This window comes from Streptomyces sp. ISL-87 (assembly GCF_018614095.1).
Lineage (GTDB): Bacteria > Actinomycetota > Actinomycetes > Streptomycetales > Streptomycetaceae > Streptomyces.
In genome coordinates this window covers 1-54,142 of record NZ_JAGGOY010000072.1, presented here as the reverse complement: position 1 = coordinate 54,142, position 54,142 = coordinate 1, and the positions used below count along the sequence as shown (strand labels likewise).

The 54,142-nt window shown below is 70.2% G+C and carries 54 protein-coding genes and 9 pseudogenes (1 of these 63 cut by a window edge); 37 read left to right on the top strand and 26 right to left on the bottom strand.

The window, feature by feature from the left end; translation table 11 throughout:
• The 4 genes from J7I97_RS26050 to J7I97_RS38900 form a co-directional block, all read left to right on the top strand.
• Nucleotides 1-411: the 3' portion of a class I SAM-dependent methyltransferase gene (locus J7I97_RS26050; protein WP_214939063.1), read on the top strand. It extends 363 nt beyond the left edge of the window; 411 of the gene's 774 nt are visible here — the last part of the coding sequence; its start codon lies beyond the left edge, outside the window; its stop codon occupies nt 409-411.
• Nucleotides 412-573: 162 nt separating this feature from the next.
• A complete protein-coding gene (locus J7I97_RS26045) occupies nt 574-1,011 on the top strand; it encodes a hypothetical protein (RefSeq protein WP_214939060.1) in 438 nt (145 codons plus the stop codon).
• 258 nt (nt 1,012-1,269) lie between these two features.
• Complete coding sequence (locus J7I97_RS38905; protein WP_251059174.1) at nt 1,270-2,289, top strand: hypothetical protein; 1,020 nt, start codon at nt 1,270-1,272, stop codon at nt 2,287-2,289.
• Nucleotides 2,290-2,303: 14 nt separating this feature from the next.
• Nucleotides 2,304-2,756 (top strand): restriction endonuclease, encoded by a 453-nt coding sequence (locus J7I97_RS38900; protein ID WP_251059173.1) that lies wholly within the window; start codon nt 2,304-2,306, stop codon nt 2,754-2,756.
• A 340-nt stretch (nt 2,757-3,096) separates the two neighbouring features.
• On the opposite strand, the pseudogene J7I97_RS26035 reads toward J7I97_RS38900, so the two are convergent.
• Nucleotides 3,097-4,364 (bottom strand): annotated as a pseudogene (locus tag J7I97_RS26035) (YhgE/Pip domain-containing protein).
• A gap of 142 nt (nt 4,365-4,506) precedes the next feature.
• Between J7I97_RS26035 and J7I97_RS26030 the strand changes: the two are divergent.
• From J7I97_RS26030 to J7I97_RS26010, 5 genes and pseudogenes are all read left to right on the top strand, one after another.
• Nucleotides 4,507-5,340, top strand: a pseudogene (locus J7I97_RS26030) (SDR family oxidoreductase).
• Between the two features lie 45 nt (nt 5,341-5,385).
• A pseudogene (locus J7I97_RS26025) lies at nt 5,386-5,715 on the top strand (cytochrome ubiquinol oxidase subunit I); the annotation flags it as partial.
• Nucleotides 5,716-5,741: 26 nt separating this feature from the next.
• Nucleotides 5,742-6,132 (top strand): annotated as a pseudogene (locus J7I97_RS40440) (cyclase family protein); the annotation flags it as partial.
• 130 nt (nt 6,133-6,262) lie between these two features.
• A pseudogene (locus J7I97_RS26015) lies at nt 6,263-7,068 on the top strand (GMC oxidoreductase).
• 43 nt (nt 7,069-7,111) lie between these two features.
• Nucleotides 7,112-8,932, top strand: a complete 1,821-nt coding sequence (locus J7I97_RS26010; RefSeq protein WP_214939057.1) for a glycoside hydrolase family 15 protein — start codon at nt 7,112-7,114, stop codon at nt 8,930-8,932.
• An 11-nt stretch (nt 8,933-8,943) separates the two neighbouring features.
• Here J7I97_RS26010 and J7I97_RS40435 read toward each other — a convergent pair whose 3' ends face one another.
• Both J7I97_RS40435 and J7I97_RS40430 read right to left on the bottom strand, forming a co-directional pair.
• Entirely contained in the window at nt 8,944-9,483 is a 540-nt protein-coding gene (locus tag J7I97_RS40435; RefSeq protein WP_374103746.1) for an MBL fold metallo-hydrolase, read from the bottom strand.
• 110 nt (nt 9,484-9,593) lie between these two features.
• Nucleotides 9,594-9,833, bottom strand: a pseudogene (locus J7I97_RS40430) (MBL fold metallo-hydrolase); the annotation flags it as partial.
• Nucleotides 9,834-9,914: 81 nt separating this feature from the next.
• Here J7I97_RS40430 and J7I97_RS26000 point away from each other — a divergent pair.
• Together J7I97_RS26000 and J7I97_RS25995 are read left to right on the top strand one after the other, a co-directional pair.
• Nucleotides 9,915-10,304, top strand: a complete 390-nt coding sequence (locus tag J7I97_RS26000) for a LysR substrate-binding domain-containing protein (protein ID WP_214939054.1) — start codon at nt 9,915-9,917, stop codon at nt 10,302-10,304.
• Nucleotides 10,305-10,425: 121 nt separating this feature from the next.
• On the top strand, nt 10,426-10,998 hold the full coding sequence (locus J7I97_RS25995) for a hypothetical protein (RefSeq protein WP_214939051.1): 573 nt from the start codon (nt 10,426-10,428) through the stop codon (nt 10,996-10,998).
• A 264-nt stretch (nt 10,999-11,262) separates the two neighbouring features.
• On the opposite strand, the gene J7I97_RS25990 is transcribed toward J7I97_RS25995, so the two are convergent.
• Nucleotides 11,263-12,408 (bottom strand): hypothetical protein, encoded by a 1,146-nt coding sequence (locus J7I97_RS25990; protein ID WP_308369370.1) that lies wholly within the window; start codon nt 12,406-12,408, stop codon nt 11,263-11,265.
• 166 nt (nt 12,409-12,574) lie between these two features.
• Nucleotides 12,575-13,252 (bottom strand): metalloregulator ArsR/SmtB family transcription factor, encoded by a 678-nt coding sequence (locus J7I97_RS25985; RefSeq protein WP_214939048.1) that lies wholly within the window; start codon nt 13,250-13,252, stop codon nt 12,575-12,577.
• Between the two features lie 93 nt (nt 13,253-13,345).
• On the opposite strand from J7I97_RS25985, the gene J7I97_RS25980 reads away from it, so the two are divergent.
• Together J7I97_RS25980 and J7I97_RS25975 are read left to right on the top strand one after the other, a co-directional pair.
• Nucleotides 13,346-14,725, top strand: a complete 1,380-nt coding sequence (locus J7I97_RS25980) for a rhodanese-like domain-containing protein (RefSeq protein ID WP_214939045.1) — start codon at nt 13,346-13,348, stop codon at nt 14,723-14,725.
• Nucleotides 14,722-16,005 (top strand): MFS transporter, encoded by a 1,284-nt coding sequence (locus J7I97_RS25975; RefSeq protein WP_214939041.1) that lies wholly within the window; start codon nt 14,722-14,724, stop codon nt 16,003-16,005. The genes J7I97_RS25980 and J7I97_RS25975 overlap by 4 nt, the downstream gene beginning before the upstream one ends.
• 903 nt (nt 16,006-16,908) lie before the next feature.
• Here the strand turns inward: J7I97_RS25975 and J7I97_RS38890 are convergent.
• A pseudogene (locus tag J7I97_RS38890) lies at nt 16,909-17,022 on the bottom strand (FAD-dependent oxidoreductase); the annotation flags it as partial.
• Between the two features lie 443 nt (nt 17,023-17,465).
• On the opposite strand from J7I97_RS38890, the gene J7I97_RS25970 reads away from it, so the two are divergent.
• The 3 genes from J7I97_RS25970 to J7I97_RS25960 are packed head-to-tail and all read left to right on the top strand — an operon-like array spanning nt 17,466 to nt 19,074.
• Nucleotides 17,466-18,095: a nucleotidyltransferase family protein gene (locus J7I97_RS25970; protein WP_214939038.1), complete on the top strand. Its 630-nt coding sequence runs from the start codon at nt 17,466-17,468 to the stop codon at nt 18,093-18,095.
• Nucleotides 18,092-18,340 carry a BON domain-containing protein gene (locus tag J7I97_RS25965; protein ID WP_214939036.1) on the top strand — a complete coding sequence of 83 codons (249 nt, stop codon included), beginning with the start codon at nt 18,092-18,094 and terminating at the stop codon, nt 18,338-18,340. The genes J7I97_RS25970 and J7I97_RS25965 overlap by 4 nt, the downstream gene beginning before the upstream one ends.
• Nucleotides 18,337-19,074: a metallophosphoesterase gene (locus J7I97_RS25960; protein ID WP_214939033.1), complete on the top strand. Its 738-nt coding sequence runs from the start codon at nt 18,337-18,339 to the stop codon at nt 19,072-19,074. Before J7I97_RS25965 ends, J7I97_RS25960 begins: the two co-directional genes overlap by 4 nt.
• 122 nt (nt 19,075-19,196) lie before the next feature.
• Here J7I97_RS25960 and J7I97_RS25955 read toward each other — a convergent pair whose 3' ends face one another.
• Nucleotides 19,197-19,520: a plasmid stabilization protein gene (locus J7I97_RS25955; RefSeq protein ID WP_214939030.1), complete on the bottom strand. Its 324-nt coding sequence runs from the start codon at nt 19,518-19,520 to the stop codon at nt 19,197-19,199.
• Between the two features lie 160 nt (nt 19,521-19,680).
• On the bottom strand, nt 19,681-20,166 hold the full coding sequence (locus tag J7I97_RS25950; RefSeq protein WP_214939027.1) for a DUF5709 domain-containing protein: 486 nt from the start codon (nt 20,164-20,166) through the stop codon (nt 19,681-19,683).
• Nucleotides 20,167-20,632: 466 nt separating this feature from the next.
• Here J7I97_RS25950 and J7I97_RS25945 point away from each other — a divergent pair, with 466 nt between their 5' ends.
• A complete protein-coding gene (locus J7I97_RS25945; RefSeq protein ID WP_251059172.1) occupies nt 20,633-21,202 on the top strand; it encodes a hypothetical protein in 570 nt (189 codons plus the stop codon).
• Nucleotides 21,203-21,283: 81 nt separating this feature from the next.
• Here J7I97_RS25945 and J7I97_RS25940 read toward each other — a convergent pair whose 3' ends face one another.
• Together J7I97_RS25940 and J7I97_RS38885 are read right to left on the bottom strand one after the other, a co-directional pair.
• Nucleotides 21,284-21,979 (bottom strand): DUF6766 family protein, encoded by a 696-nt coding sequence (locus J7I97_RS25940; RefSeq protein WP_214939024.1) that lies wholly within the window; start codon nt 21,977-21,979, stop codon nt 21,284-21,286.
• Between the two features lie 82 nt (nt 21,980-22,061).
• Entirely contained in the window at nt 22,062-22,502 is a 441-nt protein-coding gene (locus tag J7I97_RS38885) for a hypothetical protein (RefSeq protein WP_251059171.1), read from the bottom strand.
• A 287-nt stretch (nt 22,503-22,789) separates the two neighbouring features.
• On the opposite strand from J7I97_RS38885, the gene J7I97_RS25930 reads away from it, so the two are divergent.
• The 6 genes from J7I97_RS25930 to J7I97_RS25905 all read left to right on the top strand — a co-directional run bounded on the left by J7I97_RS25930 (nt 22,790) and on the right by J7I97_RS25905 (nt 26,134).
• A complete protein-coding gene (locus J7I97_RS25930) occupies nt 22,790-23,158 on the top strand; it encodes a PRC-barrel domain-containing protein (protein ID WP_214939021.1) in 369 nt (122 codons plus the stop codon).
• An 83-nt stretch (nt 23,159-23,241) separates the two neighbouring features.
• Nucleotides 23,242-23,508, top strand: coding sequence for a DUF4235 domain-containing protein (locus J7I97_RS25925; RefSeq protein WP_214939019.1), 267 nt, complete (start codon nt 23,242-23,244; stop codon nt 23,506-23,508).
• A gap of 123 nt (nt 23,509-23,631) precedes the next feature.
• Nucleotides 23,632-23,793, top strand: coding sequence for a hydrophobic protein (locus J7I97_RS25920; protein ID WP_214939115.1), 162 nt, complete (start codon nt 23,632-23,634; stop codon nt 23,791-23,793).
• Nucleotides 23,794-24,218: 425 nt separating this feature from the next.
• Nucleotides 24,219-24,467, top strand: coding sequence for a DUF6480 family protein (locus tag J7I97_RS25915; RefSeq protein WP_214939016.1), 249 nt, complete (start codon nt 24,219-24,221; stop codon nt 24,465-24,467).
• Nucleotides 24,468-24,626: 159 nt separating this feature from the next.
• Complete coding sequence (locus J7I97_RS25910; RefSeq protein WP_214939012.1) at nt 24,627-25,013, top strand: hypothetical protein; 387 nt, start codon at nt 24,627-24,629, stop codon at nt 25,011-25,013.
• 305 nt (nt 25,014-25,318) lie between these two features.
• Nucleotides 25,319-26,134 (top strand): SDR family oxidoreductase, encoded by an 816-nt coding sequence (locus tag J7I97_RS25905; protein WP_214938999.1) that lies wholly within the window; start codon nt 25,319-25,321, stop codon nt 26,132-26,134.
• A 123-nt stretch (nt 26,135-26,257) separates the two neighbouring features.
• On the opposite strand, the gene J7I97_RS25900 is transcribed toward J7I97_RS25905, so the two are convergent.
• The 3 genes from J7I97_RS25900 to J7I97_RS25890 all read right to left on the bottom strand — a co-directional run bounded on the left by J7I97_RS25900 (nt 26,258) and on the right by J7I97_RS25890 (nt 29,319).
• Nucleotides 26,258-27,352 carry a hypothetical protein gene (locus J7I97_RS25900; RefSeq protein WP_214938996.1) on the bottom strand — a complete coding sequence of 365 codons (1,095 nt, stop codon included), beginning with the start codon at nt 27,350-27,352 and terminating at the stop codon, nt 26,258-26,260.
• A 170-nt stretch (nt 27,353-27,522) separates the two neighbouring features.
• Nucleotides 27,523-27,906 (bottom strand): Hsp20/alpha crystallin family protein, encoded by a 384-nt coding sequence (locus J7I97_RS25895; protein ID WP_214938993.1) that lies wholly within the window; start codon nt 27,904-27,906, stop codon nt 27,523-27,525.
• Between the two features lie 192 nt (nt 27,907-28,098).
• Nucleotides 28,099-29,319, bottom strand: coding sequence for a glutamate--cysteine ligase (locus J7I97_RS25890; RefSeq protein ID WP_251059170.1), 1,221 nt, complete (start codon nt 29,317-29,319; stop codon nt 28,099-28,101).
• Nucleotides 29,320-29,543: 224 nt separating this feature from the next.
• Between J7I97_RS25890 and J7I97_RS25885 the strand changes: the two genes are divergently transcribed.
• Nucleotides 29,544-31,973: a SpoIIE family protein phosphatase gene (locus J7I97_RS25885; RefSeq protein WP_214938991.1), complete on the top strand. Its 2,430-nt coding sequence runs from the start codon at nt 29,544-29,546 to the stop codon at nt 31,971-31,973.
• Nucleotides 31,974-32,037: 64 nt separating this feature from the next.
• Here J7I97_RS25885 and J7I97_RS25880 read toward each other — a convergent pair.
• The 5 genes and pseudogenes from J7I97_RS25880 to J7I97_RS38880 all read right to left on the bottom strand — a co-directional run.
• Nucleotides 32,038-32,124, bottom strand: a pseudogene (locus J7I97_RS25880) (hemerythrin domain-containing protein); the annotation flags it as partial.
• Between the two features lie 340 nt (nt 32,125-32,464).
• Nucleotides 32,465-33,316: an SDR family oxidoreductase gene (locus J7I97_RS25875; RefSeq protein WP_214939109.1), complete on the bottom strand. Its 852-nt coding sequence runs from the start codon at nt 33,314-33,316 to the stop codon at nt 32,465-32,467.
• A gap of 126 nt (nt 33,317-33,442) precedes the next feature.
• Nucleotides 33,443-33,880, bottom strand: a complete 438-nt coding sequence (locus tag J7I97_RS40425) for an STAS domain-containing protein (RefSeq protein WP_214938989.1) — start codon at nt 33,878-33,880, stop codon at nt 33,443-33,445.
• An 86-nt stretch (nt 33,881-33,966) separates the two neighbouring features.
• Complete coding sequence (locus J7I97_RS25865) at nt 33,967-34,380, bottom strand: ATP-binding protein (RefSeq protein WP_214938987.1); 414 nt, start codon at nt 34,378-34,380, stop codon at nt 33,967-33,969.
• A gap of 368 nt (nt 34,381-34,748) precedes the next feature.
• Entirely contained in the window at nt 34,749-35,453 is a 705-nt protein-coding gene (locus J7I97_RS38880) for a UdgX family uracil-DNA binding protein (RefSeq protein WP_308369369.1), read from the bottom strand.
• A 431-nt stretch (nt 35,454-35,884) separates the two neighbouring features.
• Here J7I97_RS38880 and J7I97_RS25855 point away from each other — a divergent pair, with 431 nt between their 5' ends.
• Both J7I97_RS25855 and J7I97_RS25850 read left to right on the top strand, forming a co-directional pair.
• Nucleotides 35,885-36,202: a hypothetical protein gene (locus J7I97_RS25855; protein ID WP_214938982.1), complete on the top strand. Its 318-nt coding sequence runs from the start codon at nt 35,885-35,887 to the stop codon at nt 36,200-36,202.
• 198 nt (nt 36,203-36,400) lie between these two features.
• Nucleotides 36,401-36,712 (top strand): DUF6479 family protein, encoded by a 312-nt coding sequence (locus J7I97_RS25850; protein ID WP_214938980.1) that lies wholly within the window; start codon nt 36,401-36,403, stop codon nt 36,710-36,712.
• Nucleotides 36,713-36,858: 146 nt separating this feature from the next.
• On the opposite strand, the gene J7I97_RS25845 is transcribed toward J7I97_RS25850, so the two are convergent.
• A complete protein-coding gene (locus tag J7I97_RS25845; RefSeq protein ID WP_374195514.1) occupies nt 36,859-37,188 on the bottom strand; it encodes a CBS domain-containing protein in 330 nt (109 codons plus the stop codon).
• A gap of 161 nt (nt 37,189-37,349) precedes the next feature.
• Between J7I97_RS25845 and J7I97_RS25840 the strand changes: the two genes are divergently transcribed.
• The 8 genes from J7I97_RS25840 (at nt 37,350) to J7I97_RS25805 (ending at nt 44,091) form a co-directional block, all read left to right on the top strand.
• Complete coding sequence (locus tag J7I97_RS25840) at nt 37,350-39,137, top strand: thiamine pyrophosphate-requiring protein (protein WP_214938974.1); 1,788 nt, start codon at nt 37,350-37,352, stop codon at nt 39,135-39,137.
• An 810-nt stretch (nt 39,138-39,947) separates the two neighbouring features.
• On the top strand, nt 39,948-40,607 hold the full coding sequence (locus tag J7I97_RS25835) for a phosphoribosyltransferase (protein WP_214938971.1): 660 nt from the start codon (nt 39,948-39,950) through the stop codon (nt 40,605-40,607).
• Between the two features lie 34 nt (nt 40,608-40,641).
• The gene (locus J7I97_RS25830) at nt 40,642-41,061 is read left to right on the top strand and encodes a CBS domain-containing protein (RefSeq protein ID WP_214938968.1); all 420 of its coding nucleotides are present in this window, start codon (nt 40,642-40,644) and stop codon (nt 41,059-41,061) included.
• 53 nt (nt 41,062-41,114) lie between these two features.
• Nucleotides 41,115-41,903, top strand: coding sequence for an Fpg/Nei family DNA glycosylase (locus J7I97_RS25825; RefSeq protein ID WP_214938966.1), 789 nt, complete (start codon nt 41,115-41,117; stop codon nt 41,901-41,903).
• Between the two features lie 155 nt (nt 41,904-42,058).
• Nucleotides 42,059-42,529 (top strand): universal stress protein, encoded by a 471-nt coding sequence (locus tag J7I97_RS25820; protein ID WP_214938964.1) that lies wholly within the window; start codon nt 42,059-42,061, stop codon nt 42,527-42,529.
• Nucleotides 42,530-42,560: 31 nt separating this feature from the next.
• The gene (locus tag J7I97_RS25815) at nt 42,561-43,310 is read left to right on the top strand and encodes an HAD family hydrolase (RefSeq protein ID WP_308369368.1); all 750 of its coding nucleotides are present in this window, start codon (nt 42,561-42,563) and stop codon (nt 43,308-43,310) included.
• An 83-nt stretch (nt 43,311-43,393) separates the two neighbouring features.
• Nucleotides 43,394-43,855 (top strand): CBS domain-containing protein, encoded by a 462-nt coding sequence (locus J7I97_RS25810; RefSeq protein WP_214938958.1) that lies wholly within the window; start codon nt 43,394-43,396, stop codon nt 43,853-43,855.
• A complete protein-coding gene (locus tag J7I97_RS25805) occupies nt 43,852-44,091 on the top strand; it encodes a DUF6213 family protein (protein ID WP_214938955.1) in 240 nt (79 codons plus the stop codon). The genes J7I97_RS25810 and J7I97_RS25805 overlap by 4 nt, the downstream gene beginning before the upstream one ends.
• Nucleotides 44,092-44,208: 117 nt before the next feature.
• On the opposite strand, the pseudogene J7I97_RS25800 reads toward J7I97_RS25805, so the two are convergent.
• A pseudogene (locus J7I97_RS25800) lies at nt 44,209-44,544 on the bottom strand (ArsR/SmtB family transcription factor); the annotation flags it as partial.
• Nucleotides 44,545-44,955: 411 nt separating this feature from the next.
• On the opposite strand from J7I97_RS25800, the gene J7I97_RS25795 reads away from it, so the two are divergent.
• Both J7I97_RS25795 and J7I97_RS25790 read left to right on the top strand, forming a co-directional pair.
• Entirely contained in the window at nt 44,956-45,219 is a 264-nt protein-coding gene (locus tag J7I97_RS25795) for an HPP family protein (protein WP_308369367.1), read from the top strand.
• Between the two features lie 79 nt (nt 45,220-45,298).
• Nucleotides 45,299-45,742 (top strand): YciI family protein, encoded by a 444-nt coding sequence (locus J7I97_RS25790; protein ID WP_214938952.1) that lies wholly within the window; start codon nt 45,299-45,301, stop codon nt 45,740-45,742.
• 125 nt (nt 45,743-45,867) lie between these two features.
• On the opposite strand, the gene J7I97_RS25785 is transcribed toward J7I97_RS25790, so the two are convergent.
• The 3 genes from J7I97_RS25785 to J7I97_RS25775 all read right to left on the bottom strand — a co-directional run bounded on the left by J7I97_RS25785 (nt 45,868) and on the right by J7I97_RS25775 (nt 48,978).
• Nucleotides 45,868-46,314 carry a DUF6325 family protein gene (locus J7I97_RS25785; RefSeq protein WP_214938949.1) on the bottom strand — a complete coding sequence of 149 codons (447 nt, stop codon included), beginning with the start codon at nt 46,312-46,314 and terminating at the stop codon, nt 45,868-45,870.
• A complete protein-coding gene (locus J7I97_RS25780) occupies nt 46,307-47,674 on the bottom strand; it encodes a hypothetical protein (protein WP_251059169.1) in 1,368 nt (455 codons plus the stop codon). Before J7I97_RS25780 ends, J7I97_RS25785 begins: the two co-directional genes overlap by 8 nt.
• Nucleotides 47,675-47,829: 155 nt before the next feature.
• Nucleotides 47,830-48,978, bottom strand: coding sequence for a hypothetical protein (locus J7I97_RS25775; RefSeq protein WP_214938946.1), 1,149 nt, complete (start codon nt 48,976-48,978; stop codon nt 47,830-47,832).
• 212 nt (nt 48,979-49,190) lie between these two features.
• Here J7I97_RS25775 and J7I97_RS25770 point away from each other — a divergent pair, with 212 nt between their 5' ends.
• Entirely contained in the window at nt 49,191-49,646 is a 456-nt protein-coding gene (locus J7I97_RS25770) for a YbhB/YbcL family Raf kinase inhibitor-like protein (protein WP_214938943.1), read from the top strand.
• 113 nt (nt 49,647-49,759) lie between these two features.
• On the opposite strand, the gene J7I97_RS25765 is transcribed toward J7I97_RS25770, so the two are convergent.
• The 3 genes from J7I97_RS25765 to katG all read right to left on the bottom strand — a co-directional run bounded on the left by J7I97_RS25765 (nt 49,760) and on the right by katG (nt 53,912).
• Nucleotides 49,760-50,410, bottom strand: coding sequence for a protein-L-isoaspartate(D-aspartate) O-methyltransferase (locus tag J7I97_RS25765; RefSeq protein ID WP_214938939.1), 651 nt, complete (start codon nt 50,408-50,410; stop codon nt 49,760-49,762).
• Between the two features lie 12 nt (nt 50,411-50,422).
• Nucleotides 50,423-51,520, bottom strand: coding sequence for a hypothetical protein (locus tag J7I97_RS25760; protein WP_214938936.1), 1,098 nt, complete (start codon nt 51,518-51,520; stop codon nt 50,423-50,425).
• A gap of 205 nt (nt 51,521-51,725) precedes the next feature.
• Nucleotides 51,726-53,912 carry a catalase/peroxidase HPI gene (katG, locus tag J7I97_RS25755; protein ID WP_214939101.1) on the bottom strand — a complete coding sequence of 729 codons (2,187 nt, stop codon included), beginning with the start codon at nt 53,910-53,912 and terminating at the stop codon, nt 51,726-51,728.
• Nucleotides 53,913-54,142 lie beyond the last annotated feature (230 nt).

Sequence of the window (54,142 nt, the reverse complement as noted above, 5' to 3'; positions counted from 1 at the left end):
GACGTGGTCGCGTCGCTGGTGCTGCACTACCTGGAGGACTGGGGGCCGACGCTGGCCGAGTTGCGGCGAGTGCTCAGGCCCGGCGGCCGGCTGATCGCGTCGGTGGACCACCCTTTCGTGGCCTACACGATCCAGGATCCTCGGCCCGACTACTTTGCGACCACCAGCTATACCTTCGACTGGACCGTCAACGGGCAGTCCGTCCCGATGAGGTTCTGGCGCAAGCCATTGCACGCGATGGCTGATGCCTTCACCACCGCCGGTTTCCGCCTTTCCGTCATCAGCGAGCCGCAGCCCGCCCCGGCCGCCCGTGAGCTGTTCCCCGACGGCTTCCATGACCTTTCGACCAAACCCAACTTCCTGTTCTTCGTCGTCGAGGTACCGCCGTCGGCTGCGGGCTCGGACGACTAGCCAGTCGCGGAGCAAGAGCGGAGCCCCGCCTTATCGCTGCCGAGGTGGTCGGGCTCCGCTCGAGGGCGTGTGTCCTGGATTCGTGTCACGGATCGGAGACAGGCGGGGCGTGGGGAGCGGCAGCCTGACAGCATCGGCAGTCCATCTACTTGGGGAGTTCCCATGCGCGCACGCGCTTTTGTGACTGCTGCTGTCGTCACCGTCCTGTTAGCCGCGGGATGCAGTTCGTCCCCCGCCGAGGAGGTCGGCGACTGGTACTCGGGGGGTGGTGAGAAGCAGATCAAGCAGATGGCGGAGGATGCCGCCCGTGTCAGCGAGGTGAGCACGAGGACCCTCGACGTCATCGGCACAGCCTGCCAGGACCTCGCGAAGCACGTTCCAGCCGCCGAAGCACTGGACCCGATACCCGACAAGATCGCCCAGATGCGCTGGAAGCGGGCGCTGACCGCGCTCCGTGAGGGGGCGAGCCAGTGCACGGCCGGCGCCGCCTCCAAGGACGAGCCCATGACCGGCGAAGGGGTGCGGAAGATCCAGATCGACGGCCTCCACACCCTGCCCGACGTGACCGGCCGGATCAGAACGGTGCTGGACCACAAGTGAGTTTCCCTACGCGGGAACGGGCGGGATGAAGGGCCCGCACATCGAGAAGCGGCCCGCCCTGCTGCACCGTCAGTGACGGTAGCGGCCTCTGGGAAGCCTGGGATGGAACATGCGGATTGGACGCCCCTGGGGCGGGAAGTTCTAACCGGACCGGCGTGCAGGGACCTGGGGGTGGCGGTGGCGGGCGGGAGTGATGCGTACGCGCGGGAGCGTGCTCGGCAGGCCAAGGAGCGTGAGCGGCTGAGGAAGGCTGCTGAGGTGGAGGCCAAGCGGAAGGCGCGTGAGGAGAAGCTCGCGTACGAGGCCGCGCGTGCCCAGGAGGCCGTCGACAAGACCAGTGTGGCCGAGCACGACGTCGAGCAGCTCTCGGGCCTGTTACGCGCGGCGGTGCTGGACGGCCGGCCATTGAGCTTCGACAGCCTCAGGCAGGAATTCGTCCCTGCCGTGTTCATGCCGTCCAAGAGCCGTACGCGGCCCGTTCCGCTGCCACGGTGGGGCGAGTACGAGCCCGAGCCGCCGCGCGGACTGCTCGGAGTGCTCGGCTTTGGCCGCCGGTCGTACGACGGGGAGGTGGAGGCCGCGCGCAAACGGTTCGACGAGGCATTGCGGGACCACGCGCGCGCGGAGCACGAACGGGTCGGGAAGCTGGATACGGCGCGGGCCCGTCATGACGAACGAAACCAGGGGGAGTCGGCCCGGGTCGATGAGTGGAATGCCGGGATAGAAGCGCGCCGGGCTGCCTACCGTGACAGGGATGTCGAGGCTGTCGAGTGGTTCATCGACCAGGTGCTGGCCGCCTCCGTCTACCCACACGGGTTCCCGAAGGCGCACCAGGTCTCGTTCCAGGCGGATACGGGTGACCTGCTGGTGGAGATCGACCTGCCGCTGGACGATGTGATCCCGGCCGCCCGCGCCTACCGGTACGTGAAGACGCGCGACGAAATCACGGCTGTCCCGAGGCCCGAGAAGGAGCGCCACGAGCTGTACGCGTCCGTACTGGCGCAGACGGCCTTGCGGACTGTGCACGAGCTGTTCGCGGCGGACACCGAGGGAGTGGTGCGGTCCGTGGCGCTGAACGGACACGTGGCGACCATCGATCGCGCCACGGGCCGCGAGGTGCACCCCTGTCTGATCACCCTCCTGGCAGACAGGGAGGAGTTCGGCGAACTGGTCCTCACCCAGGTCGATCCGAGGGCTTGTCTGAAGCGGCTGCGGTCGCTGATCTCGCCGAATCCGTACGAGCTGGAGCCGTGCGCCCGCTGGTTACCTTCGACCTGAGCAAGTTCCGGCTGATGGACGGCATGGACGTCGTGGCGGGCCTGGACAGCCGGCCGGTGCTGATGGACCTCTCACCTACAGAATTCGAGCATCTGGTGCGGCAGCTGTTCGAGGCGATCGGACTGGACAGTGTCAATACGCGCCCGTCGCAGGACGAGGGCGTGGACGCGGTGGCGATGAACACTGACCCGGTCATGCGGGGGCTGTGCATCATCCAGGCCAAACGCACTGCCAAGGTAGTGCCGTTCGAGTCGGTGTCCGCGCTCGCCGGCGTAGTGGAGCACAAGCGGGCGGCGAAGGGCATTCTGGTGACGACCTCGTGGTTCGGGCGGGCGAGCGAGGCGTTCGCGAACGACCACGGGCGCCTCGAACTCCTCGACGGCGCCAACCTGGTCCACCTGTTCAAGGAGCACCTCGACCTCGATGTCATCCCGGGGCCTGTCCCACCGAAGCGCCGGCCGCGCTGACAGTGAGGGCGTTCGGCAGGGCGCCGTCCGGTCCATGATCGGGATGAACTGCATGAAGGCGGCGCCGCACGCATCGCGCGAGAAGGCGTGCGGACGCCGCCGCCCTTGCTCGTGTGCGCCCGGCGCAACCGGTCCATCATGGAAGGGCGGGCCGGACTCCTGTACGGCCACTCCGCGTGCGTGGGACGCGCGCGTCAGCCCGGAGGTGATCCCATGGACATGGACGAATCGCGCAGGGCTTGGGCCATGACGCTCGGCGTCCTCGTTGTGATCTTTTCGAACCTAGCAGCGATCGTCCTGATGAACACCGTCGGAAAGTGAACTGCACCGGTTCACGAGGTCAGGCGGGCTGCGGGATGAGGCGCTTGTGCCCCTTGCGGTCGTAGTACGTGGTCATGGCGAAGCCGAAGAGCAGGGCGAGAGCGGCGCCGATCGCGATCATGATCCAGGAGCGGGTGAGACCCGCATCGCCGCGGGCGTCGAAATAGAGGATCGCGCGCACCCCGTCGCTGAGCTGCCGCATGGGCTCGAAGTAGGAGAGGAAACGGTAGAAGCCGGGGACGGCCTGGAGCGGCACAGTGGCGCCCGACGAGGGCAGGCCCAGGACGATGAACACGAACATCGACACCAGCTGCCCGATCCCGCCGAACGCTGCGTTGATGGCCTGCACGCCCAGGCCGACGGCGAGGGCCGCGCAGTAGGAGTAGATCCACAGCAGGGGCAGATGGGATGCGTCCATGCCGAGGATGGTGACGCAGGCGATGAGAACCAGCGAGGCACTGACGAGCATGATGCCCGCTGTCATCACCATCTTCAGCAGCAGCGTCTGTGTGCGGTTGATCGGCACGGTGGGGCGGCGGGTGTGCCAGGGGCCGATCTCGTTGTCCGCGTAGCCGAGGGCGGTGTCGACGCCGTTGCTGATGACGTTGCCGCCCATGAATCCGGCCAGCACGAGCAGCAGGGTGTAGTAGAAGGCCGTCAGGCCGAGGCCGCTGTTGCTGCCGATCGGGTGGCCGACCTGGGTGATGACGTTCACCGGGTCGGCGAGCAGCAGCTTCACGCTGGGGCTCGCCTGCGTGCCGGCCGCTGCCGTGAGCTGTCTGCCGATGGTCTGGGACGCCTGGTGCGCGGCCTTGGTCGTGATCTGACTGGCGAGGGAGGAACCGAGGCTGCCCTTGCCGGGATTGGTGAGCACGGTGATCGTCGGCTGGCGGGTGGCCCCGGGCGTGGTGAGGGCGGTGATGGCGTCCGTGAAGCCGGCTGGGACGACCAGGGCGCCGTAGACCTTGCCGGAGTCGAGCTGTTCCTGGGCCTGGGCACGGGTGAGCGTGCGCCACTCGCCTTGTCGCCGCCGGTGTCGGCTGCGATGGCGCTCGTGACCTGCGCGCCCAAGTTCTCCTTCTGCCCGGCAGGCGGCTTGCCGATCTCGTCGTCGACGAGGGCGATGGGCAGGTCGTGCAGGTCTCGGTTGGGGTTGACGATGCCGCCCATGTAGAGCAGGGACAGCAGCAGGGCGAGCAGCCCGGTGAGGACGGTGGGCACCAGCCACAACTGGGGGCGGCGCAGCAGCGTTGCGGCAGTGGCCTGAGGGGCGGCGGGCTCGGCCATGGTTCTCCGTGGTTCCGGGCGGTGCGAGGGCCGCACAGCGGGTGAGAACGGCCGAACGGGTGAGGCCGTGCCGACCGTACGAGAGGTCAGGATGAGGCCCGCACCTGCGCGGGCCGTCGCACGCCTCGCGCTCCTCCCCCCGTTGCAGTACGGGTACGGCAACGCGCCCGTCCTCGCGCTGGTTGCGCAGGCGGTGGTCGAGCGCCCGGGGTCTGGTCAGGGCGGCCGGGTCCCGGCGCCTCACCTCGTCGAGCAGCGGCGTGGTGATCAGGTCCAGGCATTCGGTGAGCAGGCTACGGACGCCGCGGAAGAGGTGGTGCGGGAGATCGAGGGCTTCGGGGTCCGGGCCTACGCGCACGAGGCTGATGTGTCGCAGGAGGACCAGGTCGTCGACATGGTCGCCCGGATGGTCCAGGAGTTCGGGACCATCGACGTCATGGTGGCGAACGCCGGCCTCCAGAGAGACGCCCCGGTCACCGACATGACCGTGGCCCAGTGGGACAAAGTGCTGAGCGTCAACCTCACCGGGCAGTTCCTTTGCGCCCGCGAGGCGGCCAAGGAGTTCATGCGCCGCGGCGTCGTCCCGGAGGTCTCCCGCTCCGCGGGGAAGATCATTTGCATGAGCTCGGTGCACCAGATCATCCCCTGGTCCGGGCACGTGAACTACGCGTCCTCCAAGGGCGGCGTACAGATGCTCATGGCCACGCTCGCGCAGGAGCTCGCCCCGCACCGGATCCGGGTGAACGCCGTCGCTCCGGGTGCGATCCGCACGCCCATCAACCGCAGCGCCTGAGACACCCCCGAGGCCGAGGCGGACCTGCTACGGCTCGTCCCGTACCGCCGCGTCGGCGACCCCGAGGACATCGCGAACGCGGTGACAGTCCTCGCATCCGACATGCTCGACTACATCGTGGGGACGACGATCTACGTAGACGGTGGCATGACCCTGTTCCCCGGGTTCGCCACCGGTGGCTGAGGCCCGCAGTCCTTCAGCCGTCCGGCACACACCGCTAAGGCTCACATGAGCACCGCGATCGCGATCGTGGCGGACACCCCTCCGCAGCTTCTGCCCGCCCGCGAGCTCATGGCCTTCACCCTGGCCTCCCACATCCTGCTCGTGCCCTTCGGGGTGGCCCTGCCCGCCATCACCCTCCTGATGCACTACCGCGGGCTGCGCAAGCGCGACGCCGTCGCCCTTCAGCTCGCGCGGCGCTGGTCGGCGGTCATGGCCGTGCAGTTCGCCATCGGCGTCGTCACCGGTACCGTGCTCTCCTTCGAGTTCGGCCTGCTGTGGCCCGGCCTGATGGGCCGGTGGGGCGATGTCTTCGGCCTCGGATTCGGGGTCGAGGCAGGACGCCGCTGGTGTCCAGCCGACGGCAGGGGCTGCGGGTCGGCATGGGCGACATCCTGCCCGTACGCGTCGGACACCGGCGCAGGCGTGAGGAGCTCGGCCCCTGGGACTCGGCCGGCGCGCGGGCCGGACTCCATCCGACCGCCCTGCGCTTTCTGGCCGACCGGCAGGTGGCCGTTCTCGGCAGCGACGGCAACAACGACACGGCCCCCAGCGACGCGCAGAATGTCGCGTTCCCGGCACACGTACTCGCAATCCATGCGATGGGACGGGACTGCACCTGCTCGACTACCTGCAGTTCGAGGATCTGGCCCCCTCTGCGAATAGGAGGGGCGCTGGTCGTTCCTCTGTGTGATCGCACCACTACGGCTGCCCGCGGCGACCGGCTCTCCCGTCAATCCCCTCGCGATCCTGTGACCGGCCGGGCATCCCGGAGCCCCGCCCGGCCCGATTCGCCGGGCATTCCCTCCGGAGCTACGTTGTAAATGCGGAACGGACCCCAACTCACCTGACAGGAGCAGACCATGCTCCGGGGGCGGTGGCCGGCATGACCGAGGCGCGGCAGTACGACGTCGTCATCATCGGCACAGGTGCCGGGGGTGGCACACTCGCCCACCGCCTGGCGTCCACCGGTAAACGGATTCTCCTTCTCGAACGCGGCGACTACCTGCCGCGTGAACGCGACAACTGGGATTCGACCGCCGTCTTTGTCAAAGGAAAATACCGCGCGCCGGAGTTCTGGTACGACAAGCACGGAAATCAATTCCCGCCCGAAGTGAACTACTACGTCGGCGGAAACACCAAGTTCTACGGCGCCGCGCTCTTCCGTATGCGTCCTGAGGACTTCGCCGAACTCCGCCACCACGACGGTGTCTCTCCCGCCTGGCCGCTGAACTACGACGACCTGGAGCCCTACTACACGCAGGCCGAGCATCTCTACCTCGTCCACGGCCGGCACGGCGAGGACCCCACCGAGGGACCGGCCAGCGCCCAGTACGCCTATCCGCCCGTGCAACACGAGCCGCGCATCCAGCAGTTGAGCGACGATCTGGAGAAGCGCGGCCTGTACCCCTTCCATCTGCCGGTCGGGGTGAACCTCGTCTTATCCATCTCGCCCTCGACGAGAAGCAAGGGCATGCCCATAGGCGCCACGGCGCACCAGGCCGGCACCGTCCGCTTCGGCCACGACCCGCAGAGTTCCGCTCTGGACGTGAACTGCAAGGCTCACGACCTCGACAACCTCTACCTGGTCGACACGAGCTTCTTCCCGAGCATCGGGGCGGTCAACCCTCACTGACGGCCATCGCCAACGCCCTGCGCGTCGGGGACCACCTCGCGGAGCGGCTGCGATGAGCGGACCTGACGTCGCGCGGCCGTGAACGCTGAAGGAGAACCAATGGACCGCTACCCGCCCATCGCCGACCACGGACTCGTGGGGGACCTGCAGACGGCAGCTCTGGTGTCGTCCAGGGGAGTGGTTGACTGGTTCGCGGCGCCTCGATTTGACTCCCCCAGCGTCTTCGCCGCGCTGCTCGACCACGACGGGGGCGGACACTTCCTCCTCGCGCCCGAACATTCCGACGGAACGTGGAAGCAGCTGTACTACCCGGACTCCGCGGTCGTGGTGACCCGCTTCATGTCCCCCGACGGGGTCGGCGAGACGATCGACTACATGCCGGTCCACCGGGGCCTCACGGCGTCCGACCGGCACACCCTGGTGCGCGCGATCCGCACGGTGCGCGGCACTGTGCGCTTCGCCCTCGAATGCCGCCCCCGGTTCGACTACGCGCGGGCTCCCCACCAGCTCGACCTGGCAGAGGGCCAGGCGACGTTCCGGGCACCCGGGACGACCGCGTTCCTGCAGACCACCTTCCCGCTCGAACGGGACGGCCAGGACGTCCGGGCTTCGATCACGCTCAACGCGGGCGAGGTGGCGGCAGCGGTGTTCACCACTACCGGCGGGGAGGGCAGCGCGGCACCGCCGCCGCCGAACAGCGAGCGGATCACGGAGGAGATCTGGGAGCAGATCGACTACTGGCAGAAGTGGGTGCGCACGTCGCGCTACCGCGGCCGCTGGGCGGAGATGGTGTACCGCTCGGCCATCACGCTCAAGCTCCTCACGTACGCTCCCTCCGGCGCGCCGGTCGCCGCCGCCACCATGGGTCTTCCCGAACAGGTCGGAGGCGAGCGCAACTGGGACTACCGCTACACCTGGGTGCGGGACGGATCCCTGTCGGTGCGGGCCCTACTCGACCTCGGCTTCGTGGAGGAGGCGACCCGCTTCACCCACTGGCTCGGCGACCGCCTGCGCGCCCACGAGGGTCCGGACGGGGAACCTCTCCAGATCATGTACCGGGTCGACGGTGACCCTCACCTGACCGAGGAGATCCTCGAGCACTTCGAGGGCTACCGGGGTTCGTACCCCGTGCGGGCCGGAAACGCAGCGATGGACCAGTTGCAACTCGACATCTACGGCGAGGCGCTGTACGCCCTTTCCGAGGGCCGGGCGGTCGCAGTGCAGGGCGACTACCGGGGATGGAAAATCCTCGCCCGGACTCTGGACTGGCTCGCCGACTCCTGGGACCGGCCCGACGAGGGCATCTGGGAGACCCGGGGCGGCCGCCAGGACTTCACCTACAGCCGCGTGATGTGCTGGGCCGCCTTCGACCGCGGCCTCAGGGCCGCCGCCGAATTCAGCCGGCCGGCCGACACCGCCCTGTGGACCAAGGCCCGCGACGAGATCCTCGAGCAGGTCATGGAACGCGGCTGGAGCGACGAGGACCATTCTTTGGTCCAGCATTACGGCAGCCGCGTCCTGGACGCCTCGCTGCTGCTGATTCCCCGGCTCGGATTCCTCGCCCCGAAGAGCGCGAGCTGGCTGGCCACTCTCGATGCCATGGACCGCGTCCTGGTTTCCGACAGCCTCGTCTACCGTTACGACCCCGCGGCCTCCCCCGACGGACTCCGCGGCTCGGAGGGGACGTTCAGCCTCTGCACGTTCCTCTACGTCGATGCTCTCGCCCGTGCCGGACGGCTTCCGCTGGCCCGCTACACCTTCGAGAAGATGCACACATACGCCAGCCACATCGGCCTGTTCGCGGAGGAGATCGGCCCCAGCGGGGAGCAACTCGGCAATTTCCCCCAGGCCTTCACCCACCTGTCGCTCATCATGGCCGCGACCACTCTGAACGAGGCGCTCGACGCCGTCCAGCAATGACGAGCCCACGCTCATGGGTGTTCAGCGCACAGGCATCCGACGCCCCGCTCGATCCACTCCCGGCCGGCCCACTCGGGATGCCGCTCGATGAGCAGCGCCCGGACCTCGGCGACGATCTCGTCCTCGCCCATCGCGGAATCACGCCGCCGCCAGGTCTCGTCGCGCAGCTCGCGCAGCTGGTCGGCGACGCCGGTGAGTACCTGCGGGCCGCCGAGGTCGCCGTGACCCGGCACCACCACCCGCGGTCCGGTGGCGGCCAGCTGGTCCATCACAGCCAGCCAGCGCACGCCGGAGACGTCCGTGTCGTACGGGGGGAACCACGGGAAGATGGCGAACCGTCCGGTCTCGGCCAGGTCACCGGTGAACAGCACGCCGGCGTCCGGCACCTCGACCACCTGGTCGCCTTTGGTGTGGCCCCGGCCAGTGGGCCGCAGCCGTACGGTCCGCCCGCCCAGGTCCAGGTCGTACCCGTCGTCGTAGACCACATCGGGGGTAGGCACCGGGACGCCGTCGAGGCGGTCGGCGATCGGCCCGCCGAAGCCCCGGAACATCTCCAGGTAGCGGACCCCTTCGTCTTCAGGTCGTCCGCCTGTGCGCGGTTGACCAGGTACGTGGCCTGGTCGGTGAACACGTGCGCACCGAAGGCGTGCTCGGGGTGGAAGTGGCTCGTGGTCAGGTACAACCGGCGGCCCTTGGCCACCTCGGAGGCGAAGGCGAGGACCTGCTCGGCGTTGGCGGTGCCGATGCCCGTCTCGACGACGAGTACGGCCTGAGTGCCGCCGATGACACCGATGTTGGGTACCAGCTGGACTCGTTGGTTCGGGATCACGAGCAGGTCGGGGGCGATCTCCTGGGCGCCGGAAACCTGCACGGCGGGGTCGGGAATCAGTTCGTCCGTCATGCTCCGATTCCACCGGCCCGCGCCCCGGCCGTCCAAGACCGAATAGGTGGTGTCGATACCGTACGGGTATCGTCGCCGGTCATGGAGCTACGCACGCTGCGCTATTTCGTGGCCGTCGCCGAGGAACTCCACTTCGGCCGGGCCGCTGCCCGGCTGAAGCTGGCCGACCTGGCCGGCCGGCGCTGGTTCCAGTTCCCGGACGGTACCGACCCGCTCTGGTGGTCGTACTGGAACGGTGGCGAGCGGCGCGAGGGCCCGGTGGTGCGTGCCGTCCAGGAGTGCGTGCAGGCCGTGCTCTGGAACGGCACGGTCGGCATGATCCCGCTAGGACACGACCTGCCCGAGGAGCTGGCCGTGGTACCGCTGACCGACATGGCACCGAGCCGGGTGGTGGTGGCGTCGAACGAGGGCGACATGAACCCTTTGATCCGCTCGTTCGTCCAGATCGCGACGGCCGCCTACCGCGACTGACCCCCTCCCGTCGCGAGGAGCACTGAAGGGTGTGGCCGCTCCGTCCCTGGTCGCGGCGGATTGATAGCGTGTCCGCGTCAAAAGGATGCAATGTGTGCACACGCTCACGGGGGACTCTCGTATGACCTATCCGCCACAGCAGGGCCCCGGCCCGTACGGCCAGCCCGCCCCGAACGTACAGCAGCCGCCGCAGGGGTACCCGCCCCAGCCGGGATACGCGTACCCGCAGCAGCAGCAGCAGCACGCCCAGCCGCCGTACGGCGCCCCGCAGCAGCAGTACCCGCCCCAGCAGCACATGCAGATGCAGCCGCCGCCTCAGCAGCAGTGGGCGGCCGCTCCGCCGCCGCCGGCCCGGCGCGGTGGCATGGGCGTCATGAAGATCCTGAAGATCATCGTCGGTGTGGTCGTCGTCATCATGTGCATCGTCGGCTACTTCCTGAGCCGGGACGATGCCGACAAGGCGGAGGTCGGCGACTGCCTCAAGAACAACGGGTCCACGATCAACCCGGACCTGCAGGTGGTGAAGTGTGGTGGCGCCGACGCCCAGTACAAGGTGGTGCAGGTGATCCCCGACACGCTGGACACCTCCAAGTGCCAGGGCAAGTCGGACGCCGGCTACCACGAGCAGACCAGGGGTTCCCGGCGTAGCTCGGGCAAGCAGTTCGTGCTCTGCATCAACGAGGTCAAGAAGTAGCCGAAGGGGCGGCCGAAGCAGGCTGACAGGGCGCCTTCACCCCTGTCCCTGACAGACGAAGGGGCGCCGCGTCCCACGGCACGCGGCGCCCCCTCCCTCACGACCGGACCGGCTGCCCAACCGACTCCAGCAGCGCCGTGTAGGCGCCTTCCGCGCTCCTGCCCTCAGCTCCCCGTCGGCTCGCACTCCTTGGCCGGCGGGGGCAGCTCGCGGTCGCCGGGTACCGCGCGGGACGTGCTGATGCGCTCAGGCATCGCTGACCGGTCAGCGGGCGGTCTGCGGTGTCCGGCTCGGCAGGACAATGCCGTGTGCTTGAGCGGCCGTCCCCGGCCGCAGGGTCCACGGCACCGGCGCGGTATCGGTGAGCCATTCATTGGCGAGGAGCCGGCAAACGACGAAGGTACGCAGAGAGCGCGGCAGATCCCAGGCCAGCCCCGTGCACAACTGGCTGTACGAGGGGCCGTGGCCGTGCTCCGTGCGAAATGCGACCGTGAACTGGGCTGCAAGAGGACCGCGGTCGGGGTGGGCTTCCTTCCAGGCGCCGTAAGCGACGCGCACCTGACGGGGCGTAGGAACGGGGGCAATGGGGGCCATGAAGGCACTCGCCACCTGTTCGAGGGGTAGTGCACACACGGGGCAGTACTCCACAGCTTCGGCGTGCCGTCGCAGCGCCGCGCCGGCCTGGGCCTTCCACTGGGCCCACTCGGACGGGCTGACCTGCGGCCGCTCGGCGACACGGCGCGCGGGGCGCTCGGTCTCGCCTTGGTCGGCATGCTCGTGCAGCCTGCCTGCGAGGTGTCGCACTGCCGGGTCGAGCCGATAGCGGTCACCGGACAGCTCCGAGAGGAAGCCCTTGCCCAGAAGATCGGGCGTGGCGGCCCGGCAGTCCTCGGGCATGTCAGGAGGCAGTTCCCCGTAAAGCGTGGTGGAGCTGTGGGCGGCCAGAATGAGAGCGGCGAGCCTACTGGCCGACGAGGTCTTCCTGACCGGCTTGGCCGCCATTGTGCGGGTGGTCCATCCCGATACTCGGGACCGCATGAGCTTGCCGAAAGGCAGCGGGTGGGCCGTCTCGTTCACGAGGTCCGGCACGGTGACCGCCACAGGGATGTCCGGGTCGCCGTCGACCAGCGAATCGGGCACCTGCCATCCCAGGCTGCGGAGGGCGGCAACGGCCTGGTGCGGGTCGGTCAGTTTCAAGGCGCGTAGGTCCGTGCCTGTCAGGTTGCCTACGCCACCTCGCGCGGCCCGGATGGCTACGACCACGGCAAGGAGCTGAGCGTCAGGAGAAGGCAGTGACAACCCGACGACGTACGAGAGAAGAGTGCGAGCTGCTTCCCCCTGTTGTGGCGTCAGCAGGAACGGCAGCGGCAGCTTCGTGGCAGCATCGAGGGCGGTTACAGGGTTCGGCACGCCACCTCTAACGCGCCCCGCGGACCAAGGTCACTCGTCCTTTCGCCGTCCGTGAGGAGGGGGCCTCTGGGGCGACCCGGGGTCAACGGGCGTGGTGGCGTCGTAGTCGAGGTAGACCGGACCGCCGGCCAGCCCCGGGTGCGGTGGGAACATGCTGGTCGGGCGGTTACGTCAAGTCCGCCGCGTCGACGGGCAGTTCCGACAGGCGCCACTCCAGCATGCCGTCGCCGAGGCGGATCGCCCGGCGGCCGAGGCCGGTCAGCAGCCGCACCGCGTCGTAGGCGAGGACGCAGTACTCGCCGCGGCAGTAGACGACGATTTCGGTGTCCTCGGGCAGCTCGTTGATCCGGTCGGCCAGCTCGTCGACCGGGATGGAGATCGCTCCGGGAATGTGCCCGGCGAGGTATTCCTCCACCGGTCGCACGTCGAGCGCGACGACGTCCCCGGCCGCCACGCGGGCGCGCAGCTCTTCGCGGGTCACCTCCGCTGCGGCATCCTCGCCGAGGTAGGCGTTGCGGGCGGCGGGGACGGCTGCCTGATGGGTTTCCGCGACCTTTCGCAGCAGCGCGAACAGCTGGGCGACGTCGTCGCCGGCGAGCCGGTAGTGGATGCGTACGCCCTCCCGGCGGGTGGCGACGAAGCCGGCTTGCTTGAGGGTCTGCAGATGAGCCGACGCGGTGGTCAGGTTCAGTCCGGCCGCCTTCGCCAGCGCGTCGACGGTGCGCTCGCCCTGGGCGAGCAGATCGAGCAGCTCCAGGCGCTTTCCGCTGGCCAGCGCCTTGCCGCTGGCCGCGAACGCCTCGTAGAGGGCGGCCTTGGTGCCGCTCGTGGTGGCATCCCGCATTGCTTCCTCCAAGAATCTATGGATTATTGTAACTGAGGGTTTGGGGGCGGTGTGGCTGCCCGCTTTCCCCCGCCCCTATGGGAAGGACACACGATGGGCTTCGCCGACGACCGCCTGATACCGCTGGTCGACCAGGGCCTGGGCAACAGCGCCTACCTCGTCGACCTGGGTGACGGCCGCGCCCTGGCTGTCGACGCGAGCCGCGACCTGCGCGCCCTGCACGCGGCAGCGCAGCGGCGTGGACTCACGGTGGCCTACGCGGCCGACACACATCTCCACGCCGACTTCCTCTCCGGCGCCGTCCAGCTCGGCCACGACACCGGCGCCACCGTGCTCGCCTCCGCGGCCGGACGCCGCGCCTTCGAGCACCAGGGGCTCGCCGACGGGGACGAGGTCGACCTCGGCGGGCTGACCCTGCGCGCCCTGGCCACCCCCGGGCACACCGACGAGCACCTGTCCTTCCTGCTCCTGGACGGCTCCCGCGAGCTCGGGGTGTTCACCGGCGGCTCGCTGATCGTGAACTCCGCCGCCCGTACCGACCTCCTCGGCCCGGAGCGGACCGAGGAACTCGCCCGCGCCCAATACCGATCGATCAAGCGCCTGACCGTACTGCCGGACGAGACCGCCGTGTGGCCCACCCACGGCGCCGGGTCCTTCTGCTCCGCCCCTCCCGGCGCCGAACGCACCACCACCATCGGCGCCCAGAAACAGGCCAACCCGCTGCTCGCCGCACCCGACGAGGACACCTTCGTCCACCAGCTCACAGCGAGCCTGGGCACCTACCCCGCCTACTTCGACCGGCTCGCCGAGATCAACCGGCGCGGTCCGGCGGTCCTGAACGCCACCCCGCTGCTGCCCGCCCTGTCCGCTCAGCAGGTCCGCATCCTGGTATCCGACGGCGGTCACGTCATCGACGTACGCCCGGCCGCCGACTACGCGTCCGGCCACGTCCCCGGCTCCCTGTCCATCCCGCTGCGCGACCAGTTCGCCACCTGGCTCGGCTGGCTCCTGCCCGACACCGCCCCCCTCGCCTTCGTCACCGGCGAAGGCCAGGACCTGAGCGAGCTCGTCTGGCAGGCATACAAGATCGGATACGAGCGGCTCGCGGGCCGCCTCGCCGACGGCATGACCGCCTGGCTCGCCGACGGCAACACCCAGACCACCACCGCGTTCCTCACCGCCGACCACGCCGAAAGCCGCCCCTACCTCGACGTACGGCAGGAAGCGGAGTTCGCCGCCGGACACGTTCCTGGCGCCATGCACCTCGAACTCGGCGGCCTCGCCGCCGCAGCCGCCGACACCCCGCAGGGAGCGGTCGTCGCCTGCGGCCACGGCGAGCGCGCCATGACCGCGGCCAGCGTCCTCGAGCGCGCGGGGCACACCGATGTCGCGGTCCTCGACGGCGGACCGGCCGACTACGCCGCCGCCCACGGCCAGCGCCTCGTCCAGGGCATGGAGGACACCCGCTCGTGAAGACCACCTCCGCGTCGTCCGCACCGAACGATGCCTCCGGCCGGCCCGTACGCCTCGGCCTGCGCGAGAACCGGCTCCAGTTCACCCTGCTGGTCGTCGTCAACGTCTGCGTCGGCGGCCTGGTCGGCCTGGAACGCACCACGGTCCCGCTCATCGGCTCCGAGACGTTCGGCCTGACCAGCGACCTGGCGGTCTTCTCCTTCATCATCGCCTTCGGTCTCACCAAGGCACTGACCAACCTGGCCGCCGGCGCCCTGACCGCCCGCTTCAGCCGCAAGCAGCTTCTGGTGACCGGCTGGCTCATCGGCATCCCCGTCCCCTTCGCGCTCGCGTGGGCACCGTCGTGGGGCTGGATCGTCGCGGCCAACGTCCTGCTCGGCCTCAACCAGGGCCTGACCTGGTCAATGACCGTCAACATGAAGATCGACCTCGTCGGCCCGGCCCGTCGGGGCCTGGCCACCGGACTCAACGAGGCCGCCGGCTACACCGCGGTCGGCGTCACCGCCCTGCTCACGGGCTACCTCGCCACCAGCCACGGCCTGCGCCCCGTCCCCGAGCTCATCGGCGTCGTCTTCGTCGCCGCAGGACTCGCCCTCTCGCTCGTCGTGCGGGACACCGCCGCCCACGTCGCCCTCGAACTCGCCCACCACACCAGGCCACTGCCCACCAGCGAGGACACCGGCCTGAAGGCCACCTTCACCCGCACCTCCTGGCACAACCGCTCCCTGCGCGGCGCCAGCCAAGCCGGACTGGTCAACAACCTCAACGACGGCCTGACCTGGGGCGTCTTCCCCCTGCTCTTCACCGACCACGGCCTGGGCCTGGCCGCCGTCGGCCTGATCAAGGGCCTCTACCCGATCCTGTGGGGCATCGGTCAGATCCCCACCGGACACCTCGCCGACCGCATCGGCCGCAAACCCCTCATCGTCTACGGCATGCTCGTCCAGGCCGCCGGCTTCGTCCTCGCCCTCGCCCTCCTGGACCGGCCGCTGCTCGCGGGCATCCTGTCCGCCGTCGCACTCGGGCTGGGTACCGCCATGGTCTACCCGGCACTGATCGCCTCGGTCTCCGACCACGCCCACCCGGCCTGGCGGGCCAACGCGCTGGGCACATACCGGTTCTGGCGGGACATCGGCTACGCCGCCGGAGCCCTCGTCGCCGGCATCCTCGCCGACGCCTTCGGCCTCAACGCCACCGTCATCGCCGCCGCCGTCCTCACCGCAGCCTCCGGACTCCTCGCCGCCCGCTGGATCACCGAACACCGGCCCGCCGCCCGCTGAACCACCCCGCCTGCCCTGGCCCACCAGCTCGACAAACCACCGCTTTGCTCTCTCTGGGATGCTGATGCTTGATCAGGAAGCGGTCAGGGGGCGAGGCGCACCGACTCATCAGGGGGCTCGGCCGGCGCTGGGCGCTCGTCGCCACGGGAAGGAGAGGGATATGCCGGTAGCCGGAAGCACAGGCACGGCCGGTGGGGGAGTCGAGATGACTCGGGTGGGGTGGCCGGTGGCGGGTGACCCGGCCGTGGCCTCCCCAGTTACGCCCGTTCGTGCACAGTTACGCCGGCTATTGGGAGGCGGCGGCCGCGCCCTATCGGGTGCGGCTGGTTCCCACGGGGCGAGCCGTCGTGGTGATCAGCCTGGGGGAGCCTTTCGCCCAGGTCCGCCGGATGGGGGACTCGAGCCCGAACCGGCGCAGCCGCAGGCGTCGGGAGGGCGGTGGAACGGACGGCCGCTGACGGCGGGGCGGGTGGGCCGTGCGTGGGCTACAGGGCCCTGGCGGTAGACGTGGTGCTCAAGAGCGAACGACGACAGGGCCGGCCCGGCGTGTGCGCGGGTCGGCCCTGCGTGTGGCACTGCCGTTGCCGGCTGCGCCTGCCCTGGAGGAGCGGATCCGCCCGCGTGGCGGTCAGGGGGCGGTCAGGGCGAGCAGGCGCCGCCGCGCTGATCAGCGTAAGTGCGCCTCTTCCGGCGCGGCTGATCGGGGGAGTCATGCAGGGTGCGCCGGTTCCGCTTGCTCATGATGGACTTCCTGTTAGGTCGGCGGCGGCCGGTGCCTCGGCGCGCTGGGCCCGCAGCAGGTGCTGGCGCTTGGCGGCACCTCCTGACATGCGGTGCAGGCTGTACGAGCCGGGCTTGTGCGCCTCGTCGGCCAGGTGCTTGTGGATGGCCTTGCAGGCGAATCGGGCGCGGGTTGATCAGCGTCACGGTCACGTCGGCGCGCTGCGTCAGCCGGTTCGCGGCCATCACGCCCGCGTATCCGCCGCCGATCACGACCACGTCAGTGTTCTCAGTCATGGTGCCTCCTCCGTTTCCAGGTGTTCGGCCTCAAGACACCGCGTCATCGGCCGCTGTGACAGGAAGTGACTCACTTCACGGGGTCTCGGCTCGTGCTGTGACCGCATTTGGTTCGCCGGGTTGGGGTCAGGCTGAGGTTTTGAGAGGGCGTCCGCGCCAGCGGATGCCCTTCTCGCTGTGAAGGCCATCGTTCCCACCAGGTCCCCGGTGGTGGCCGCGCCCAAGCCGACGGTGCCAGCGCGCGCCAGCGGCGCCCGCGCAGGCAGGCGCCCGCACCCGGCCTCCGCCCGTCGACCGGGGACCGGGGCCCGGGCCCGGGCGGTGACCGGTGAGCCCGGCGGCGGACTGACCTGCCACCGCTTCGAGGCATATTCCGCGGGCTTGCGGGTAGCCGCGCGGAGCACCGGATTACGAGTGGCCCGTGAGAGGCCGGGAGGTGCCCCGTGGACGACTCACTGGGTTCCCCGCCCGAACCTGGGCAGCGGAACCTGCCGAAGGACCACACCCAAGCCATCCTGGAGACGACCAAGCAGGTGGCGGCCCTGCTCAAGGCCTCAGGCCGGCCCTTCGCCCTGGCCGGCAGCGTCGCCGCGTACGCACACGGCATCCCGGCCCGTTTCCAGCACGACACCGATTTCTGCGTGCGGCGCGAGGACGCGGAGGAGGTCGTGGCATCGCTGGAGCGCAGCGGCATCCGGATGAAGCCGACCACCGAGGACTGGCTGGTCAAAGGCAGCTCCGGCGGGGAGGAGATCGACCTGATCTTCGAGCTGGCCCGCCGGCCCGTCGGCACGGAGCTGCTGGAACGCGCCGAGGTCCAGCCGGTCGACTCCGTACGGATGCCGGTGCTGGCTCCCACGGACCTCATGGACAGCCGGCTCGCGGCCCTGTGCGAGCACTACTGCGACTTCGGGGACCTGCTGCCGATGGCCCGGATGCTGCGCGAGCGCATCGACTGGGAGGGGCTGCGGGGCCGGTACAGCGAGGAGCCGCTGCCCGACTCGTTCCTCTACCTGTTGGAGCGCCTCAGCGTCATCCCCACCCGGCAGCGAACGGCGAAGGACGAAGGATGAAGGAACCTGTGGAGTACCGCATCGAACACCTCAGGCAACGCCTGGCCGAGGCCGACATCGCAGAACTCGGCATCTACGTGGACCTGCGCGGCGACACCGTCGTCCTGACCGGCACCGTTGCGACGCACCAGTGTCGTGAGACGGTACGGGACATCGCGGAGAGCGTGCTGGCCGGACTCCCCGTGCTGACGGACGTCGTGGTCGGCCACAACGACCCGCCGGAGTATCCGGAGGACCTGTCATGATCCGGGTGGCCGCGGTCGGCGACATCCACCTCGGGCCGGACAGCCAGGGACTGCTGCGCCCCGCCTTCGAGACGCTCCCGCGCAGCGCCGACCTCCTGCTGCTCGCCGGAGACCTCACCCGGCACGGCACCGCGGCCGAGGCCAGGGTCGTCGCCGCCGAAGTCGCGGAACTGTCCATCCCCGTCGTGGCCGTCCTCGGCAACCACGACTACCAGAGCGACGAGCAGGAGGCGGTCACGCGCATCCTCACCGAATCCGGGGTGAGCGTTCTGGAAGGCGAGGGGGTGCTCCTCGACCTGGACGGGACCAAAGTCGGGGTGGCGGGCACGAAGGGCTTCTGCGGCGGGTTCGCCGGCCGCAGCGCGAGCGAGTTCGGGGAACGCGAGATGAAGTCCTTCGTCGGCTACACCCGGGACTGCGCGGACGGTCTGTTCCGCGCGCTGCGGGAGGTGGCGGACGCGGGCTGCGGCCTGCGCATCGCCCTGACGCACTTCGCGCCGGTTCCGGACACCCTGGCCGGTGAGCCGCTGGAGATCTACCCGTTCCTCGGGAGTTACCTGCTGGCCGAGGCGGTGGACCGGGCGGGTGCCGACCTCGCGGTACACGGTCACGCCCACCGCGGCACGGAACACGGCGTGACGGCCGGTGGCGTGCGGGTCCGCAACGTTGCGATGCCCGTGATCGACAGGGCCTTCGCGGTGTACCACCTGGGCAGCGGCCCGGCCGCCGGGTGAGCCCCGGCTCAGGCGACGAACGGTACGGACGAACGGTACGAAGGGTGGGTGCCTGGGGTGCCTGGGGTGCCTGGGACGCCAAGGCCCCCGCGCCCGAGCCTCCCTGACGTGCGGGGCCGGTGTCAGTGACCGAGCGCGCGCTTGAGCTCTGCCTTGTCCATCTGCGAGCGACCCTTGATGTTGCGCTGCTTTGCCTCGTTGTACAGCTGCTCCTTCGTGGGGCCCTGGGATCCGCTGTGTGAACGCTGTCCGCCGCGCTTCGACGCGGGCATGTCCTGGACCGAGGAACGGCTCGCCGTCTTGGACTCTCCGGTCTGGGCGCGCTCCTTGTTCACGGTCCGGGCCGCGATCTCCTTTGCCCGCTTGGGCGATTCGCCGCGCTGCTCGGCGGATTCCTTGATGTGCTCGTACTGCCGCTCCCGCTTGGGGGAGGAACCTCGGGGCATGGTCTTCTCCTTACCTCGGTCTCGCACCCGCGCCTACCCGGACCACCGTCGTCCAAGTCTGCGGAGGGGAGGATTTCTGTTGGGTCACGCGGCGCGGATCAGGGGTCACAGAGGGACGGGCGGACTCCGGTTGACACGGGCCTGCCGTGGTCGCCCTGGGCTACGGTTCCTTGTCCTCGTCCTGGTCCTCGATCACGTGGACCGCGGCCTCCTCGGCCGTTGCGGCTCCGCCGTCGATGCCCACGTCGGTGCCGCGGACGGCGATGTGCCGGTCGGCTCCGCGCGTGGTCTCGGGGGCCGGTGCCAGCCGGCCGGCGCGCGTGGCGCCGACCTGGGGGTCGACGGGCTCGCCCTCGCCGCCGGACAGGTCGCCGACCCCGTCGTCCTCCGCGGACCGCTCCGGGCCGGGTTCCGGTACTTCGCGGGCCAGGCGCTCGTCGAGGGTCTCGCCCTCGCGCTGCTCGCGCTGTGTGATGCCGTGGTCCGTGGCCGCATAGGGCCGCTCGGGCGGCGATTCGCCGGTGTCGAGCCGTTCGTCGAGGCCTGGTTCGGCGAGGGCGTTCTCCATGTCGGGCTGCGCCTCACCGGGCTGGTCGGGCTCCGGCGGCTGGTAGACGTCGTCGCCCCGGGGGTCGGTGTCACTCATGGCGTGGATCTTTCGCTAGGCGGTCGGTCGCTCCGCGAGCAACCGACCGCCTACCCGCCCGGTGTGGTTCTACACGGTCAGGGCTTGATGACGGCGCTCCAGCCGAGGGTGCAGGTCAGGTCGGCGGTGTGGGGGTTCTCGTACACGTTGCCGACGGTGGTGAGGGCGGGCCTTGAGGCAGACGCGTACGCCGCCGAGCCGCGGGTAGCCGGGGCTGGCCGTCCTGGTCAGTTGGCGCCGGTCAGCCGACGGGCGCAGGCCGATCTCGTCGTAGTGCCGCAGGACCCGGGCGATCACGCGATGACCAGGGGAACCGGCCCCGGAAAGCGGGCCGGGCTGGGGTTACGGCCGGTCGCCGGGGTGGTTGACCCCGGTCGGTGGCTCGGGCGTGCGTGGGACGGTGGGGGTGGGGTAGTCGCAGTGGGGAGCTACGTCACCGGGCACCCGATCCACGGGAGGTGCGGCAATGCCCACGCCATCTGCACACGACGCCCAGTACCTACTCGGTCTCTACCTCAACGACCACCTGGCGGGTTCCAGCGCCGGGGTCGAACTCCTGAAGCGGGCGGCGAAGAGCCACCACGGCAGGCCCTTCGGCCCCCAGTTGGAACGCCTGGCGCGGGAGGTCGCACAAGACCGCGAATCCCTGAAGGAGATCATGCGGAGCCTGGACGTATCCGAACGTCGCTCCCGGGCCGCTCTGGGCTGGCTGGGGGAGAAGGCGGGACGCCTCAAGCTCAACGGACGCCTCTTCTCCCGTTCCCCGCTCAGCGATGTCCTCGAACTCGAGGGCATGCGGCTGGGAGTCCAAGGCAAGCGGTCCGGCTGGCTCACCCTGCGCATCCTCGCGGACACCGACGACCGCATCGACACCGCGCAGCTCGCTCGGCTTCTCGAACGGGCGGAGGAACAGGCCGAGACGCTCGAAGAGCTGCGCACACGGTGCGCCGTACGCACCTTTGTCCCCGGCCGCGCCGGCCCCGCCAGGAAGGCTGGCCCCGCCAAGGGGCATTCCCTGCCCCGCGGCGCCTTCTGAAAGCCGTCTGAAAACACCCGGCAGGCTGAACCGCCCCACAGGCTCGCCGGCCCGTCGCGGCGCCCGGACGGACCGGCGGGCTCAGCCTTCGACGCCGGTGGAGGTGTGGGAGGCACCGACGGGCTTGGACTCAGGTGATCCGCGCTGGCGCAGGTAGACGGAGAGGATGGCCATCGCGGCCACGGCCAGGAGCTCGGACTGCCAGTTCTGCAGGGACCGGTTCCAGAAGTCCGCGGAGGCCAGGTAGGCAGACCAGCTGATCGGGTCCTGGAGCTGACGCAGCTGCTGTTCGTCGTAGGCGGCGACACCTGTGATGGACTGCGCGAGCCAGGAGAGAAGGAAGAGGCAGGCCATGACCGTGCCGAGGGAGCGCGAGTACACCTTCTGCCGCCAGTCCTTGGTGCCCGCCCAACGGGGCGAGTCGGCGCCCGCGTGGTCGCCCAGCCGCTGCTCGCGGTCGGATTCGGGACCGGCCTTGTGGAGTTCCTTCGATTCCGGGGAGCCGCGCTGGAGCAGCCAGACCGTGCCGAAGATGTAGAGGAAGAACTGCAGGAACTCCGACTGCCAGTTCTCCGTGACATCGACGGCGAAATCCGACGACATCAGGTAGTCGCCGAGCCCGATCTGCTGCAGTCCGTCGACGGTGAGCTGCTCGTTGAACTCGGCGTGCCCGGCCAGGGCCTGGCCGGCCAGTACGAGCAGGAACGCCCCTCCGAAAGCGAGGGTCAGGCTGTTGTCCCGCCAGAAGCCGCCCGGCGTGTTCCGTCCGGGACTCATCGGTGCATCACTCCGATGGCGATGAAGTATCCGAGCCCGCCCAGAATGACAGTCAGGCAGGCGATGAACAGGCCGCGCATACTCACTCCCCTCTCACCGAGCAGCTGTAGGGCTTGCCCGACTGCCACGTACAGCCCGCTGCCACCACCTTCCAGCCGCCGTTGAACTGCGACAGGAACAGCGTGTCGTCCTCCAGCCTCAGCCTGGCCTGCCGGCCGTAGACATCCGAGCCGCGTACAGCGCCGCCGTGCCGGAGATCCTGGCCTTGCAGCGCGGGTGCGCACTTCTTCTTCTCGTCCTCTTCGAGCTGCTCACGGCTCTGGGGCGCCAGCAGCTCACATGCGGCGGTGTAGTCGCCGGACGCCAGCGCGCTTTCGAACGTCCGGCCGGCCTGGAGGGCTGCGTCCTGCCGGGCCGCCGACGCTCCGCAGCCGCACAGCACCAACGCCGCCGTGACGACTCCGACCGCCGCAGCCGTGTGACGGCGTACGTTCCCCGCGAGCACCATTCCGTCCACGGGCATCCCATTCCAGTTCTTCGGCCAGGGCTGTGGCTGTGATCTTGATCTCGAGTGCTTACCCGCCGCCACCACCGCCGATACCGAAACCAGGCGGATTTCACCCGTCGGCCCGCCCGGGCGGCACGCATGGCGCAAGCGGATTTCGATTCGGCGGGTGTGGGACGGCATGGGAGGGGCAGGCGGGCTGTAGTGAGCGGCTTTGCGCACGCCTCTTTTCATTCCAGGCGGAGAAGGACGGAAGGGAAGGGCTGGTGGAAGCCATTGCGACCAAACGGCAAGGAGGAGCGTTCATGACTGAGAACATGTGGGTCTACCGCGAGACGTCGGGCCGTCTGCGGGGTGTGGACCTCACCGGATACAAGGTCGAGGCCACCGACGGCAGCATCGGCAAGGTCGACAAGCATTCTGACGAGGCCGGTTCCGCCTACATCGTGGTCGACACCGGTCCGTGGATCTTCGGCAAGGAGGTTCTCCTCCCCGCCGGCACCGTCTCCCGCATCGATCCGGACGACGAGAAGATCTACGTCGACTTGGCGAAGGAGCAGATCAAGAACGCTCCCGAGTTCCACCGCGAGAAGCACCTCGAAAGCTCCGACTACCACACGGAACTCGGTACGTACTACCGCAGCGGCGTTCCGTTCGGCGGTCCCCACATCTGACCAGCGCCCCCCGGGGCGCAGCGCCGGATGAGGTCCCCCGACGCCCCGGGGCCGGGGACCGCACGTCGTGGAGAGGTTGTGCGATGAAGGCATCGAAACTCGCTTACAAGCCGGTCGGGCTGGCACTGGGGGCAGGGGCCGGAATGGTGGCCGGGTCGTTGTTCAAGCAGGTGTGGAAACTGGTGGGGCACGAGGGCGACGCCCCGAACGCGACGGACGAGGAACGCCGTTGGGGCGAGATCCTGATCGCGGCAGCCGTTCAAGGGGCGATCTTCGCCTTGGTCAAGGCTGCCGTGGAGCGGTCCGGTGCTGTTGCCGTCCGGCGTTTGTCGGGTACTTGGCCCGCCTGAGGCGCCGCGCGGCACGGCACTCCCGGTAGCGCCCTGAGCGGCAGACGCGAAGGACGCGAAGAATTCGAATTCGCGCATGGTGGCGACCAGTCAGGGTATGCGCATGGTCGGAGGTCGATGGAAATGGTTCCCCTTCTTCTGGTTCTTCTGCTCGTGCTCATCCTTTTCGGTGCAGGTTTCGCGGTGAAGATTCTTTGGTGGATCGCCATCGCGGTCCTGGTGATCTGGCTGATCGGGTTCATTGCCCGCCCGTCGGGCGGTGGTGGACGCTGGTATCGCTGGTAGTAGGACCTTCCGCGCCCCGAACTGCAAAGGTCAGGCCCGCCCCGGTTTGCCGGGGCGGGCCTTCTCCTTTCGGAAAATGCCTCGCGATTTCTCTTCGTGCACGCAGAAAAACGCGCGGTGAAGTGGGTGACTCCACCCGCCAGCCCCCGCCGATGACCCCGAGTACGAACGCCAGCCGATGGCAGCCGACGCACCTCCCGTTCAGGAGCGGCAATGCGGGACGCGGAATCCGGGCGGCCGTCTCCCTCGCACGGATGCGGCCGCCCGTCTGTGCTCCACCAGGCTCCGCCTGCCGGCTCCCGACGGCACGCGCAGTGCTGCGAAGCGGCGAATCACGCAGCGTGAGGGCGGCGCCGACCCGCTGCTCTGCGCAAGTGGTGGGCCTCGGCGTGCATGACCTGGCCGAGCACGGGGAGTCGCCAGGTATGACCAGAAACAGCGGCATCCCGGACAGCAATCCGGATCCCGATCCCCGTGTGACACCAGGACTCGAACCGGGCGGTGGCGTTCCGCCTGGGGAGACGCCACCCGGCGAGGCCAGCACGGCCACCGGTGCCGGACCCCACCGGCCGCCGAAGCGCGGCTGGGCCAGGGGTCCGCTCGTCGTCATAGTCGCGCTGGCGGTGCTCTGCGCACTGTTCTTCCTCGCCTACGCCATCGTGCTGGCCCTCTGAGCGAGGGGGGACGTCACGAGCAGTAGTACGGCATCTGCCCCGGACGCCGACGAGACCTCCCGCACAGGCGGGACGCCCCCGCGAGGAGACCGGGCCGGCGGTCCACCGCCTGGCAGGCACAGGATTCCAGGGGGGATCATCCAGCAGGAGGATCAGCTCATGTCCACCAGTCCGAAATCGCATGTCCCCCACGGCGAGGGCCCCAGCCGGCACGAGGGGACGGAGCAGCACGGCTGGTCGCCCGATGTCGAGGCGACGAACAAGCAGGACAACCCGAGTGCGCGGCGGTCGTTCCACCCCGAGGAGCAGAGCGCCAACCCGAAGAGGACGCGCAAAGCTCCGGGCTCTTCCAAGAAGGCCGACGAGGGAGTTCCGGTCAAAAGCAGTAGCCGCAGAGGAGAGCAGCAGTCGAAGGGGAGCGGCCAGAAGGGCCACCACGACCTGGGGACACGCGGGGCTTCCCAGCGTCCCAGCGGTGGCAAGGACGCGTCGGCGTTCACCGGCGTGAACCCGGAGAGCGAGCCCAAGAAGATGCGCCGCGGCTGAAACGGAACCGTTCCCGCCGTCGCCCGCCTCGGCGGGCCGCGCCCGCAGAGGCCCCGGCCCGCCTCGGCAGGCGCACGCAACACCTCCGCCGAGGCCCGGCCGCTTCACGAGGACGTGCGGTGCCCGTGCGGTGCCCGTTCCGGTTTCGTACGTCCCCGGGACTGACAGAGAACAGCCCGGAGGACCCGGGGCCTTGCGCGTCCCACACTGCTGGTCACGCCACGGGCACGTTCCCGTGCCCTGGGCGGGTAGCCGCGTACGCAAGCCTCGACGGGGCCCGGCATCCACAGCAGAAAGGCGCTGCCATGACCGGTTTCAATGGCGGGGTACGCAAACCCACGGCCGCGGTCGTCACCGGTGCGGACTCCGGCATCGGCCGGGCCACCGCGGTCCGGCTGGCCGCGGACGGGATGGACATCGGGATCACCTGGCACACCGATGAGCAGGGCGCGCAGGACACCGCTGCCGAGGTCCGCGGCCACGGACGGCAGGCCGTCGTCGCCCGGCTGGACCTGACCGCTCTGCCGACCGCTGCGGATGTGATCGACCACATAGCGGACGAGCTGGGCAGGATCGACGTGCTGGTGAACAACGCGGGTACCGGGACGGCCACCCCCTTCCTGGACCTCGACCTCGACACCGTTCGCGAGGTGCTCGATGTCGACCTGGTCGGGCCGCTCCTCTGCTCCCAACACGCGGCCCGCCGCATGATCGCCCAGGGCGGCGGAGGCCGGATCGTCAACGTCACCTCCGTGCACGAACACCAGCCCCGTGTCGGTGCCGGGCCCTACTGCGCGGCTAAGGGGGGACTGGGTCTTCTCACCCAGGTGATGGCCCTGGAGCTGGCCGAGTACGGCATCACGGTCAACTCCGTCGCTCCGGGGGAGATCGCCACGCCGATGACCGGTCAGGAGGACCAGGATGTCCGGCGCGTCTCGCGGCCCGGTGTACCGCTGGGCAGGCCCGGAGACGCTCGCGAGGTCGCCGCGGTCATCGCGTTCCTCGTCGGCGAGGGCGCCTCGTACGTCACCGGAGCTTCCTGGGCGGTCGACGGCGGGATGCTCCGGATGGGCCCGATGGCCGGCTCCCACCTGGAGGACGACCGGTGGCGGCGCCCTTGACGGGGCCGCCGGATGAACTGGGTCCGCGCGGCTTCACCGGTGCCCTGCATCTCCCCGCGTGCCGCCGACGCGACCGCTCACGCTGACCCGCGGTTGCCGACAGGCTGGCGGCCAGGTCCTCGGTCACGCGCCGGCGTAGCGCAGGAGTACCGCGAGGCCGTCCTGGAGCGGCAGTTCTTCCCGGTCCACGGCGATGAGCTCTGCCTGGGTTCCGAAGGCTGCCCGGATCAGTGCGGCGCCGGGGTCCTCCTCCCAGTAGTAGCCGACGCCGAATGCGTTCAGCTCGATGCCCGTGAGCCCGATGTGTTCCGGTTCCGGGCCGGCCCACAGGTGGCCGGACAGCTGCGCGGGCCTGTTGATCAGGAGTGCCCGGGCCTGTCCGCGCCGCAGGGCCGTGACCGTTGCGGCGAGGCCTTCGACGTCGTCGTGGTAGCGGGCGCGTTGGGCGCGGAAGGCGTCCAGCTGCTGGCGGTCCTGCTCGGCGAGCCTGTCGGCGAGCAGGGGGCGCAGTTCTGTCTCCAGGCGTGCCCGGCCGGGTTCCGGGGGCCGGGGGAGACCGTCCTTGAGCCGGATGAAGTGGTCCTGGAGATGCCGCGGTGCCTCTTTGGTGAGGGCGTTGGCGGCCCAGGGGTCGCCGGCCAGCACGATCACTTCCGTGCCGTCGGCCTCCGTGCGAGCGGTCAGTTCGGCGAGGAGTTGTTCTGCTTCCTTGGGCCACCCGTCCACCGGTATCCGCCGACCGCGGCTGCGCTGGGGTGCGACGCGGCTCATCGGCCATCTGCCGGTCTCGTACTCGACCTCCAGTTCGTCCTCGGTGTTGCCGGTGTCCACGGTGTGCACGCGGTGGATGACGACGGCGGCGTACGGGATGTCAGGGGTGTGCTGGAGGGCGAGGGGGAGGGCGTCGGGTACTGCTCCGTAGCGGGCGGTGTCGCGTGCGGGCGGTTCGGGCAGGGACTCGGCCAGCAGGAGGCTGCCTTGGGCGGCGAAGAGCGCCTGGCCGTGCGGTCCCACGACTTCGCGGTCGCTGCCGACGGCTTCGGAGAGGGCGTCGAGGGTGGAGTGGTCGGCGTCATGGGCGAGCAGGTGCTCGCGCAGCCGCCGCCAGCGCAGGCCGATGGCGCGGTCCGGGTCGTCGAGGTCGCGGGAGGTGGCGAGGTAGACCGAGGCGACCGGGCCGGGGTGGGTGTACAGCGGGGTCAAGTAATGCAGTTTCACGGTTTCCTCCCGTCGCGACCGGCTGCCCCGGCCCCTGGCCCGGTCAGAGCCGCCCCCGCCGAGTGGAACGCTCCGCATCTGAGTAGAGGGGCGGAGCGTGACCCGATGAACCCGCTGTGCCGCTATGAGGGATGTGGCAGCGCACGGCTGTCGAGGTCTCGCGCAATGGTTCAGTCCTCCCTCTTGATCTCGATGTGGCGGGTCGCCGGCTGCTCGCCGATCAGCGGCACCTTTACCGTCAGGACGCCCTTGGCATAGGAGGCGGTGATTTCCTCCTCCGCGGCCGCCGCCGGTACTTCGATGCTGCGCGTGAAGGTGCCGTAGCGGAACTCGGACCGCTCCTTGTCCTGGTGCTCCTCACTGCGCTCGGCCTTGATGGTAAGCATCCGGTGGTGGAGCGTGATCTCGACGTCCTTATCCGGATCGATGCCGGGCAGCTCGGCCTTGACCACGTACGCGCCGTCGTACTCGTATTCCTCGATCGGCATGAATTGCCGACCGGAGGCAGGCCGCGTGACCATCGGCCGTCCTTCGAGCCAGTCGCGCAGGTCCATGTCCCACCGAGCGAACGGGAGCCGTCTTCGCATGATGTGGGCAGGCATCTCTGCCTCCTTACCTGTACTTCCTTCACAGAGGCGACTACCCGGCTCATCCGAGTTGATGCCCGTGCAGGACGCCGGTGCGAACAGCATCGGCTACAGCACGGCAGGCGCGTCAGGCAGCCTGTGCCGAGTGGCTTGGGAGGTTCAGGTGTTGGTGGTGGCTTCGGCGAGTTGGTCGACGACGGTGTGTAGGCGGTGGGTGCGGTCGTATGTGTCGCGTTGGCGGTCGGCGCCGGTGCCTTTGTGGCGGTGGGTGAGGAGGTGGTGGATGTGTGTGAGGTCGCCTGCGGTGTGCAGTCCTGGTGTGGCGGCTGTGACGAGGGCTGCGGTGAGGGTTTGGGCGGGCACGGTCGTGCCGGTGAGGGGGTCGAGGGCTGGGCCTGTGGAGCCGTAGCGGGCGGCGTATTGGTGTGCGGCGCGTAGTCGTGCTGGGGGGATGGCGGGGGGTGGGCTGCCTTGTTCGGTTTCGGCGAGGATGGTGGCGCACAGGCCTCGTAGGAGTAGTGCGATGAGGATGGTGGTGTCGAGGTCGGCGTTGACGTCTGTGACGCGGAATTCGACGGTGGGGTGGTGTTCGGAGGGGCGGGCGTACCAGTAGATCATTCGGCGGTCCATGAGGATGCCGGAGGCTACTAGTGCGTCGGCGGTGTTTTCGTAGGTGTCTAGGTTCAGGAGTGGGGCGGGGCCGGCGGTGGGCCAGCGGCTGAATTCGAGGCTTCGCCAGCTGGCGTAGCCGCTGTCGATGCCGCCGTTGAAGGGGGAGTTGACGGCGAGGGCTTGGAGGGTGGGGAGCCAGGGTCGGACGTGGTTGGCGAGGTGGAGTGCTTGGGCGCGGTTGGTGGTGCCGATGTGGACGTGGCAGCCGCAGACGATGCCGAGGGTGCCGTCGACGAGTGCGCTGAATTGTTGTGCCATGCGGTGGTAGCGGGTGGTGTTGGTGACGGGGATGGGGTCGTGTGGGGGTATGACGGGGGTGCCGGAGGCGACGAGGAGGCAGCCGGATTCGTGTGCTGCGTCGGCGAGGGTGGTGCGTAGGGCGGTGAGCTGGGTGCGGAGGTCGGTTGCGGTGGCTGTGGGCTGTGTGCAGATTTCGGCCATGCAGCTGTAGAACTCGGCCTGTATCTGGTTTCCGAGGGTGGTGGAGGCTGCCTGGATTACGGGTGCGGCGCGGTTTACGGGTGCGCGGGTGAGGCGGTCGACCAGGAGGAACTCTTCCTCGACGCCCATGGTGGACACGATGGGCTGGCCACTGTTTGGGCGGGTGGGGCCGGGCATGGCTCCCGCTTCCGCTTCGGGGGTGCCGCCGCTGGTGCCACTGGTGCCGCCGGTGCCGTTCCCACCGTGTCTGACCTCGGTGATAGCCATGCACGGCGTCTAACCCGCAGGGCCGGTCCGAAACCAGCCGCGGCAAGGCCACCGCGGCCTACTCGGGTAAATGATTCAGAGAAAGGATTCAGACCGGACGGCCCGGCGCGAGGCCGCAAGCCGGACGGCCTGGACGCGTTCTGTGAGGCCTTCGTGGCAGTCTTCGGAGGCTGATCGAAGCCACATTCCCCGCCCGGCACCCGCGACCGTGCCATGCTCGAAGGGTGCAGACGGATCCGACCGGCCCCAGCGATGGTGCGCCGCCCGAGGTACTGGCCCTGGCAAAGGTCGTGGCCAGGCTCCGGGCCGAGGTGGCGGAGCTGGAAGGTCTTCTTTCCACCGCGGCGGTACTGGAGCGGGCCAAGGGCCTGCTGATGGCCCGGGAGGGGCTCTCGGCCGACGCGGCGTACGAGGCGCTGATCCGACGGGCCGGGCTACACGGCAGGACCCTGTTGGAGGAATGCTGGATCACCCTCGGCGGGATCCGGTCGAGGGCCACCCCATCACCCCCGACGCCTCTCGCGGTAACCGTCTGCGCCGGTCCGGCCGCGGACGGCGATGGCAGCGGCGACGGCGACGGGTCGGTCTTCAGCTCCGGCCGCTATCTCACCAGCGGCCGCGGCGGCGCCGGCTCGCGCGCGCTCCTGGCAAGCCTGGCGGCTTCGCTGGCCGCTGCCCGGAGCGCGGACGACGCCGCGCGGTTCCTGCACGAGACGCTGCGCGTCCCCCTCGGGGTGGACGGCGTGATGATCTACGTGCTGGACGAGGCCGGGAGGCTGGAGCTCACCGGGCACGCCGGGATCGACGACGTGCTGGCCGCGCAGTGGCGGGACATTCCGCCGTTCCCCGGCGTCGCTGCCCTGGAGGTGATCACCTCCCGCGAGCCTCGATGGCTGGAGGACCCCGAGCGGGACGTCGAGAGCTACCAGGTCATCGGCCCGCCGGAGCGATGGCCCACCCGCGCGTGGATCCCCGTACTGGGCAACGGGTCCGTCACCAGCGCCATCGGATTCTTCCGGATGCTCCCCGCCCCCTTCGGCGACGCCGACCGAGCCTTGCTCCAGCAGGCCGTGCGGTTGTGCGGTGGCCCCCTGCGCGTCTTGCAGCCCCGCGAGACCGGGCCGGTGGACGAGGAGGTGGCCGCCGTCCAGAGGATCCTCGACGCCCTGACCGGTCCGGCGATCCTCCTCTCACCCCTGCGCTCGCCGGCCGGTGAGGTGGAGGACTACCGGATCGACGCGGCCGCGCCGGACTCGGTGGATGTGGCGGGCCGCCGCGGGAAGGAGCTCGTGGGCCGGAGGATTCTGGAGACCTACCCCACCGTGGCGGGAACACCTGTGTGGCAGGGCTACCTCGACGCCCTGGACACCGGGACCACCTACGAGGGCGAGCCATTCTCCTACCAGGAAGTGGCCGCCGGCGTTCGCGAGACGTCCGTCTACTCCGTGCGGGCGACGCGGCTGGCAGGCCGGCTGGTCGTCTCGTGGGTCCGCCACGACACCAGCGAACGCGAGATCCGGCGGCTGGCCACCATGCAGCGCCTGGGCAACCTCGGCTGGGCCGACTGGAATCTGACCACCGACACGATCAACTGGTCCGAGCAGCTGTACGCCATCTTCGACCGCCCGCCCGACCTGGGGCCCATGACGCTGGAAGAGCTCCCGAACCATCTCGTCGCGGACGACCTGCCGACGCTCGCCGAAGCCGTCCAGCGGCTGCTGGGCGAAGGGGTCCCGATCGATCAGCCCTTCCGCATCACCACCGAGGGTGGAGTCCGCCACCTGCGCATCGTCGCCGAGGCCGAGACGGACGCTAACGGCGTCCCCGTCGAGGTGCACGGTTTCTTCCAGGACCTCACACCCCAGCGGGACACCGAGCTCGCCCTGCGCGAGAGCGAGCGGGCCGTACTCGTCCAGCGAGGCATGCTCCAGGCCGAACGGGCGATCGCCGCGCGCCTCCAGCACGCTCTGCTGCCCATCCCGGAGCAGTCGATCGAACTGGTGGGACTGCGCGTCGACATCGCCTACATGCCCTCGGACAGCGGAGTCAATGTCGGAGGCGACTGGTACAGCGCCATCGAACTCCCGGACAAAAGCGCCTTCTTCGTCGTCGGGGACGTCGCGGGCCACGGGCTCGACGCCGTCGGGACCATGGCCCAACTGCGGTTCACCGCAAAGGGCATGATCATCACCGGCTCGGCCCTGCCCGATGCCATGGGCCGGCTCAACACGCTTCTCCTGCACACGGCCGCCACCACGGCCACCATGATCATGGCGCGCTACTGGCCGGCGGAGCGGCGCCTGGCCTGGGTGCGGGCCGGGCATCTGCCGCCCCTGCTGATCCGCGGTGGCGAGGCGCGATACCTTCCCCTGCCCGAAGGAAGCCTCCTCGGAGCGTCCTTCGACTCCCTGTACGTACAGGAGACGCTCGACCTGGAGCCCGGCGACCACCTGCTCCTGTACACCGACGGGCTCATCGAAGTCCCGGGGGAGAGCATAGACAAGGGACTCGACCGCCTCGTGGAGGCAGCCGCCCTGGCCATGGGCGGTGGGACCCCGGAACCGCTGGCACAGCTCCTGTCGGCCCTTCAATCCGCGGGCCGTGACGACGTGTGCGTCCTGGACATCCATGTACCGCGGGGCACGTGCGACTGAGGTGACCCGCGGCCGCGGCCCCCTCCCTGGGATGGGGAGTGGGCGGCGGCCGTTGCGGCGTGGCTCAGGAGTCTTTGCCGCGGCCGCTCATCATGTCGCGGAGGCGGTCGACGAGGCCGATGCCGGGGGCGAGGAGATTGTTGGCCGGTGGTTGTGTGGTGCGCAACGATTTCAGCCATCTCATTCCAATTGGGGTGATGTGGTCGTTACCGTGGCGTTCTCGTTCCCCGAAACCAGCCGGATGGCCCGCCCGTGCCCACAGACCTCTCCCTGTCCCCGCTCATAGCGGCGACGACGCACTGGCTGACCCGCGCCTACCCGTCCGGTGGCGGCGCATTCCAGCGCGCCTGACGGAGGCGCAGGCCCGCCAGGCTGTCACGCTCGCCGCCTGGCTGCGCAGCCCTCATGGACCGTCTGGCAGCCGGCACCGCGCCCACGGGCTGACGGGCTGACGGGCTGACCGGGCTGGCGGGCCAGACAGGCCGGCGGGTTCAGGGCAGGGGTGTCCCGCCTGTCGCGTTCAGGATCTCGGCGGTGATGTAGCTCGCCCTGGAGGACGCGAGGAATACGTACGCGGGAGCCATCTCCGCCGGCTGCGCGGCGCGCCCCAGCGGACTCTGCTTGCCGAACTCCGTGGTGTCCGGCATGGTCGCCGGGATCAGCGGAGTCCAGACGGGCCCGGGGGCCACGGCGTTGACCCGGATCCCGTCCGAGGCCACCATCTGGGCCAGGCCCTGGGTGAAGGTGACGATGGCGCCCTTGGTCATTGCGTAGTCCAGGAGCGCCGGGCTCGGCTTGTAGGCCTGCACGGACGTGGTGTTGATGATGCTGGCGCCGGCGGACATGTGGGGGAGGGCCCCCTTGGAGAGCCAGAACATGGCGTAGAGGTTGGTCCGCACGACGCGGTCGAACTGCTCCGTGGTGATGGCGGAAATCCCGTCCGGCTGGGCCATCTGGTACGCGGCGTTGTTGACCAGGATGTCGATGCGGCCGAACTCGGCGACCGCGTGGTCGATCACCGTCCGGCACTGTTCTTCTTCCCTGATGTCGCAGGGCACCGCCACTGCCTTGCGGCCCGCCTCCTCCACCAGGCGCATGGTCTGGTCGGCGTCCTCCGCTTCCTCGGGGAGGTAGGTGAAGAGGACGTCGGCCCCCTCGCGGGCGTAAGCGAGCGCCACTGCCCGGCCGATGCCCGAGTCGCCGCCCGTGATCACCGCCTTGCGGTCCAGGAGCAGCCCGGTACCGCGGTAGGAGCCTTCGCCGTGGTCGGGAACCGGCTCCATGGGCCGGGTGGCGCCGGGCGGCTCCTGCTCCTGCTGGGGAAAATCCGGCTGGGGATACATGGTGGTGGGGTCAGGTGCCCCACTGCCGCGTTCCGCGCTGCCGCGTTCCACACTGTCGTGTTCCGCTGCGTTGGATAGCACGAGCGCTTCTCCTTCCGGCGGTACGGCTGGGCGCCCAGCCGAAGATCACAGCGGCCGAGCGCGGGAAGTGGTCTCGCACGCTCCGGGCGGCCTCCGCGCTGCCGAGGAGACGGGCGAGTGCGGCCCGGGACCGAAGTCCCCTGGATCTCGTCGCCCAGGTCGGAGCCGGTGAGCTCGGGCGCGGGAGCCGCACCGAGTTCGGCGACGAGGCGAACGAAATGCCGGGGCTGGCGCTGCCAACCTTCGACGACGAGCGGCCTGCACTCCTTGCGGGTGCGGTGAGCTCAGTGCGAGGAGGAAGCGCAGCCCGGCGAGGTCCATGAACGTCACACCGCTTATGTCCACCACAACGGCCGCCCCGGCCGGCAGGGACCCCAGCACGGCATCGAGAGCGCGCTCTGCCGAGAAGTCGATCTCCCCTGCGAAGGTGATCGTCAGTGTGTCGCCGGCGCGGTCGACCGTGATCTCGAAGAAGGATTCCATGGCGGTGTTTCTTTGTATCCGGGACCTGCTCCTCCCCTTGTGGCGCCTGCCCGTCTCGTCGGATTTAACCGAAGCGGGGGCACGTGTCACCCGGCGATCGCGATGCAGGCATGAATGCACTTTCCGCCGGTGGATGTGGGCATAACGCTGACCTCATGGGCGACGTGGCGGATGAGGATCCAGCCCCAGCCTCCGCTGCCGTCGTAGTGGGGCGGCCGGGTCTCGGGTGGGGTGGAGCTGCTGTCGGTGACGTCGATGTCGAGCAGCCCCTCATGCAGGTCGAGGTCGAGGCTGCACGGGCCGTCGGTGTGCCGGACGGCGTTGGTGACGAGCTCGGTCACGATCAGGACAGCGGCGTCCACGGCTGCCGGGACCACCGGCTGCCCGTGGTTGCTGGCACTGCGCAGAAACCGAGAGGTCGCGTCGCGGGCGCGGCTGGCGGCGCTGACGTCAGGCGGCAGGTCGAGGTGCCTTGGTGGGTGCTGGTATGAGGGAGTCATCGGAGGCTCCGGGTGAAGTGTGCACTCTTTCTCTTGTAAAGGCGCATGCCCGGCATTGGCGACCCATACACAGCCGTGCCCGGGGTTCGGCGTCTTCTCTCCGAGCCTGCACGCGCGCAGCAGGTCCGGTACGGACATCACGGGGATACCGGCGTGGGTGCGGGGTAGCCGCCCGGAGGGAAAGGGAGAGCTGCACGGCAGGCGTGCCCGCCGGGCCGGGAAGTGCGAGGAGGAGGCGCATGGCAACGCCCCGTTCGCCGGCCGAATACCTCGCCGGCGTAACTTCTCAACCCCGACCCGCGCCGGGCCGGGGGGAGGACGAGGGCCTGATGGCGAGGACCTGATGGGGGGTCATCACACGGAAGCGCTCACCGAAGGGCGTCAGCGGCCACGCGTAGGTCCGAGACGAGCCCCCGGAAGGCCGCCTCCCGGTCGTCGGACCGAAGCACCGAGGACGGGTGGACCGTCGCCAGCAGCTGTCCGTGCCACCGGGTCGCCGCATCGCCCTCCAAGGCGGGCATCGGCCGCAGTACGCCGCGGTGTTCGCCTACCCGGAAGGAGTTGCCGAGCAGGGCCTTGCCGGCAGTGCCGCCCAGTACGACGACCACCTCGGGGGCGACCGTGCGCAGTTCGGCCGTGAGCCAGGGACGGCAGGCGGTCATCTCGCGCAGGCTCGGGGCCTTGTGGATGCGCCGCTTGCCGTGGCCCGCCGCCGTCGTGAACTTGAAGTGCTTGACCGCGTTCGTGACGTACACGCTCTCCTCGCCCAGCCCCGCCTCTCCGAGCGCCCGGTACAGCAGGCGCCCCGCCGGGCCCACGAAGGGTTCGCCCTGACGGTCCTCCTGATCGCCCGGCTGCTCCCCGACCAGAACCAGCCGGGCGTGCGCGGAGCCGGCCCCGAACACGGTCTGGGTGGCGTCCTCGAACAGAGGGCAGCCCTGGCAGTCGGCGGCGGCCCGCCGCAGGCCCGGGAGCCCACCGCGCCGTGGCAGATAGGGGCTCGCGTCGTATGCGTCGCCCGTGCTCCCCTGGGTGCCGGGGTGGGCCTTGGCAGCTGCGTCCGTGGCGTTCACGGGTACCACCTCCCAGCCACGCCCCGTCGTGCGTACCTCTGGCGGCACGTACGACAGAGGCGGCGGCAGTCGTCTGCTTCCCGCCGACGGAGCAGGCCCTCCTTGGCCCTCCAGGCCGCCGGCGCTGCCGTGGCTCCGGCCGGCCGATGGCTCCGCCCCTGGCGGGTACCCGCCGCAGGGCCGCCCATTCACCGCGGCCCTGGGCCTCCTCGCCCCTACGGGGGTGCGCTGGACGGGTGACGCGGGCCGTGGTGCGGTGGCTGAGCCCGTGACACCGCTCGCCGCGCGGGCCGGCGCTCTTGGTCGCAGTCCCGGAGGGGCAACCATCGCCAGGCGCGGGAGGACCGTAGTCGGCGGTGGCGGGTTCGGCCGAATGCCGGGATGGGGCGCGGGGTGAGATTTTCCCCGCCGTGGTCGGGCACCTGTGTTCCATGACCCTTTACGTCGTCACCATCCCCGGCACCCTTCTCACCGGCCTGACCCCCGAGGCGCTTTCGGAACTCGGCCGTGCGCTGCGCGGATCCGACCCCCGGGAGACAGACCTGGGAGCGGCCGAAGACCTGGATCTCCTCACCTTCTATCCGGACTCGTCGGCCTTCAGCCTGCGCCTCGAGGTCGAGGCTGCCGATACGGCCACGGCAGAGGCCGAAGCCCGGAACCTGGCCACCACGGCCCTGCGCAGCGTTGGGCTGTCCGCGGAAGCCGCGCCGCTGGGGGACCCGGTGATCACCGGAATCGCGGGGGCTTGAGGTGGGGGAGCGCGGCGGCTCCCGGATGTCCGCGCACCCCGAGCACCACCTGGAGCGCTGCTGGAGCGCTGCTGGAGCGCGGCCGATGCCGGTCCGGTCCCGGCGTCGTAGCCGTTTCGCCGGTCCGGCCACGGGCAGCCGCGTCGGTGAGGAAGCTCCGGGCTTCGTGCCGGGAGAACCGACCGGGAAGGCATCGAGATGTTGAACTCTTCCGCCGTGCTCGGCGTGGGCGGCGCTGGCAGCGCCTTCGCCTCAGTGATCGGTTTGCTCGTCGTCCTTCTGCTGATCGGCGCCGTGTGGTGGGGTGTCCGCCGGCGCCGTGCCGAGCCCGCGCCGCCGCGGCCTGGAGAGCAGCCGCGTCGGCCCGCCCGCCGGCACATCGAGGAACCGCGCGAGGCCGACCGCAATGGCTTTCCCGCCGACGGCGGCCGCCGCACCGCGCACGAGATGAAGGGCTACGGGAACTTCGGCTCGCAACCACGGGGAACGGTCGGTCCGGACGACCGGTGAACATCACCTCCTGGGGGCGCCCCGGCCATGGCTGGGGCGCTCCTCCCCGTGGAACCGGACTGCCGCGCCGCCGGGCCCGCAGGGGACTCGTGGGCCGTTCGGTACAGAGCCGGGCGCAGGAATCACCCGCGCCCGGCGAAAGCGTGTCAGCTGGAGATGGCTTCGAGGAGGTCGCCGACCTTCGGATCGGGCAGAGCCCGGGCGACGTCGGCTTGCGCGACGATCCCGACGAGGTCGTGGCCGTCGATCACCGGCAGGCGGCGGACCTTGTGCTGGGCCATAGTGTGGAGGATTTCCCGGGCGTCGTCGTCGGCGCCGATGGTGACGGCCTCGCCCTGGGAGAGCTCGCCCGCCTTGCAGTTCGCGGGGTCCTTGCCGACTGCGAGCACCTTGATGACGATGTCACGGTCGGTGAGCATGCCCTTCAGCTTGTGGTCGGTCCGCGACATCTTCTGCCCGGCATCCCCACCACCCAGCCCGGCGCGACGCGTCCCTGATCCGGGATACAGGCTTCACATCGCTGCCCGGCTCCCGCGCGGCACGTTTGTGCGGGCCCTCAGCGGTTAGCCGCCGTACAAGGGTGCTCATCACGTTCCCGGCTTCGAGGGGCCGGGCCGCCGGGAAGGGGATTCGTGCGATGAAGGTCTCGGATCATGTGCTGGAGCGGCTGCGCGAGTGGTCCGTCGAACATGTCTTCGGCTATCCCGGTGACGGGATCAACGGCCTGCTCGCGGCCTGGGGCCGGGCCGACAACCAGCCGCGGTTCATCCAGGCCCGGCATGAGGAGATGGCCGCGTTCCAGGCGGTGGGCTACGCGAAGTACTCCGACCGGACCGGCGTCTGCGTCGCCACCTCCGGGCCGGGGGCGATCCACCTTCTCAACGGCCTCTACGACGCCAAGCTCGACCATGTGCCGGTCGTCGCCATCGTGGGGCAGACCGCCCGCAGCGCGCTGGGCGGGGCGTACCAGCAGGAGGTCGACCTGCTGTCCCTCTTCAAGGACGTGGCCTCGGACTTCTGCGAGATGGTGACCGTCCCGCAGCAGCTGCCCAACGTGCTGGACCGGGCGATGCGCGTGGCCGCCGCCCGGCGCACCGTCACCGCGCTGATCATCCCCGCCGATGTGCAGGACCTCCCGTACGAGCCGCCCACGCACGAGTTCAAGATGGTGCCCTCCAGCCGGGGCATGGGCCGCTTCGCACCGGTCCCGGCCGACGAGGAGCTCAGCCACTGCGCGGAGATCCTCAACGCGGGCGAGAAGGTCGCCATGCTGATCGGCCAGGGAGCACGGCACGCCCGTACCGAGGTCGAGGAAGCCGCCGAACTGCTGGGCGCGGGCGTGGCGAAGGCTCTGCTCGGCAAGGACGTACTGCCCGACACGCTGCCTTTCGTCACCGGCTCGATCGGGCTGCTGGGGACCCGGCCGTCGTACGAGATGATGCGCGACTGCGACACCCTGCTCGTGGTGGGATCCAGCTTCCCGTACAGCCAGTTCCTTCCTGAATTCGGGCAGGCGCGCGCGGTGCAGATCGACATCGAGCCGTCGATGGTCGGTCTGCGCTATCCGTTCGAGGCGAATGTCGTGGGCGACGCGGCCGAGACGCTGAAGCGCCTGGTGCCGCTGCTGGAGCGGAAGACCGACCGGTCCTGGCGGGAGGGGATCGAGAAGGCGAACGCACGCTGGTGGGAGGTGATGGAGCGGCGGGCCGAGGTCCCCGCCGACCCGCTGAACCCGGAGTATGTGGTGCACGCGCTGGACGCGCTGCTGCCCGACGACGTCATCCTGGCCGCGGATTCGGGTTCCGCCGCGAACTGGTACGCCCGGCACCTGCGGATCCGCGGAACCATGCGCGGCTCGCTCTCGGGGACCCTCGCCACGATGGGGGCGGCCGTCCCTTACGCCATCGGCGCGAAGTTCGCTTTCCCGGAGCGGCCCGCGATCGCGCTGGTGGGCGACGGTGCGATGCAGATGAACGGCATGGCGGAACTGATCACGGTGGCCAAGTACTACGGAGAGTGGTCGGATCCGCGCCTGATCGTCGCCGTACTGAACAACCAGGACCTCAACCAGGTGACCTGGGAGATGCGCGCCCTGGAAGGGATGCCGCAGTTCGAGGAGTCGCAGGCGCTGCCCGACATCCGGTACGGCGACTTCGCCGCCCAACTGGGGCTGGACGGTGAGCGGATCGAGCGGCCGCAGGACGTGGAGCCGGCCTGGCACCGCGCGCTGGCCGCAGACCGGCCCTACGTGCTCGACTTCCGCACCGACCCCTCGATTCCGCCGATTCCGCCGCATGCCACCTTCGACCAGATCAAGGCGACCGCCGAGGCGGTACTGCACGGCGACAGCGAACGCGCCGACGTGGTCCGCAAGGGCTTCAAGGCGAAGCTGCAGGAGTTCCTGCCCGGCAGCGGCAAGGATTGAGAATCCGTCATGACCCTTTTCAGGAGTACGGCCATTGCAGGCCGGGTCCGCTCGGGCGCTGTGCGAGGGGCGGCGCGGCTGACCGACAACACCGCCACGGCAGGTTCGAGCGGTCCCTGTCCCTGCTCACCGCGGGCAGCGCCCTGGTGAGCGCGGCCGAGATCTACCTGGAGCACGCCTGGGCGGGCTTCGGCAACCGCGTGATGTGGTGGCCGGTCGTCCTGGGCCCGCTGGGTGCGGCGGCCGGCGTCGCGGGCTTCCTCAGCCCGCGGGCGGCGCACACGGTGCTCCCGGCAGCCTCCGCGGCGATCCTGGCCAATGGCCTGCAGGGCACCTACCTGCACGTACGCGGAATCGCGCAGAAACCCGGCGGCTGGACCCTCCCAGCAGACGGACGAGCCCGCCGGCGCCGAGGAGCCGCCGAACCTCTGGGACCGCCGACGACCGTCGCGACCACGGGGCGCACGGACCTTTCGACTCCGAGGCGCGCGCTCGCAGCGTCCAGTGGTGGGCCACCCGCCACCGCACGGCCATTGCCGCCGCCTGCCTCGCCGCGGCGCTGGCCGCCGGGGCGCGGCGAGTCCCCACCATGTTTAGCCACTGGTGGCGGGGTTAGGCGCTGGATACAGAGGCATGGCGCCTTGGGAAGCAACAGTGTGTGGAGGTGTCTGAGATGGCACTGCCGATTCGGCACCGTGGCGGCGTTCCGGGCAGGGCGATATCCGGCATCATCTGAACGCCGTCGCATCGCTCCCTCCCTACCGAGGCGTCGTGCCGGAGGAGGGGGAACGGAAGAAGGAGGGAACCGACATGGTCACCCGGTTCGAGAACCGGCGCCAGGCCGGCCGCCGACTCGCCGAACGACTCGATGAGTCGATCGGGGCGCGGCAGGCGGCGGATGTGGTCGTCCTGGCGCTGCCCCGCGGCGGCGTGCCCGTAGCGGCCGAGGTCGCCCGCGCTCTGGAAGCGCCCCTGGACGTCGTAGTGGCCCGGAAGATAGGCGCCCCGGGACAGCCGGAGGTCGGAATCGGCGCGATCGCCGGTGAGGATCCACCCCTGTTCGACCCGCGCGCCCTGCAGATCCTCGACGTCACCGAGACCGACCTCGCCCCCACCGTCGCGCGCGAACGCGCCGAACTGCACCGGCGCGAACTTCTCTACCGCCGGGGCCGCCCGGCACCGCGCCTGGAGGGCAAGACCGTGGTCCTCGTCGACGACGGGCTCGCCACCGGTGTCACCGCCCGGGCGGCCCTGCGCCGCCTGCGGGCCGAGAACCCGGCCCGGCTGATCCTGGCTGTGCCGGTCTGCGCCCCCGAGTCCGCCGTCGAGCTTCGCCGTGAGGCCGATGACCTCATCTGCCTCGAGCAGCCACCGCTCTTCCACGCGGTCGGCCTCTGGTACGACGACTTCGACCAGGTCTCCGACCAGGAGGTGATCGACCTCCTGGAGGAGCAGCGGGCCGTCCATTGACACGAACTCCCCTCCGCAAGCGCTGGAGGACACCATGCGCCAGAAGATCCGGGAGATCATGACCGAGCATCCCGTCACGGTCGGGCCACAAACCTCCCTGCGTGACGCCGCTCGCCGCATGCGCGACGCCGACATCGGCGACGTCCTGATCACCGACGACGGCCACCTGCGCGGCCTGGTCACCGACCGCGACCTCGTCGTACGCGCCCTGGCCGAAGGCAACGACCCCGACCAGACCACCGTCGCGGAAATCTGCAGCGACGAACTCGTCAGCGTCGCCCCCGACGACGACATAGACCACGCGGTCGACCTGATGCGCGAACGTGCGCTGCGCCGGCTGCCAGTGATCGACAACGAAGAGCTGATCGGAATCGTCTCGCTCGGCGACCTCGCGATCGACCGCGACGAGCGCTCCGCACTCGCCGACATCAGCGCCGCCGAACCCAACACCTGACCGGGGCCGGCCGGCGTCATAGCGCAGCCCAGCCTGCTGAAGGGCGTACCCCCATGCCTGAGCTACCAGACGTCGAGGGATTCCGGAAGGTGCTCGAGTCCTGTGCGAAGGGCCGGGTCATCCAACGCGTCGAGGTGCGTGACGAGGGGGTATTGCACGGGGTGAGCGCGCGGAGGCTGCGCGACGCATTGGAAGGCCGGCGGTTCACCGAGCCGGAGCGGCACGGGAAGTGGCTGCTCGCCCACACCGGCGGTCCCACCCTCATGCTGCACTTCGGCATGACCGGTCAACTGGTGTGCGCCCATCCCGACGATGAGGCCGACGCCCACGACCGGGTCCTGTTCACCGTGGGCGGCGACCGTCAGCTCCGCTACCGCGACCAGCGCAAGCTCCAGGGTCTATGGCTGGCCGACGACCGCTCCGACGTCGAACGGCTGCTGGACCACCAGGGCCCCGACGCGATGGCGGTGGCGCGTGAGGACTTCGAGGCCGCGCTCTCCGCACGCCGCGGCAAAGTCAAGACCGTCCTCACCGACCAGTCCGTCCTGGCCGGACTCGGCAATCTGCTCGCCGACGAGATCCTGTGGCGCGCGAGGCTGCGCCCCACCAGCCGGGCGAGCGACCTCACCGAGGCCGACCGCCGTCACCTGTACACACACATGCGCCGCACGTTGCGCTCCGCGGTCACCGCCGGCTGCGTCCCGCCCCGCGACTCCTGGCTCACCGGGCACCGCGACGACCCCGTCGCGACCTGCCCGCGCTGCGGCAACCCCCTGCGCCGGTCCCGTATGGCAGGCCGCAGCACGGTGTGGTGCCCGCAGTGTCAGTCGGACGGGTCCTGAAGCCGCAGGCAACCGCGCCGCCTCCTCGTCGACCCCGCGAGTTCCGGGCATGCCGCCTCTCCGTCCCCCGCTGCCGGGTCTACGGCCCTGCCACGCGGGTAGGCGCACAGCACCTCGTCAGAGCAGGAAGAGTGAAAGGAGGGAGGGACCCGGCCATGGACACGAGTGGTCCGAAACCCCATGTCGTCGTGGGCGTCGACGGCTCGTCGGCCTCGTACGAGGCGTTGCGGTGGGCGGTCCGGCAGGCACGGTTGATCGGGGCGACGGTGGACGCGGTTACGGCCTACGACGTCCCCGGAGCGGTGGGCTGGTCCGCCCCGGCGGTGGACGCCGACTTCGATGAGGCTCAGGCCCGACAGGCCCTTGACGACGAGATCAAGAAGGTGCTCGTCCAGGTGGGAGACGTGCCGCTGGAACAACATCTGATCAGGGGGACCGCGGCCAAGGTGCTGATCGGGGCATCCGTCGGCGCCGAGCTGCTGGTCGTGGGCAGCAGGGGCCGGGGAGGCTTCGCCAGCCTCCTGCTGGGCTCGGTCAGCCAGCAGTGCGCCGTGCACGCGGCCTGCCCGGTCGTCATCGTCCGACCGCAGGGTAACGATGATGGCGACAGCGGCGAACAGGAGTGACCCCGCACGGTCGGTCACGGGTCTGCGCGGCGTGGTATTCGATGTCGACGGGGTCCTGACGGACTCGGCCGGCATCCGCGCCGCCGCGTGGAAGGCCGCCGTCGACCGGTGCCTCGAAGCGCTGCCCGAGTCCCGGTTCGCCGCGTGGCAGCGCCACCCGTTCGACGAGGTGAAGGACTACTTGGGCCTGGTTAGCGGCAAGTCCCGATTCGACGGGGTGCTCGCCTTCCTCGCCTCCCGGGGCTTGCGCCTGCCCGAGGGCGAGCCGGGCGACGAGCCGGGATGCGGCACGGTACGGGCGATCGCCGCCGCCGAGGAGAGGACGCTGTTCGACCTGCTCGACGAGCATCCGGTGAACGCGTTCGCGGATGTGGAGCCCGTACTGGGCGCGCTGCGCGCCTGGGGGGTGAAGTCCGCCGCGGTCTCGGCCTCCAGCCGTGCGAACGACGTCTTGATCACAGCGGGGATCCAGGGCCTGTTCGACACGGTCGTGGACGGGTCCGAGGCCGTCCGGCTGCATCTGGCGGGCACACCGGATCCGGCCCTCTTCCTTGAGGGCGCGAAGCGGCTGCATGTGCCGCCCGCGCAGACAGCGGTGGCCGATGCCGCGCCGACCGGGGTGGAAGGCGGCATGCGCGCGGGCTTCGGCCTGGTGGCCGGCATCAACCGTGAGACCTCGCACGAACGGGCGGCGCGCCTGTACACGCACGGAGCGGATGTGGTCGTCCATGATCTGGTGGGCCTGCTGCGGGCCGGCCTCGGACGATGGGAAGGTCCCTGACCCGCACGTGCCAGAGCCTGGCTTACGGTCGACGGCTGGGGGTAGCCGCCCAGTAGGAACGGCTTCCATCGGCAGGAGGAGTCATGATCCGGCGAGTCCACGAGGTGATGACCGAGCAACCGGTGACCGTCGAAAAGCTGACGTCGCTGGCCGAGGCGGCACGGGTGATGCGTGACGCCGGCATCGGGGACGTCCTCGTCGTCGACGGGGGCAGGCTGCGCGGCATCCTCACCGACCGGGACCTCGTCATCCGCGCCATGGCCGAGAACAGGGATCCCGCCGAGACGACCGTGCAGGCAGTCTGCAGCACTGAGCCGGTCACCGTCCGCCCGGGTGACGGCGTCGACCACGCCGTCGACCTCATGCGCCGCCACGCGCTGCGCCGGCTGCCCGTGGTAACCGAGGACGGCGAGCTCGTCGGCGTCGTCACCCTGGGCGATCTCGCGGTCGAACAGGATCCGGGGTCCGCTCTCGCGGCCATCTCGGCCGCGGAGCCGGACACCTCGCACCTGCCGCCCGCCGGAGCGGAGGAGGCGCCACTATGAACGCGTCCGTTCCCCTGGTCCCCACGACGGGCGGCCAGCTGCTGATCCCGGCCGACCAGGTCACCGCCCTGCTGCGGTGCCTGGCCGGCGGGTGGCTGCACTCGGTGTACGACGGCGAGGCGGAGCTCGATCCCGGCACGGTCCTGGGTCTGGCCAGTGTCCTGATGGATGTCGCCGACCAGATCGACGTCGAGTGCATCGCTTCCGTGCCGGTCCGGAGAGAGGACGACGAGTGACAGCGACGCGGCTGCGCTCCACCGGGTTCGTGTGGCTGCTGTTCTACCTGGGCCAGCACACCCAGAAGTGAACGCCCCGGGGCGGCTGTGCCGGCGGGGCACAGGCGGCGCGTCGGCCTACTTCGGTCCGGCGGGTCCGGTGGCGCGCAGGTCGGCCAGGAGCTCGGCCTGGCCCTGCAGGACACCGGAGAGGATGCTGCGCGCGACGCGCAGCAGTTCGGCGACCTCGGGGCTGGTGAGCCGGTAGTACACGTTGGAGCCCTCGCGGCGGGTGAGGACGAGGTTGGCCTTGCGCAGCCCGGCGAGCTGCTGGGACAGGCTGGCCGCTTCGATGTCGACCTCGGCCAGCATCTCGGCGACCGCGTGCTCGCGCTCGCTCAGCAGCTCCAGGACACGGATGCGGACCGGGTGGCCGAGGGTTTTGAAGAACTCCGCCTTGAGCTGGTAAAGCGGCGCCTGCGTGCCGCCGACGTCGCCCGCTCTGCCCGTCGCGCGTGTACTGCGGGGCGAGGGGCAGGGCGCGACCGGCCTTTCACCCCCCTCGGAAGCGCCCGTCGGACACCCGACAGATATGGTTCGTAGCGGATGTCCCCGGCCCACCCGCGCCCCGGGGACCCCGCCCCGGCACCACCCTCGCCAGGCGTCCTCCTGCCCTGCCCCGGCCGCCCGGCGGCCGCCTGCCCCGGAAATCTCCCTGCAATGAGCTCGAACGCCGCGCCGCCGGGCTGGGCCTGGTGGCGATCGGCGCGATGATCCACGAACCGGTGCTGATACCCCCGCTGGCCGCGAGCGCCGCGCTGGTCCACAGCGCGCCCGCTCGCACAGCCGCGCAATGTCGTCATCGGCCACCTGGCGGGCAGCGTCGTGGGCTACGCCGTTCTCGCGGCGGCGGGCAGCAGCGCCTGGGCGGCGGCCGTGGCGGCCGGTGTCACGCTCGCCCTCAACATGCTCGCTCGCACCCCGCACTCGCCGGCGGTGGCCACCGCCGTGATCATCGTGCTCCAGACCCCGGCTCCCGGCCGGTTCATCCCGCTGCTGTTGGGTTCGGCGGTCCTCCTCGTGCTGACCGGGTACGCCGCTTCCCGCGTGCGCCGCACGGCTCCGAAGTACCCCCTCTACTGGTGGTGACGGAGCCGCCCGGGGGAACCCCGGCCCGCCCCGGGCCGGGGAACGGCCGCGCCGAAACCAGAGCTGGTTGGCTGTCCGCATGAAGTACTTCGTGACGGTCCGGGCGAGCCAGGCGGACTACGACGCGATGGAGGGGAAGGCCTCGCCCGCCTCCCCCCTGTGGAGCCGTGACGAGCTCACGGCCATGGTCGCCTTCATGAGCGACCTCAATTCGGAACTCAGCGCCTCCGGGGAGCTGCTGGACGCCCAGGGGTTCACCGCGCCCGCGGAGGCTCGGTTCGTCACCGGCTCCCCGGGCCGTGAACCCGTCGTCACCGACCACCCGTACGCCGACACCGAGGTGCTGACCGCGGGCTACTGGCTGCTGGAGTGCTCCGGCCTCGACCGCGTCACCGAGATCGCGGCCCGGATCACCCAGTGCCCGGCGCCGGAGGGTTCCCCCGTGCACCCGGTGGTGATCCGCCCGATCGGCGAGGGCCCGTCGCTGGACCCTTCGGTCCCCGGTCCTTCAGCCACCGCGTAAACCGGCCCGGGCGACGCAGAGGCCGCCACCGTTCGGCGCTCCGGTCCTGGCCACCCGCTTCGCGATTCCCTCCGTTCCGTCGACATTCGTACGCATGGAGGCGGGCGACAACACCCCGGGCACGGTCACGGCATTCCGGCGTCCGGCGCTGCGGCGAGGTCGGCCTCCGCCTCTGTGATCTGCTCATGGGGGATTCGTACGGTGGCCACCAGGCGGCCGTCGTGGCGGCGTACCGCCGTGGCGAGCTCGCGGGCCCAGACGTTCTCCACGAGCAGGGCGAGGACCGTGGTCCCGACGTCCATCAAGGCTGCGATTTCGTCGACGTCCTCGATACCGACGAGTCCCAGCATGCTGCGGGCCACCAGGTCCGCCGCCGCGTCTCGCAGGTCCTCGATGTCGGAGAGCTCGACGCGCTCGACCTCGCCGTTCTCCTCCTTCGTGACCACCAGGGCGTCCAGGATGCGCACATCGTTGCGGCGCTCGACCTCTTCGATGCCCCGGAGCACGGCGTCCGGGGGGCGGACGCCGGGGAAGGACAGGATGATCAGGTCAACAGGCCCGAGTTCAGACATGACGCGGCTCCCGTCGTTCGGGCGGTCGCTCCGCGTTCCTGGTCGCCCGGCCGGTCGCCGCCAGCAGCGCGAGCAGCGCCAGGACGGCGAGGAGGACGAGAACCAGCAGCAGGATCGTCAGAACCGTCGGGTGGTTCCACAGCGCGAAGACCAGGGCCACGATGAGCAGGGCGGCCAGAGTGAGCCACCGGCGGTACGTCAGTACCCAGGATCCGGCCCGCCCCGTGCGGACCCGGTGCTGGTACGCCCACTGGGCCGCGGAGTCGGCGGTGCGGTCGGACGTGTCCCGCACCGCTCGGGGCAGTCGTCCCGGGCCGACCAGATAGGCGCCGGCGGCGATGACGAGGCTGAGGACGATCGCCGTCCGCAGGCTGACGCGCAGGAACCGCACCAGGGTGTCGAAGATCGCCGCGGCCGCGGCGGGGGACTGCACCTGGGCGGGAAGGTGGTCGAGGTAGTAGCGCCGGGCGACGATCAGAGCGATCAGCAGGACCAGGCACGCGAAGGCCGCCCCCAGCGCCGTCCGTGCCAGAGCCCTGCGTCGGCCGCGGGCCAGCAGCACCCCGGCCGTGCCGATGACGGCGGTGAGCAACAGAATCCAGTTCCCGATCACGTCCAGCAGATGGGCGCCGCCGCGGATCTTGGCCAGCTTGTCGGACTGGAAGAGCACCATCTGCTTGTCGACGTCCGGAATCCTGCTTGCCGGCGACAGGCCGGCCTCCACGAGCGCGTCCTTGATCCGGTCCACTGCCGTTCCGACGTCCAGCGTGACCGTGCCCTCCTCGACCCCCACGGCTCCGCGACCCTTACCGGTGAGCGCGTGTACGACCGTGTTGTGCGCTGCCCGGTTCGCGTCAGTCCAGACATCGGCGAACCGGTCGCTCTCCACGAAGCGGGTGGCCACCTTGGTGACGGCCTCGTTGACGGCCGAGTCGAGCTGCGGAGCGAGCCCCTTCACCGCCTGGGCGGCGCGGGGCGGCAAACCCTGTGACTCAAGCCAGGCAGCCACGTCCGACGTCACCTGGCGGCCGTCCACGCGCACGTCGACGGCGTGGGTGGCGCGACGGACCGCCGCGTCCTGGATGGCGGGGTCCTTGGCGAGGGGGGACATCGTGGCCACATACCTGTCGGTATCGAGTGCGATGTCGTGCACCCACACGGTGAGCAGCGCGATGGGAACCAGGATGCAGGTGAGGACGATGACGACCGCTGAGGCGGTGCCGCGGACGATGCGGCTGGCGCGGGCCCCGCCCGGGGAACCGCCTCCCTCGCGGGCCCCGGCCGCAGGACCGCCTCCCTCATGGGCTGTCCGCCGACCGGAAGGCGGATCCGGCGCGGGCGGATCGTGCGGACCGGTCATGGGTGCTCCAGGGGCACAGGAGGTGCTTTCCTCCATTTCCACCCGTGTCCGCGCCTACGGCACGCCTGGTGGGCTGTCCGGGCGAGAAGCGGTCGTGGGCGTCGCGCCAACGAGGACGCAGCTCCATCCGGTCCATTCGGTCGTTGTCACCGCCGTCAGATGGTCCAGCGCAGCACCGCCCCCAAGCCGCCCGCCGGTCCGGGCGTACCCGCCGGTACGACCAGAACCTCGCTGCCGGCCGCCGCCGCGGACCGCAGCAGGGCGTCGTCCGCACGCGCCAGTACGGGCTTGACGACGCCCATCGCCTCCGCCTGGCCGCGCTGCACCGCGACCTCGTCCACGCCCGGACCGATCCACACCTCGCGTGCCGCGTCGGAGCCGTCGGGGCTCAGGAGCAGCGTGGCCACCTGGTGGGTGCGTACGGCGTCCACGACGGCCGGCATACCCTCGGCCGCCTCACCGGGTCCGGTGTCAACGGTGGACTCGCGGTGCTCGCCGGGCCGGCCCCGGCCCGTGCGGAAGCGCTCCAGGGCGCTCTCGAGCCGCTCGTGGGCGAACTTCTCGCGCACCCGCGCGATCTCGCGGTCGAGGGCGACCTTCGAGGCGCCGGGCGACCTGCCGCCGCTGTCGACTTCGACGGTCATCGCCTGCATGCGCTCGGGCAGCCGGTCGTAGACGGCCCGGCGCTCGCGGTGATCGCCGGTCAGCACCACCAGATCGGCGCCGCTCTCAGGCCACTGCCGGGCCAGCTCCGCCGCGATGATGCCCGCCGTGTCGTTCCACGCGTTCTCGACCTTGTTCCGGTAGTGCCACTCGTACCGGTCCGCCGGCATGCTGCGGTGCCCGCGGCCCTGCCACTCCTTGCCCTGAGCCTGGCCCACGGCCTCCCGGCGGTGGGCGCCGCGCAGCTCCAGGTCGGCGCCCGTCCGGTCGATGTACGCCACCAGGCAGCTCGGCTCGTCGCCCCGCAGGCCGGCCAGCGGCGCGATGTGCGGCAGGATCGACCAGGTCGCCTCGGTGGCTACCGGGACCCTCCCGAGCGGGATGTCGAGTACGACCTCGGCGCCCGCTGCGAACAGCGCGCGGCCGGGCGGCGCCCCGCTGACGGGTTCCCCGGCGAGCCGGTCCACCACGGCCCGGACGGTGTAGGCGTCGGCACCCGCGTCGATCAACTGGGACGCGACCGCGCGCTCACGGAGTGCTTGTATCCGCTGCGCGTCCTCGGTCGCGCGGGTGGTCTCGATGTACACCGAGGCCCAGGGCCCTTGCCGGGTGAAGAGCGGTTTGAGAAAGCCGAGTTCCATGATGTCCCCCAGGGGGTTCAGGAAGGCTTGACGGGGGCGCGACGACAACAGCTCGATGACGGCACACCCCTCTTTCCAGGGTGCCCTGCCCATCGGGCGCGTGCCCGCCGACCGGCCCGTCAAACTGCCGCCCGTTCCGCGCCTTGGGCCGGTCGGGTGGATTCCGGGCCCGCAGCGGTACGGGGACGGGCGGGGATGGGAGAACGGCGGCCGTGACCGGAATTCAGCTGACCAGTACCGTCTTCGCCGACCACGCGGAGATCCCCCGCCGGTACAGCGGCGAGGGGGAGGACGTCTCACCGCCCCTGACCTGGACGGCTGCGCCCGAGGGCACCGCGGAGCTGCTGCTCCTGTGCGAGGACCCGGACGCGCCGGGGACCACGTTCCTGCACTGGCTGGTCACGGGCATCGACCCGTGGACCGGCGGGGTGGAGGAAGGCCAGGAGCCGCACGGCGGGCAGTCCTGGCCCAACGGGTTCGGACGGATGGGCTGGGGCGGGCCGATGCCGCCGCCCGGGCACGGGCCGCACCGCTACTTCTTCCGCCTGTACGCGCTGTCGCAGCCGGTCCGGCTGCACGACCAGCCCAGCGTGGACGCCGTGCACAGCGCCGTGCGGGGCAAGGAGCTCGCCAGCGGCACCCTCGTGGGCACGTACCAGCGGCTCTAGGAGGCTCTTGAAGATCTTGCTCCGGCCGACCGATTCACCCCATATTGCCGGTAAATATCAATCGGGTTGAACCGGTGCAAGCCGGGCGCGTTTTCAAGATCTTCATCAGACTCCTAGGAGCTGCCTTCGGGGTAGCCGTGGGCACCGTACAGCCGGACGAAACGGGCCGGGATGATCGTCCGGCGACGCTCCAGGCCCCCGGGCAGGTGCTCGTACAGCTCCACCCGCTCCCGCCCGCCCGGGCCCACGGGCTGGACCAGCCGGCCGCCGGTGCGCAGCTGCGCCACCAGTGGCTCCGGCACCTGCGGAAACGCCGCGCAGACGATGACCGCGTCGTACGGGGCCCCGTCCGGCGCGCCCAGCGTGCCGTCGCCGAGGACGACCTCCACCGCGCCGAACCCGTGCGCCGTCAACCGCCGCCGGGCCTCCGCGACCAGCTCCGGCCAGCGCTCGACGCTGACGACATGCCCGGCCAGGCGGGCCAGCAGCGCGGTCTGCCAGCCGTAGCCGGTCCCGATCTCCAGCACCCGCTCGCCGCCGGTGAGGCCGAGCGCGGCGACCATCATGGCGACCAGCGAGGGCTGCGTGGTCACCTGGCCGCAGGGCAGGGGCACCGGGATGTCCCAGTACGCGGAGCCGGCCTCGGCGGCGGGCACGAAACCAGCCCGCGGGACGGTCCGGACGGCCTCCAGCAGCCGTGTGTCGGTCACCCCCGCGGTCCGGGCCGCGAGGACCAGGTTGTCGGGAGAAGCCTCGTGGATCATCGCAGTGCCCCGTCAGGCCGGGGTCCCGTGGTCGGCGTACCGCAGCAGCGCCCCGACTCCCTCGTCCAGCCCCAGCTCCTCCTCCGGTACGACGACCAGTTCGGCGGCGGTGCCGACGAGGGCCCGCACCAGGGCCTCGTCGGCGGGTTCCTCGCGTGGTGCCCGTACTCCGAAGGAGACCAGTTCCTCCTCGGCCAGGGCGAGCTGGGTGGGCCGCGGGCCGGTCCACAGCCGCAGCGAGGAGGCGGGCGGGTGGTTCAGCAGCAGCGCCGCGACCTGGCCGCGCTGCAGGGCGGCGACGGTGGCCTCCAGCCCTTCCGTCGTGGGGCCGCCGAGGGCCCGGCGGCCGATGAAGATGTTCACCAGGTCCAGGTCGTGCTCGGCCATCCGGCCGCGGAAGACGCTGCCGAGCTGCGGCTCCAGCAGGGCCCGTCCGGTGTCCGTCGGGGTGGGGCCCCCGACCCGTACGACCTTCTCGCGCAGGGCGTGTGGCAGCCGGCGGACCAGTACGTTGCCCGCCCACTCGTCCCCGCCGACGACGACGGCGTCCGCATGGGTGCGCCGTGCCCAGGCCTCCAGACGGGGGCCCAGCCGGACGGCGCTGTGATGCCAGGTGGCCACCGCCACCTTGAGGTGCAGCCGCTCACCCGGAGTCACGGCGGAGGCGGGCCAGGTGCCGGACTCCGCCTCCACCCACACCCAGCCGTGCGTCTCGGCCGTCGGCAGCCCGCGGTAGTGCACCACGACCGCCAGGTAGGGGATCTCCGGCAGATGCTGGGTGACCAGCGGCATCGCGTCCGGCAGAGTGCTGTAGCGGGCCGAGTCGTGGGCGGGCGGCCGGGGCAGCTCCCCGTCCATGACGAGCGAGCCGTTGGCCGCGAAGATCGCCTGCCCGTGCACACCGGGCACCTCCGCGTCCGCGCCGACCGCCGCCTCCAGTACGCCGAGCAGCGCCCGGTCCGCACCCTGCCGGGTCAGGTCCGCACGCAGCCGGCGCCAGCGCAGGGCGACGGCCCGGTCGGGCTGCTCGACGTCCCGCGAGGTGTCCAGGTACACCGAGGCGAACGGGCCGGACTCCGCGTACAGAGGTTCCAGGAACGACAGCCTCATTCCTCATCACCACTCCCACGCCACTCGCAGGTGTCCCGTGTCCCCCCTTCGATGATGCGCACGTGGGCGGGGCAGACGAAGGACCGGCATCGGAATTTCGCCCCTCGGCACTGTCCTGACCGGATGGATCCGTCCTGACCGGATCCCGCGGTTGTCCCGGTCGGCCGAAGAGCGGCCGACCGGGACATCGGGCTCGGGGTCGGGCTCAGGCGAGGTCGAACCTGTCGAGGTTCATCACCTTGTCCCACGCGGTCACGAAGTCGCGCACGAACTTCTCTCCCGCGTCCTCGGACGCGTAGACCTCCGAGAAGGCTCGGAGCTGGGAGTGCGAACCGAAGACCAGGTCGACGGCGGTCGCGGTCCACTTGACCTCGCCCGTGGCGCCATCCCGACCTTCGAATACGTTCTCAGCCGAGGCCGACGCCTTCCACTCCGTACCCATGTCGAGCAGGTTGACGAAGAAGTCGTTGGTCAACTTCTCCGGCCGGCGGGTGAAGACGCCGTGTGGGGATCGCTTGAAGCCGGTGTTCAGGGCACGCATGCCGCCGATCAGAACCGTCATCTCGGGGCCGGTCAGTGTCAACAGGCTGGCGCGGTCCAGCAGGAGGGTCTCCGGCGACAGCTTCTCTCCCCCCCGGAGGTAGTTGCGGAACCCATCCGCCCTGGGTTCGAGAACGGCGAACGACTCCACGTCGGTCTGCTCCTGCGAGGCGTCCGTGCGCCCCGGTGCGAACGGGACCGTGATGTCGTGCCCGGCGTTCTTCGCGGCTCGCTCGACGGCCGCGCACCCGCCCAGGACGATCAGGTCGGCGAGCGAAACCTTCGTTCCGTCGGCCGAGAGGTTGAAGTCCTGCCGGATCTGTTCGAGGGTCTCCACCACCTCGGCCACCTCGGGCAGGTCATTGACCTCCCAGTCCCGTTGCGGCGCGAGCCGAATCCGTGCCCCGTTGGCCCCGCCACGCTTGTCGGTGCCGCGGAAGCTCGCCGCCGACGCCCAAGCGGTGGTGACCAGCTGGGAGATGGACAGTCCCGACGCGAGGATCCTGCCCTTGAGGGCAGCGACGTCCTCGTCCGCGACCAGTGCGTGATCGACCTGGGGGACGGGGTCCTGCCACAGCTGCGGCTCGGCGACCCACGGGCCGAGGTAACGCGAAGGGGGTCCCATGTCGCGGTGCAGCAGTTTGTACCACGCCTTGGCGAACGCTACCGCGAGCTTGTCCGGGTTCTCGTGGAAGCTCTTCGAGATCGGCCCGTAGATCGGATCCAGCTTCAGCGAGAGGTCCGTCGTCAGCATCATGGGAGCGTGCCTCTTCGACGCATCATGAGCATCGGGCACAGTGTCCTTGGCCGACGGATCCGTGGGAGTCCACTGCTTCGCGCCGGCGGGGCTCGTCGTCAGCTCCCAGTCGTACCGGAACAGGTTGTCCAGGTACCCGTTGTCCCACTTCGTCGGCTCGGAGGTCCATGCGCCCTCAAGGCCACTGGTGAGCGCGTCGGTGCCCTTGCCGCTGCCGTACGTGTTCCTCCAGCCGATGCCCTGCTGCTCGATGGGGCAGGCCTCGGGTTCCGGGCCGATGTACTCGGGATCGACCGCACCATGACACTTGCCGAACGTGTGGCCGCCGATGATGAGGGCAACCGTCTCCTCGTCATTCATCGCCATACGCCCGAACGTCTCGCGAATGTCCCTGGCGGCGGCCATCGGATCCGGGTTCCCGTTCGGCCCCTCCGGATTGACGTAGATCAGTCCCATCTGCACGGCACCGAAAGGACCGGCGAGTTCCCTCTCGCCGCCGTAGCGCTCGTCTCCGAGCCACGTGTCCTCGGGCCCCCAGAAGATTTCCTCGGGCTCCCAGATGTCCTCTCGGCCGAAGCCGAACCCGAACGTCTTGAACCCCATCGATTCCATGGCACAGTTGCCGGCGAAGACCAGAAGGTCGGCCCAGGAGATTTTCCGGCCGTACTTCTGCTTCACCGGCCAGAGCAAACGGCGTGCCTTGTCGAGGCTCGCGTTGTCCGGCCAGCTGTTGAGGGGGGCGAAGCGCTGAGCGCCGGCGCCGCCACCGCCCCGGCCATCGGCGATGCGGTACGTTCCCGCGGCATGCCAGCTCATCCGGATGAAGAGCGGCCCGTAGTGGCCGTAGTCGGCAGGCCACCAGTCCTGGGACGTCGTCATCACCTCGAAGACGTCCTGCTTCAGCGCGTCGACGTCGAGGGCCGCGAACTCTTCCGCGTAGTCGAAGTCCTCGCCCATCGGATTGGACCGGGGCGAGTGCTGGTGGAGCACCTGAAGGTCCAGCTGATTCGGCCACCAGTCCCGGTTCGTTCTGGGTCGGGTCGGCGTGGGGGTCGGGGAGGGGATTGCTGGGTTTTCGCTTTCGCTGCCGGACACGTCCGCCCTTCTTCCTGTCTCGGGGTTTCTGTTGGCGTCCGTATGGTCGCGCACCGCAGACCGCACCGCTACGCGAACACGCAGAGCACCCCCGCGTAACAAGAACTCGAAGTCCAAAGCCGTTTGGGGTCCGGCTCAACGGCTGACGAATCTCCCGGTGCCGCAATCGCCACGAGCGTGGCGCACACGCTCGCCCGCGCACCACCGAGTTCAGCGGACTCTTGTGAGGA

Coding starts and splice junctions, on each gene's coding strand:
- J7I97_RS26045 (WP_214939060.1), top strand. CDS start 574: ATGCGCGCACGCGCTTTTGTGACTGCTGCTGTCGTCACCGTCCTGTTA.
- J7I97_RS38900 (WP_251059173.1), top strand. CDS start 2,304: ATGGACGGCATGGACGTCGTGGCGGGCCTGGACAGCCGGCCGGTGCTG.
- J7I97_RS26010 (WP_214939057.1), top strand. CDS start 7,112: ATGGACCGCTACCCGCCCATCGCCGACCACGGACTCGTGGGGGACCTG.
- J7I97_RS40435 (WP_374103746.1), bottom strand. CDS start 9,483: ATGTTCCGGGGCTTCGGCGGGCCGATCGCCGACCGCCTCGACGGCGTC.
- J7I97_RS26000 (WP_214939054.1), top strand. CDS start 9,915: ATGGAGCTACGCACGCTGCGCTATTTCGTGGCCGTCGCCGAGGAACTC.
- J7I97_RS25995 (WP_214939051.1), top strand. CDS start 10,426: ATGACCTATCCGCCACAGCAGGGCCCCGGCCCGTACGGCCAGCCCGCC.
- J7I97_RS25985 (WP_214939048.1), bottom strand. CDS start 13,252: ATGCGGGATGCCACCACGAGCGGCACCAAGGCCGCCCTCTACGAGGCG.
- J7I97_RS25980 (WP_214939045.1), top strand. CDS start 13,346: ATGGGCTTCGCCGACGACCGCCTGATACCGCTGGTCGACCAGGGCCTG.
- J7I97_RS25965 (WP_214939036.1), top strand. CDS start 18,092: ATGAAGGAACCTGTGGAGTACCGCATCGAACACCTCAGGCAACGCCTG.
- J7I97_RS25960 (WP_214939033.1), top strand. CDS start 18,337: ATGATCCGGGTGGCCGCGGTCGGCGACATCCACCTCGGGCCGGACAGC.
- J7I97_RS25955 (WP_214939030.1), bottom strand. CDS start 19,520: ATGCCCCGAGGTTCCTCCCCCAAGCGGGAGCGGCAGTACGAGCACATC.
- J7I97_RS25950 (WP_214939027.1), bottom strand. CDS start 20,166: ATGAGTGACACCGACCCCCGGGGCGACGACGTCTACCAGCCGCCGGAG.
- J7I97_RS25945 (WP_251059172.1), top strand. CDS start 20,633: ATGCCCACGCCATCTGCACACGACGCCCAGTACCTACTCGGTCTCTAC.
- J7I97_RS25940 (WP_214939024.1), bottom strand. CDS start 21,979: ATGAGTCCCGGACGGAACACGCCGGGCGGCTTCTGGCGGGACAACAGC.
- J7I97_RS38885 (WP_251059171.1), bottom strand. CDS start 22,502: ATGCCCGTGGACGGAATGGTGCTCGCGGGGAACGTACGCCGTCACACG.
- J7I97_RS25930 (WP_214939021.1), top strand. CDS start 22,790: ATGACTGAGAACATGTGGGTCTACCGCGAGACGTCGGGCCGTCTGCGG.
- J7I97_RS25925 (WP_214939019.1), top strand. CDS start 23,242: ATGAAGGCATCGAAACTCGCTTACAAGCCGGTCGGGCTGGCACTGGGG.
- J7I97_RS25920 (WP_214939115.1), top strand. CDS start 23,632: ATGGTTCCCCTTCTTCTGGTTCTTCTGCTCGTGCTCATCCTTTTCGGT.
- J7I97_RS25915 (WP_214939016.1), top strand. CDS start 24,219: ATGACCAGAAACAGCGGCATCCCGGACAGCAATCCGGATCCCGATCCC.
- J7I97_RS25910 (WP_214939012.1), top strand. CDS start 24,627: ATGTCCACCAGTCCGAAATCGCATGTCCCCCACGGCGAGGGCCCCAGC.
- J7I97_RS25905 (WP_214938999.1), top strand. CDS start 25,319: ATGACCGGTTTCAATGGCGGGGTACGCAAACCCACGGCCGCGGTCGTC.
- J7I97_RS25895 (WP_214938993.1), bottom strand. CDS start 27,906: ATGGACCTGCGCGACTGGCTCGAAGGACGGCCGATGGTCACGCGGCCT.
- J7I97_RS25890 (WP_251059170.1), bottom strand. CDS start 29,319: ATGGCTATCACCGAGGTCAGACACGGTGGGAACGGCACCGGCGGCACC.
- J7I97_RS25875 (WP_214939109.1), bottom strand. CDS start 33,316: ATGTATCCCCAGCCGGATTTTCCCCAGCAGGAGCAGGAGCCGCCCGGC.
- J7I97_RS40425 (WP_214938989.1), bottom strand. CDS start 33,880: ATGGAATCCTTCTTCGAGATCACGGTCGACCGCGCCGGCGACACACTG.
- J7I97_RS25865 (WP_214938987.1), bottom strand. CDS start 34,380: ATGACTCCCTCATACCAGCACCCACCAAGGCACCTCGACCTGCCGCCT.
- J7I97_RS25855 (WP_214938982.1), top strand. CDS start 35,885: ATGACCCTTTACGTCGTCACCATCCCCGGCACCCTTCTCACCGGCCTG.
- J7I97_RS25850 (WP_214938980.1), top strand. CDS start 36,401: ATGTTGAACTCTTCCGCCGTGCTCGGCGTGGGCGGCGCTGGCAGCGCC.
- J7I97_RS25840 (WP_214938974.1), top strand. CDS start 37,350: ATGAAGGTCTCGGATCATGTGCTGGAGCGGCTGCGCGAGTGGTCCGTC.
- J7I97_RS25835 (WP_214938971.1), top strand. CDS start 39,948: ATGGTCACCCGGTTCGAGAACCGGCGCCAGGCCGGCCGCCGACTCGCC.
- J7I97_RS25830 (WP_214938968.1), top strand. CDS start 40,642: ATGCGCCAGAAGATCCGGGAGATCATGACCGAGCATCCCGTCACGGTC.
- J7I97_RS25825 (WP_214938966.1), top strand. CDS start 41,115: ATGCCTGAGCTACCAGACGTCGAGGGATTCCGGAAGGTGCTCGAGTCC.
- J7I97_RS25820 (WP_214938964.1), top strand. CDS start 42,059: ATGGACACGAGTGGTCCGAAACCCCATGTCGTCGTGGGCGTCGACGGC.
- J7I97_RS25810 (WP_214938958.1), top strand. CDS start 43,394: ATGATCCGGCGAGTCCACGAGGTGATGACCGAGCAACCGGTGACCGTC.
- J7I97_RS25805 (WP_214938955.1), top strand. CDS start 43,852: ATGAACGCGTCCGTTCCCCTGGTCCCCACGACGGGCGGCCAGCTGCTG.
- J7I97_RS25790 (WP_214938952.1), top strand. CDS start 45,299: ATGAAGTACTTCGTGACGGTCCGGGCGAGCCAGGCGGACTACGACGCG.
- J7I97_RS25785 (WP_214938949.1), bottom strand. CDS start 46,314: ATGTCTGAACTCGGGCCTGTTGACCTGATCATCCTGTCCTTCCCCGGC.
- J7I97_RS25780 (WP_251059169.1), bottom strand. CDS start 47,674: ATGACCGGTCCGCACGATCCGCCCGCGCCGGATCCGCCTTCCGGTCGG.
- J7I97_RS25775 (WP_214938946.1), bottom strand. CDS start 48,978: ATGGAACTCGGCTTTCTCAAACCGCTCTTCACCCGGCAAGGGCCCTGG.
- J7I97_RS25765 (WP_214938939.1), bottom strand. CDS start 50,410: ATGATCCACGAGGCTTCTCCCGACAACCTGGTCCTCGCGGCCCGGACC.
- J7I97_RS25760 (WP_214938936.1), bottom strand. CDS start 51,520: ATGAGGCTGTCGTTCCTGGAACCTCTGTACGCGGAGTCCGGCCCGTTC.